The sequence below is a fragment of the Gottfriedia sp. NPDC057948 genome, from assembly GCF_042887255.1.
Lineage (GTDB): Bacteria > Bacillota > Bacilli > Bacillales > Bacillaceae_G > Gottfriedia.
Window position 1 is genome coordinate 57,672 of record NZ_JBHVPN010000011.1, and the last position, 57,671, is coordinate 115,342.

General features: G+C 34.9%; 49 protein-coding genes and 2 pseudogenes (2 of these 51 cut by a window edge). 39 read left to right on the forward strand and 12 right to left on the reverse strand.

Annotation, left to right across the window (positions count from 1 at the left end):
• Nucleotides 1-1,409, forward strand: partial view of a S8 family serine peptidase gene (locus ACFVRR_RS16150; RefSeq protein ID WP_387330510.1) — the end only. 3,406 nt of this gene lie to the left of the window's left edge; the window shows 1,409 of its 4,815 coding nt (coding positions 3,407-4,815); its start codon lies beyond the left edge, outside the window; it ends in the stop codon at nucleotides 1,407-1,409.
• Nucleotides 1,410-1,604: 195 nt separating this feature from the next.
• Here the strand turns inward: ACFVRR_RS16150 and ACFVRR_RS16155 are convergent, their stop codons facing one another.
• Nucleotides 1,605-3,023, reverse strand: a complete 1,419-nt coding sequence (locus tag ACFVRR_RS16155) for an amino acid permease (protein ID WP_387330513.1) — start codon at nucleotides 3,021-3,023, stop codon at nucleotides 1,605-1,607.
• Between the two features lie 672 nt (nucleotides 3,024-3,695).
• On the opposite strand from ACFVRR_RS16155, the gene ACFVRR_RS16160 reads away from it, so the two are divergent.
• Nucleotides 3,696-4,958 carry an efflux RND transporter periplasmic adaptor subunit gene (locus ACFVRR_RS16160; protein ID WP_387330516.1) on the forward strand — a complete coding sequence of 421 codons (1,263 nt, stop codon included), beginning with the start codon at nucleotides 3,696-3,698 and terminating at the stop codon, nucleotides 4,956-4,958.
• 537 nt (nucleotides 4,959-5,495) lie between these two features.
• Here ACFVRR_RS16160 and ACFVRR_RS16165 read toward each other — a convergent pair.
• Complete coding sequence (locus tag ACFVRR_RS16165) at nucleotides 5,496-6,791, reverse strand: MFS transporter (protein ID WP_387330519.1); 1,296 nt, start codon at nucleotides 6,789-6,791, stop codon at nucleotides 5,496-5,498.
• 457 nt (nucleotides 6,792-7,248) lie between these two features.
• Between ACFVRR_RS16165 and ACFVRR_RS16170 the strand changes: the two genes are divergently transcribed.
• The 11 genes from ACFVRR_RS16170 (at nucleotide 7,249) to ACFVRR_RS16220 (ending at nucleotide 18,404) form a co-directional block, all read left to right on the forward strand.
• Complete coding sequence (locus ACFVRR_RS16170) at nucleotides 7,249-8,055, forward strand: alpha/beta fold hydrolase (protein WP_387330522.1); 807 nt, start codon at nucleotides 7,249-7,251, stop codon at nucleotides 8,053-8,055.
• A gap of 34 nt (nucleotides 8,056-8,089) precedes the next feature.
• Nucleotides 8,090-8,893 carry an IclR family transcriptional regulator gene (locus ACFVRR_RS16175; RefSeq protein ID WP_097974016.1) on the forward strand — a complete coding sequence of 268 codons (804 nt, stop codon included), beginning with the start codon at nucleotides 8,090-8,092 and terminating at the stop codon, nucleotides 8,891-8,893.
• 456 nt (nucleotides 8,894-9,349) lie between these two features.
• Nucleotides 9,350-9,883 (forward strand): cupin domain-containing protein, encoded by a 534-nt coding sequence (locus ACFVRR_RS16180; RefSeq protein WP_387330526.1) that lies wholly within the window; start codon nucleotides 9,350-9,352, stop codon nucleotides 9,881-9,883.
• Nucleotides 9,884-9,983: 100 nt separating this feature from the next.
• On the forward strand, nucleotides 9,984-10,904 hold the full coding sequence (locus tag ACFVRR_RS16185; protein WP_387330530.1) for a VOC family protein: 921 nt from the start codon (nucleotides 9,984-9,986) through the stop codon (nucleotides 10,902-10,904).
• 63 nt (nucleotides 10,905-10,967) lie between these two features.
• Nucleotides 10,968-11,759, forward strand: coding sequence for an SDR family oxidoreductase (locus ACFVRR_RS16190; protein ID WP_387330534.1), 792 nt, complete (start codon nucleotides 10,968-10,970; stop codon nucleotides 11,757-11,759).
• Between the two features lie 31 nt (nucleotides 11,760-11,790).
• Nucleotides 11,791-13,479 (forward strand): thiamine pyrophosphate-binding protein, encoded by a 1,689-nt coding sequence (locus ACFVRR_RS16195; RefSeq protein ID WP_387330537.1) that lies wholly within the window; start codon nucleotides 11,791-11,793, stop codon nucleotides 13,477-13,479.
• A 12-nt stretch (nucleotides 13,480-13,491) separates the two neighbouring features.
• Nucleotides 13,492-14,937 carry an aldehyde dehydrogenase family protein gene (locus ACFVRR_RS16200; protein WP_387330540.1) on the forward strand — a complete coding sequence of 482 codons (1,446 nt, stop codon included), beginning with the start codon at nucleotides 13,492-13,494 and terminating at the stop codon, nucleotides 14,935-14,937.
• A 15-nt stretch (nucleotides 14,938-14,952) separates the two neighbouring features.
• Nucleotides 14,953-15,735 carry an aspartate dehydrogenase gene (gene nadX / locus ACFVRR_RS16205; RefSeq protein WP_387330544.1) on the forward strand — a complete coding sequence of 261 codons (783 nt, stop codon included), beginning with the start codon at nucleotides 14,953-14,955 and terminating at the stop codon, nucleotides 15,733-15,735.
• A gap of 31 nt (nucleotides 15,736-15,766) precedes the next feature.
• Nucleotides 15,767-17,068, forward strand: coding sequence for an aromatic ring-hydroxylating oxygenase subunit alpha (locus tag ACFVRR_RS16210; RefSeq protein ID WP_387330547.1), 1,302 nt, complete (start codon nucleotides 15,767-15,769; stop codon nucleotides 17,066-17,068).
• A 20-nt stretch (nucleotides 17,069-17,088) separates the two neighbouring features.
• On the forward strand, nucleotides 17,089-17,598 hold the full coding sequence (locus ACFVRR_RS16215) for an aromatic-ring-hydroxylating dioxygenase subunit beta (RefSeq protein WP_387330550.1): 510 nt from the start codon (nucleotides 17,089-17,091) through the stop codon (nucleotides 17,596-17,598).
• 23 nt (nucleotides 17,599-17,621) lie between these two features.
• Nucleotides 17,622-18,404: an SDR family NAD(P)-dependent oxidoreductase gene (locus tag ACFVRR_RS16220; protein ID WP_387330553.1), complete on the forward strand. Its 783-nt coding sequence runs from the start codon at nucleotides 17,622-17,624 to the stop codon at nucleotides 18,402-18,404.
• Between the two features lie 520 nt (nucleotides 18,405-18,924).
• Here the strand turns inward: ACFVRR_RS16220 and ACFVRR_RS16225 are convergent.
• The 5 genes from ACFVRR_RS16225 to ACFVRR_RS16245 all read right to left on the reverse strand — a co-directional run bounded on the left by ACFVRR_RS16225 (nucleotide 18,925) and on the right by ACFVRR_RS16245 (nucleotide 23,283).
• On the reverse strand, nucleotides 18,925-19,698 hold the full coding sequence (locus tag ACFVRR_RS16225; RefSeq protein ID WP_387330557.1) for an SDR family NAD(P)-dependent oxidoreductase: 774 nt from the start codon (nucleotides 19,696-19,698) through the stop codon (nucleotides 18,925-18,927).
• A 358-nt stretch (nucleotides 19,699-20,056) separates the two neighbouring features.
• Nucleotides 20,057-20,317: a hypothetical protein gene (locus ACFVRR_RS16230; protein ID WP_387330559.1), complete on the reverse strand. Its 261-nt coding sequence runs from the start codon at nucleotides 20,315-20,317 to the stop codon at nucleotides 20,057-20,059.
• Between the two features lie 135 nt (nucleotides 20,318-20,452).
• Nucleotides 20,453-20,824: a DUF3888 domain-containing protein gene (locus ACFVRR_RS16235; protein WP_387330560.1), complete on the reverse strand. Its 372-nt coding sequence runs from the start codon at nucleotides 20,822-20,824 to the stop codon at nucleotides 20,453-20,455.
• A gap of 213 nt (nucleotides 20,825-21,037) precedes the next feature.
• A complete protein-coding gene (locus ACFVRR_RS16240; protein ID WP_387330563.1) occupies nucleotides 21,038-21,337 on the reverse strand; it encodes a hypothetical protein in 300 nt (99 codons plus the stop codon).
• Between the two features lie 113 nt (nucleotides 21,338-21,450).
• On the reverse strand, nucleotides 21,451-23,283 hold the full coding sequence (locus ACFVRR_RS16245; RefSeq protein ID WP_387330565.1) for a terpene cyclase/mutase family protein: 1,833 nt from the start codon (nucleotides 23,281-23,283) through the stop codon (nucleotides 21,451-21,453).
• A 397-nt stretch (nucleotides 23,284-23,680) separates the two neighbouring features.
• Here ACFVRR_RS16245 and ACFVRR_RS16250 point away from each other — a divergent pair, with 397 nt between their 5' ends.
• The 10 genes and pseudogenes from ACFVRR_RS16250 to ACFVRR_RS16295 all read left to right on the forward strand — a co-directional run.
• On the forward strand, nucleotides 23,681-25,015 hold the full coding sequence (locus ACFVRR_RS16250; protein WP_387330567.1) for an aspartate aminotransferase family protein: 1,335 nt from the start codon (nucleotides 23,681-23,683) through the stop codon (nucleotides 25,013-25,015).
• Nucleotides 25,012-25,710, forward strand: a complete 699-nt coding sequence (locus tag ACFVRR_RS16255; RefSeq protein ID WP_387330570.1) for a CoA transferase subunit A — start codon at nucleotides 25,012-25,014, stop codon at nucleotides 25,708-25,710. The genes ACFVRR_RS16250 and ACFVRR_RS16255 overlap by 4 nt, the downstream gene beginning before the upstream one ends.
• Nucleotides 25,695-26,357 (forward strand): 3-oxoacid CoA-transferase subunit B, encoded by a 663-nt coding sequence (locus ACFVRR_RS16260; protein ID WP_387330572.1) that lies wholly within the window; start codon nucleotides 25,695-25,697, stop codon nucleotides 26,355-26,357. Before ACFVRR_RS16255 ends, ACFVRR_RS16260 begins: the two co-directional genes overlap by 16 nt.
• A 15-nt stretch (nucleotides 26,358-26,372) precedes the next feature.
• Nucleotides 26,373-27,686: a peptidase gene (locus ACFVRR_RS16265; protein ID WP_387330575.1), complete on the forward strand. Its 1,314-nt coding sequence runs from the start codon at nucleotides 26,373-26,375 to the stop codon at nucleotides 27,684-27,686.
• On the forward strand, nucleotides 27,664-28,527 hold the full coding sequence (gene ablB / locus ACFVRR_RS16270) for a putative beta-lysine N-acetyltransferase (protein ID WP_098566122.1): 864 nt from the start codon (nucleotides 27,664-27,666) through the stop codon (nucleotides 28,525-28,527). The genes ACFVRR_RS16265 and ablB overlap by 23 nt, the downstream gene beginning before the upstream one ends.
• A gap of 65 nt (nucleotides 28,528-28,592) precedes the next feature.
• Entirely contained in the window at nucleotides 28,593-29,981 is a 1,389-nt protein-coding gene (locus ACFVRR_RS16275) for a sigma-54 interaction domain-containing protein (protein ID WP_387330577.1), read from the forward strand.
• 254 nt (nucleotides 29,982-30,235) lie between these two features.
• A complete protein-coding gene (gene kamA / locus ACFVRR_RS16280; RefSeq protein WP_387330580.1) occupies nucleotides 30,236-31,666 on the forward strand; it encodes a lysine 2,3-aminomutase in 1,431 nt (476 codons plus the stop codon).
• Nucleotides 31,666-31,944: a YokU family protein gene (locus tag ACFVRR_RS16285; protein WP_387330705.1), complete on the forward strand. Its 279-nt coding sequence runs from the start codon at nucleotides 31,666-31,668 to the stop codon at nucleotides 31,942-31,944. Before kamA ends, ACFVRR_RS16285 begins: the two co-directional genes overlap by 1 nt.
• Nucleotides 31,945-32,073: 129 nt before the next feature.
• A complete protein-coding gene (locus ACFVRR_RS16290) occupies nucleotides 32,074-33,552 on the forward strand; it encodes an amino acid permease (RefSeq protein WP_387330583.1) in 1,479 nt (492 codons plus the stop codon).
• 181 nt (nucleotides 33,553-33,733) lie between these two features.
• Nucleotides 33,734-34,398: pseudogene (locus ACFVRR_RS16295) on the forward strand (family 1 glycosylhydrolase); the annotation flags it as partial.
• Between the two features lie 144 nt (nucleotides 34,399-34,542).
• Here ACFVRR_RS16295 and ACFVRR_RS16300 read toward each other — a convergent pair.
• A complete protein-coding gene (locus tag ACFVRR_RS16300; protein ID WP_387330586.1) occupies nucleotides 34,543-35,976 on the reverse strand; it encodes an APC family permease in 1,434 nt (477 codons plus the stop codon).
• 508 nt (nucleotides 35,977-36,484) lie between these two features.
• Between ACFVRR_RS16300 and ACFVRR_RS16305 the strand changes: the two genes are divergently transcribed.
• From ACFVRR_RS16305 to ACFVRR_RS16320, 4 genes are all read left to right on the forward strand, one after another.
• Entirely contained in the window at nucleotides 36,485-37,585 is a 1,101-nt protein-coding gene (locus tag ACFVRR_RS16305) for an ABC transporter substrate-binding protein (RefSeq protein ID WP_387330589.1), read from the forward strand.
• A 62-nt stretch (nucleotides 37,586-37,647) separates the two neighbouring features.
• Entirely contained in the window at nucleotides 37,648-38,574 is a 927-nt protein-coding gene (locus ACFVRR_RS16310; RefSeq protein WP_387330592.1) for an ABC transporter permease, read from the forward strand.
• A 4-nt stretch (nucleotides 38,575-38,578) separates the two neighbouring features.
• Nucleotides 38,579-39,373 (forward strand): ABC transporter permease, encoded by a 795-nt coding sequence (locus ACFVRR_RS16315; protein WP_387330595.1) that lies wholly within the window; start codon nucleotides 38,579-38,581, stop codon nucleotides 39,371-39,373.
• The gene (locus tag ACFVRR_RS16320) at nucleotides 39,373-40,416 is read left to right on the forward strand and encodes an ABC transporter ATP-binding protein (RefSeq protein ID WP_387330598.1); all 1,044 of its coding nucleotides are present in this window, start codon (nucleotides 39,373-39,375) and stop codon (nucleotides 40,414-40,416) included. Before ACFVRR_RS16315 ends, ACFVRR_RS16320 begins: the two co-directional genes overlap by 1 nt.
• A 193-nt stretch (nucleotides 40,417-40,609) precedes the next feature.
• Here ACFVRR_RS16320 and ACFVRR_RS16325 read toward each other — a convergent pair.
• Nucleotides 40,610-40,723, reverse strand: a pseudogene (locus tag ACFVRR_RS16325) (agmatinase); the annotation flags it as partial.
• A gap of 397 nt (nucleotides 40,724-41,120) precedes the next feature.
• Between ACFVRR_RS16325 and ACFVRR_RS16330 the strand changes: the two are divergent.
• From ACFVRR_RS16330 to ACFVRR_RS16350, 5 genes are all read left to right on the forward strand, one after another.
• Nucleotides 41,121-42,458: an APC family permease gene (locus ACFVRR_RS16330; protein WP_387330601.1), complete on the forward strand. Its 1,338-nt coding sequence runs from the start codon at nucleotides 41,121-41,123 to the stop codon at nucleotides 42,456-42,458.
• Between the two features lie 363 nt (nucleotides 42,459-42,821).
• Nucleotides 42,822-44,120: a Glu/Leu/Phe/Val family dehydrogenase gene (locus ACFVRR_RS16335; protein WP_387330604.1), complete on the forward strand. Its 1,299-nt coding sequence runs from the start codon at nucleotides 42,822-42,824 to the stop codon at nucleotides 44,118-44,120.
• 20 nt (nucleotides 44,121-44,140) lie between these two features.
• Complete coding sequence (locus tag ACFVRR_RS16340; RefSeq protein WP_097973124.1) at nucleotides 44,141-44,425, forward strand: SAV0927 family protein; 285 nt, start codon at nucleotides 44,141-44,143, stop codon at nucleotides 44,423-44,425.
• 117 nt (nucleotides 44,426-44,542) lie between these two features.
• Nucleotides 44,543-44,791, forward strand: a complete 249-nt coding sequence (locus ACFVRR_RS16345; protein ID WP_387330608.1) for a biotin/lipoyl attachment domain-containing protein — start codon at nucleotides 44,543-44,545, stop codon at nucleotides 44,789-44,791.
• Between the two features lie 232 nt (nucleotides 44,792-45,023).
• Nucleotides 45,024-47,156, forward strand: a complete 2,133-nt coding sequence (locus tag ACFVRR_RS16350; RefSeq protein WP_387330611.1) for a sigma 54-interacting transcriptional regulator — start codon at nucleotides 45,024-45,026, stop codon at nucleotides 47,154-47,156.
• Between the two features lie 24 nt (nucleotides 47,157-47,180).
• Here the strand turns inward: ACFVRR_RS16350 and ACFVRR_RS16355 are convergent, their stop codons facing one another.
• On the reverse strand, nucleotides 47,181-47,315 hold the full coding sequence (locus ACFVRR_RS16355) for a hypothetical protein (RefSeq protein ID WP_387330614.1): 135 nt from the start codon (nucleotides 47,313-47,315) through the stop codon (nucleotides 47,181-47,183).
• 263 nt (nucleotides 47,316-47,578) lie between these two features.
• Here ACFVRR_RS16355 and ACFVRR_RS16360 point away from each other — a divergent pair, with 263 nt between their 5' ends.
• From ACFVRR_RS16360 to ACFVRR_RS16385, 6 genes are all read left to right on the forward strand, one after another.
• Entirely contained in the window at nucleotides 47,579-49,072 is a 1,494-nt protein-coding gene (locus tag ACFVRR_RS16360) for an aldehyde dehydrogenase family protein (protein ID WP_387330617.1), read from the forward strand.
• 71 nt (nucleotides 49,073-49,143) lie between these two features.
• The gene (locus ACFVRR_RS16365; RefSeq protein WP_387330620.1) at nucleotides 49,144-50,514 is read left to right on the forward strand and encodes a putrescine aminotransferase; all 1,371 of its coding nucleotides are present in this window, start codon (nucleotides 49,144-49,146) and stop codon (nucleotides 50,512-50,514) included.
• Between the two features lie 82 nt (nucleotides 50,515-50,596).
• A complete protein-coding gene (gene gabT / locus ACFVRR_RS16370; protein WP_098231257.1) occupies nucleotides 50,597-51,967 on the forward strand; it encodes a 4-aminobutyrate--2-oxoglutarate transaminase in 1,371 nt (456 codons plus the stop codon).
• Between the two features lie 32 nt (nucleotides 51,968-51,999).
• A complete protein-coding gene (locus ACFVRR_RS16375; protein ID WP_387330709.1) occupies nucleotides 52,000-53,421 on the forward strand; it encodes an NAD-dependent succinate-semialdehyde dehydrogenase in 1,422 nt (473 codons plus the stop codon).
• Between the two features lie 111 nt (nucleotides 53,422-53,532).
• Nucleotides 53,533-54,717, forward strand: coding sequence for a CaiB/BaiF CoA transferase family protein (locus tag ACFVRR_RS16380; RefSeq protein ID WP_387330623.1), 1,185 nt, complete (start codon nucleotides 53,533-53,535; stop codon nucleotides 54,715-54,717).
• A gap of 13 nt (nucleotides 54,718-54,730) precedes the next feature.
• Nucleotides 54,731-55,948, forward strand: coding sequence for an acyl-CoA dehydrogenase family protein (locus ACFVRR_RS16385; RefSeq protein ID WP_387330626.1), 1,218 nt, complete (start codon nucleotides 54,731-54,733; stop codon nucleotides 55,946-55,948).
• 61 nt (nucleotides 55,949-56,009) lie between these two features.
• Here the strand turns inward: ACFVRR_RS16385 and ACFVRR_RS16390 are convergent, their stop codons facing one another.
• A complete protein-coding gene (locus tag ACFVRR_RS16390; RefSeq protein WP_387330628.1) occupies nucleotides 56,010-56,360 on the reverse strand; it encodes a PH domain-containing protein in 351 nt (116 codons plus the stop codon).
• A 306-nt stretch (nucleotides 56,361-56,666) separates the two neighbouring features.
• On the opposite strand from ACFVRR_RS16390, the gene ACFVRR_RS16395 reads away from it, so the two are divergent.
• Entirely contained in the window at nucleotides 56,667-57,212 is a 546-nt protein-coding gene (locus tag ACFVRR_RS16395) for a hypothetical protein (RefSeq protein WP_387330631.1), read from the forward strand.
• Nucleotides 57,213-57,352: 140 nt separating this feature from the next.
• On the opposite strand, the gene ACFVRR_RS16400 is transcribed toward ACFVRR_RS16395, so the two are convergent.
• Nucleotides 57,353-57,671, reverse strand: the 3' portion of a protein-coding gene (locus ACFVRR_RS16400) for an NAD(P)/FAD-dependent oxidoreductase (protein ID WP_387330634.1). 731 nt of this gene lie beyond the right edge of the window; only the last 319 of its 1,050 coding nucleotides appear in the window; its start codon lies beyond the right edge, outside the window; it ends in the stop codon at nucleotides 57,353-57,355.

Sequence of the window (57,671 nt, forward strand, 5' to 3'; positions counted from 1 at the left end):
CTGTAACATTTGACCAAGATGGTCCTTACACTGTTCAAGTTGAAGCTACAGACTTTGCTAATAAGAGCTTCTCGGTTGCTCGACATGTCTATGTAGATACGCACGCAGCAGAAATTAATGTAGATGCTCCTGAGCGAGTGGACAAAAATGTAGATCAAGTTACATTTAATGTAAACTTAAAAGATAACTATAGCTACTTAAACTTCTACGTTGGTGAAAACCACGAATTTGAAGTTCCATTAATTAGCCCAGTTGATGTCGTAAAACCACTAAACAAAGATTATAAAGTAACGGTTCCTTTAAAAGAGGGAGAAAATAAAATTACATTAAGAGCGACTGACCTTGCTGGTAACGAAACAGTGAAGGAAGTAGTAATTAATCGTGCAGATGCTCCATTAACAACAGGTTGGGTAGTAAAAGATGATAATAAAATTTACTACTACGATGAAGATGGTAAAATGCACAAAGGCTTCTTAGAACTTAAACAAACGGAAGAAGATTACACTTGGACATCAACATTCTATTTTGACCCAGCAACTGGTGAAATGCATAGAGGTTGGTTAGATTTAAGTGGAAAACGTTACTACTTCGATCAAGAGGGCGGAGTAATGGCAACAGACATCACGTTTGTTCCTGAAAACAACACGTACTTCTACTTTGATTCAAAAGGTGTAGCACAATCTGGTATCTTTAATTTATTCGGTGACAAAGCGTACTTTGATGCTAAATCTGGTTTATTACGCAGCGCTTGGAAACAAGTTGGCACTAAAATGGTTTATGCAGACAAAGATGGTACTTTACACATTGGCTGGTTAAATAATAGTGGCAAGTGGTACTTCTTTAATAAAGATGGCTTCATGCAAACTGGTTGGTTAAACGATGGTAAAGACACTTACTATTTAAATAGTAAAGGTGAAAAAGTATATGGCTGGAATGTAATCGGAGGGAAAACCTACTACTTTAATTCAACTGGTGTGAAAGCAAAAGCTGGTTGGTTAACAGTAAGTGGCAAAAAGTATTACTTAAACAGCGACGGATTAAGATTTAGCAATGGTTGGAAATCAATTAGTGGAAAATACTATAACTTCGACAAATATGGGGTAATGAAAACTGGTTGGTTAACAGTAAGTGGTAAAAAGTATTACTTAAACAGCGATGGCTCAAGATTTAGCAATGGCTGGAAATCAATCAGTGGTAAATTCTACTACTTCGATAAAAACGGCGTAGTAAAAACTGGTTGGTTAACAGTAAGTGGTAAGAAGTATTACTTAAATAGCGATGGCTCAAGATTTAATAATGGCTGGAAAAAAATCAGTGGTAAATACTATTACTTCAACAAATCTGGTGTAATGGCTGTTAATACTAAAGTAGGTAAATATAAAGTAGGTAAAGACGGAGCAAGAAAGTAAGCTTTTGATTTAATAGCTTAATAGAATCCGGGATATTTGGGCATGTATTCGATTTAAAATCGGATACATGCTTTTTGTTTTGAATAGGATTAATTGGAAAATAGGAAAGAAATGGATCCTCGAATTAACGAAAAAAACCACAAGGAAAATTAAGTCCTTGTGGCTTTTTTAATGTATCTAAATTTTTGAGTTACTTTAGCTTATTTTAGTTTTGTTATTGTTATTTGCTGTATTTAGTGCACTTCTTTTCTTACCATATAATCCATAAACAACAAGTCCTATAGCCATCCATACAATAAAACGAATAAATGTAATACCTGGAAGACTAGCAATTAAATAAGCAGAAAATCCAATCCCGATTAATGGGATAATTGGAACTAATGGTGTTTTAAATCCTCTTTTTAAATCAGGACGTTTTACACGTAATACAATGATAGAAGAACAAATTAAGATAAATGCTGTTAACGTTCCAATATTAACTAATTCTGCAACTTCGTTAATTGGTGTAACACCTGCTACAAATGCCGTAATTAAACCAATTAATAAAGTAGGACGATAAGGTGTTTTATATTTAGGATGTAATTTTGTAAACCAGTTTGGTAATAGACCATCTCTACTCATTGAGAACCAAATACGTGATCCAGCAAGCATAAATGAGAACAATACTGATAGAATTCCTGCAATGGCAGCCGCAGAAATGATTATCGTAATCCATTTCATACCAATATTACTAAAAGCTTTTGCTACAGGTGCTGCGTTATTAAGTGTTTCATATGGTGCCATACCTGTAATAATAAGTGACATTGCAACATACAAACATAAAGCGACAGCTAATGATATGATAACTGCAAGTGGTAAATCACGTTGCGGTCTTTTTGCTTCTTCAGCTGCTGTAGTTAATGTGTCATATCCAAATACAGCAAAGAATACTAGAGCTGCTCCACTCATTACGCCATGAAAACCAAAAGGCATGAATGGGTGCCAGTTAGCTGTATTAATATGAAAACTTCCAACGCCAATAACTAAAAGAATAATACCTAATTTGATGATAACCATTAATGAATTAAATTTAGAACCCATTTCAGTTCCTAATGTAAGTAAGCCCGCAATTCCAAGACTAACTAAAACGGCAATTAAGTCAACTTTGTGACCTGCTCCAGTACCAGGAGCTCCTTGTGCCCATACAGGAATATGAACTCCCATTTGTAATAAAAACTCTTGCATGTAGCCAGACCATCCAATAGCTACTACTGCAACAACTAAGGCATACTCGAGTAACAAATCCCACCCGATTAACCAAGCTGTACCTTCTCCTAAAACAGCATAACTGTAAGTATAAGCACTTCCAGCTACCGGTATTAATCCAGCAAATTCTGCATAACACAATGCTGCAGCTGCACTAGCTAAACCAGCAATAATAAACGATAAGAGAACTGCCGGACCAGCGTGTTCAGCCGCTGCTACACCGGTTAATACGAAAATACCTACACCTATGATCCCGCCTAAACCAATGGCAGTCAGTTGCCATAAACCTAAAACGCGGTTAAGTCCGGTATTTTTAGCCCCATCTTGTTGAAGCTGCTCAATCGACTTTTTCCTGAAAAAAGCATTCATCCAAAGACTCCCCCTTTTGTGAATAATCTGTATTTTTAGTAAATAAATACACACCGTTTAAAAGAGTGTGTAGTAACTAATCTGTTTGAAATGGGAGAGTTGTAATAATTCCCCAAATTGATAAAGGAAAGAATGTTAATTCCTCGAAATGTTCGTAAGCGTTTTCTATTGCGTATACGAAATACATTTTTATAGACTTATGGAATGGAAAAAAATCCTTTCCTACAAAGATATTTTTTGTATTGTAACATAGTTCAATAATACTACGCAATAATAGTATGAATGTTTTAAATATTAGATTTTAAACTTATAGAGTCTAAATTTTAATTAAATTAATGAAAGTATGTGCGAAAATACATAGATTTATCAAGGGGTTCTGTGACTTTTTTAGTAGACCATATTTATTCGATATTTTTGGTAAAATTTTATTCAATAAACGATAAAATTATTTTTTTTAAATTAAAATTTGAATATTCTGAAATAACAAAAATCAGCCCAAATCAACCTATTAATCCCCTCAAAAGTACAAATAAATGGATTATTAAAAAAAACATATTAAATATTTATGATTTTCTAAAAAATCTCCTTGAAACGCTTTTTAAAACAATAGACAATAGATATAGGAGATGTCGTATTAAGTTTTTGGCAAGATAAGGAAGGGGCAAGCGTTTTATGGAAACGGCGAAAAGAATTGACGAAGAAAAAGAACAAGTAAAAGTAATTACGCCACGTCAGAAGAAATTTATTTTAATGGGGATCATTGTTCTTTTAATCGTTTCTGTGGTTCTTAGCGTAGCGGTGGTAGAAATTAAAAGAAGTAAATCTAAAACATTACAGTTTATCAGTCCAACGGTAAAAAGCTTTACGAAAACTGAAACTGTGTCTGGTCGTGTCGTACAAAGTCATACTGAAACAATTTACGTTAATCCAACTAAAGGTTCTATAAATGAAATTTTTGTTAAAGAAGGAGATACTGTCACTAAAGGACAAAAACTTTTTTCTTATGAAGATACAACTATAGCAGCGGAAATTGGACAAGCAGAAGTAAATAAGAAGCTAGCAGAAACAACTGTTACGCAGAAAAACGACCAAATTGCATCATTAGAGAAAGACATTCAAAATGCTATTTCAGCGTTAACATCAACAACTAATACAACTGATGCAAATAATACAGATAAAAATGCAACAAATACAACAAATACACCAGAGATTCAATCACTGCAAGCTCAACTTAATACTGCAAAGGAAGAGCTTAATGCTGCACAGCTAAAAGTAGAACAATATACACTTGAAGCTGAAAAACTGAAAGCACAAAAAGAATCATTAACTGTTAACAGTAATAATGATGGAGTAGTACTTAACTTGAACAAAAGTATCGGTCAAGGCTATAAAGTAACAGATAAACAACAAATCTCAATTATGCAAATCGCTTCAAACGAACCATTTCAAATTGAAGGGAAGCTAACAGAAGAAGAGAAAGCAAAAGTTGAGCCAGGCCAAGCAATTAAAGTCACTTCAAAGGTTGTTGCCGATAAGAACTGGAATGGAAGCATTTCAGAGGTAAGTAACTATCCTATGAATGATCAATTCACAAATCAAGATAAGAATTCCAAAAAAGAAGCTATACCATATTACTCTTTTAGAGCAACGCTAGATTCACAAGAGAATCTATATCCTGGCTATGAAACAAATCTTGAAGTAGTAGTACAATCAAAGGATTTGCTAGCAATACCTGAGACGAGCGTCAAAGGATCAGGAAAATCAAAATATGTGTATGTACTTAAAAAAGGAACTATCTATAAACAAAATGTAAAAACTGGCCAAAAACAAGGGAAATATATTGCTATTCTTAAAGGAGTAAAAGAAGGTGATAAGGTAGGAAAAAATCCTTCTTGGACTGTCCGCCCTGGAACTAAAATTGATTTAGATAAGTAATAGTAGAGGTGATCACTGTAGAATTTTCGATAGTGACCATCTATTTATAAAAGAAGGCGTCTCAAAAGTCAGATTAACTGACATGAGACGCCTTTTTTTATATAAAAATTAAAGTGGTAGGGGTATCTCAACAGATCTATTCATTTTAGTTGAGAAAATGGCTGTTTTTAAAAGATATTAGTAGAGTTTTATTTGATTTAGTAAGAGTTACAATATATTTGCTAGTTATCCAATTCAAGTCATCTACTATTGTACAATTTTCATGTCATATTACCCCAACTGGTATAGGTAATTATTAACATTAATTGCTATTTTCATAGATTTAATTGCAGTTTTGGCAATTTTAATTGCTGTTCTCTAAATTTAATTGCGATTTTCAGATTTTAATTGCAGTTCATTGTTCTTTGCAACTCTTCAGTGTTTATTTGGATAATTAGACTTCTTATTTGATATTTGCAGTTATAAGAAAGGAGCTACCCATTGAAAGTTATACTTTTGGGATGCTCCTCATTCATTTAAGCGTTTTCAAAGCATTGATTAAGCATTAATTTGTTGTGGAGGTAGTGGAACAGCACGTAGCTCGGTTGCTTCTTCTTTAATAGAAAATAGATAAGCGATCAATCCTAAGAGAGCCGTAATGATTAACATAATAATTGAGGTAGTGAAATTTCCTCCTGATGAATCACGTAACCAGCCCATTATATAGCTAGAAAACCCACCCATTAAGTTTGTAAATCCGATTAAGCCTGCTGCACGGCCTGCCGTCTCTTGTGTTGAATATTTTACTAAGAACATATTGCTAAGATGGAAGACTCCACCTTGACATCCCATAGCAAGTCCCATGCAAATCCCTGCTAATACTGGATTTGGAACAAATACTGCTATTGTTAAAAATAGAGCTGTCAGTGAAAATAAGATTGATGCCATTAAGCTTGGGCGTCTTGTTTTATCGGCAAGAAAGCCACATGCGAGTACAAATCCAAGGGCAAATAACCACGATAAAGAAGTAATACCTGTCATACCTTCACGCTCAAAACCTTTTGCCTCGATCAAATATGTTGGCAGCCATATGCTTATGCCAAAGAAAAGGAAAGAACAAACTAACATACCAAACCATACAATCCAAAAACGATAATCTTGAATAAAATTTTTATTCTCATTGGAACTACTTACTTGATGTTCTAATGGTTCTATTGGACGGTGAATGAGATCCAACTCTTCTTTACTAACCCACGGGTGTTCACCAGGTGTATTTCTTGTAAGAAATATAAACATTGGAATATTAATTAAAAAGTTAAATCCAGCGAGTATAAAGAAAGCTGATTGCCAATGAAGTGAAGAAATAACAAGTACTAATATAACCGCTCCAATTGCTGGTCCTAAATAGTTACCTGTAAGCCAAGAAGCTTGAGCGCGCCCTAGCTCTCGTTTGTTGAACCAAGCAGAAATAAATTTCCCAGAAACAGGAATCATCATCCCTTCTCCAAATCCTAGAATAATTCGACTTATAATAAATGCTTCATATGTAGTGGAGAGACCGGATGAAAACATAGTAAGAGACCAAACAAATAATCCAGCTATAGCCGTTTTTCTCGCACCAAATTTATCAATGATGAATCCCCAAAATAGATTCGAAATTCCATATGCAATCGTAAAAACAAATGAAAGAAGACCAATTTTTGCATTTTTGTCAACACCAGTCATTCCGAGTGCCTTCAAAAACTCTGGATCTGTTTGTATAACAGAAATGCCAACTTTATCAATTTGTCCAAAGAACCAAAAGAAAAAGATTGGTAAAGCAATTAAAATCCATCTTTTTTGTCTATGTAGCATTAAAATTCTCTCTCCTTTTAAAATCAAGTAATTACGTTTAAAAATTTGGAAGGAAAAAGCAGAAACTAAGTTTACCTACTAGATATTGAAGTTCAAATAATTTGTTTTGATACTTCAAGTATTAATTTTGGCTCAAACTTGAGCGATCCACTCCTTTCGATGTGTTAATGTTTTGAATATAAAACACTGTTTCATATTTTAAAGATGAAACTCTTTTAAAGATAAAATAATTAGAAAAGTTTGTCAATTATGATTTTACTGAAAAATTTTCCAGTTTTTATGTTTTGATGCATAATCAATTATTTACCTATCCAATGAAAAATTGAGTTATTGACATTAAATTCTGACAAATCTATAATTCAAGTTAAAAAAACATGTTTTTTATATGAAACATTATGTTTTTTGATATTTAGCTTAGTAGAATTTGAGTATAGAAAATAGAGTGGAGGTAATGCGAATGCCGATTAGTCATTTAAAAGAGTTATCGATTCATTATCAAGAATCAGGAGAAGGACAACCTCTTGTAATTTTACATGGTTTGGGTAATAATTCACAGTCATGGAAGCATCAATTAAGTGAATTGAAGGAACAGTATAGAGTTATTGTTTGGGATGCACCAGGTTATGGTGGGAGTTCCGATCTACAAAAGGAGTTCCATGAATTTTCCGAGTTCGCTAATGTTCTTAAAGAGTTTTTGGATAGTCTAGGGTTTGATTCTATCTATTTACTAGGTCATTCAATGGGATCGGCAATTGCAATTGATTTTACGAATCGTTTTCCACATATAGTCGATGCGTTAATTATTTCAGATGCAACACGTGGAGCAGCTGGGTTAAGTAGAGAAGAAAACGAGAACAAACTTCAAAATAGATTAAACTCAATTGAAAATCTACATCCAACAGAACTAGCCAGAAAAAGAGTAAAAGCATTACTTGCGCCAAATGCATCACCTGAGGTTATAAAAGAGGCAGAACGTATAATGTCACAAGTTCGTCTATCTGGTTACCGTTCTGTTTCCTACTCATTATCGAACTTAAACCAAATGGAGATTCTGTCTTCAATATCTGTTCCAACACTTGTTATGTGTGGGGAGTTAGACCAAGTAACTCCAGTAAGTGAATCACAAATTTTTCACGAGTTGATTCCAAATTCAGAATTTGTTATCGTTCCAAATACAGGGCATTTATGCTATCAAGAAGACCCTAAAATATTTAATCAATCCGTGTTAAACTTTTTAAAGAAACAACCGATAAGTCAAAAGTAGAAATGAATTTATTGTATTAGGAGAGGTATGCTCGATGGATAATGTAGAAAAAGAAAAATATAGCGCTAATTCTTTAGTTAGAGGATTAGAAATTATTAAGCTTTTTAATGAGGAACATCCTAGTTTGTCACTTTCAGAGATTGCAAAAAAGTTAGGGGTAAGCAGAACAGTACCTTATCGATTACTTTATACATTGCAGTCAATTGGATACTTAACACAGGATGAAAATACGAAACAATATTCGTTAACTCCTAAAGTTCTTGAATTAGGTTTTAGTTATATAAATAGCTTGAAAATACCTGAAATTGCACAACCTTATATGGAATCATTACGTGATGAAATCGGTGCTTCTTGTCATTTGTCAATTTTAGATGGACATGAAGTAGTTTATGTTGGGAGTGCACCAGTTAGAGGGGTATCGGCAGTCAATGTCAATATTGGTCTAAGACTACCAGCTCATGCAACTGCAAATGGAAAGCTACTTCTTGCATACGAGCCAAAGGAAAGTCTTATGCAACTATTCCAAGTTACAAATTTAACACCTTATACAGATAAAACGTTAACGACGCCTGGAGAGTTTATGGATCAATTAGATAAAATACGCCAAAATGGCTATTCAATGACTAGTGGAGAATTTCACCAAGGTATTCATTCAATCGCTGCACCTATTTACGGTAGAACAGGAAAAGTATTGGCAGCACTGAATATCGTAGCGACTGAATTATCTTATCAAGAAGATTTCATGAATAAAGTAGCATTGCCTAAACTTCTAGATGTCTCTGTTTTACTATCAAACTATATGGGTTACAATGGCAGAGTTTCAAATCAGGTAAAATAGTTAAATTTAAAAATATGGGTTCCCAAACTAAGGGAACCCATCAGACTGCCCGCCAAACGCTCGCTTTCTTCGTTGCTTCGCCTGTCTGCGGTGCTCATTACCGTCTAAGGTAACTCCGCTCCTCACCAGACTTCGCGCCTCGAAAGACAAGCGCTTGCAATCAGTCTGAAACCCAAGTTTTTTGTAATTTGTACACACACTGATGGGTTCCCAAACTAAGGGAACCCATATTTTTTTTGCAAAAAAAAACAAGTTATAAACCTTGGAAATACAGTGTTTTTTTATATTTAACTTTTATGACATATCAAAATTTTCTAAAAACTATGTTGACACAAAGAATAATCCATCCTAGAATTATTTTATAGATAAAACACTGTTTTGTATATAAAACACAAAAAGTGTTCGATACAAAACATTTTGTTTAAAAAGAACAACAATACAGGGAGGATTTTAAAAATGACAAATGAAACTTTTTCAGTTAAAGAATTTGAAAAAAAATACGTGGCTCGCTTAGAAGACCGTACGCTAGATTGGAATGTTTTAAAGTTTCAAGAGGAAATTGATCCGAAATATAAGCGTGCTCAAATGCGTTATATTGGACGTGGTGCGACAGCGAATAATGATTCAAATGTAATTACAGCAGAACATTTTACATTAAGTACAATGGTTCTACCTCCTGGCTGTATCGGACCTTTACATCTACACGATGATGTAGAAGAAGTATTTTTTATTCTTGAGGGAGAAGTTACTGCTTTAATTCAAGAAGTTGGTAAAGATGAAGTACATGAAATTAATTTAAAAGCTAGAGATTGTATCAGTTCTCCTCCTGGTGTTCATCGAGGCATTAGAAATGATGGAGATACTGAAGCACGTATGTTAGTTATGCTTGGCGCAGTGAAACCAAACCTTCCAACCTATCCAGAAGGTAGCGCACTTGAAGAACTTCGTAAACAACGTGCTAAAGAAAGAGAAGCAATCATCAAAGGTTAATTAAAAAGGGTCAGCTGCATTTTGAATAAATTGCAGCTGCCTTTTTCAATAGAGTTAATAAAAGAAAGCGCTTTATATAAATAAATGGGAGGGATTGTTGGTGCTAGGAATTACTCATTTAAGACATATAAGTTTGATCACACCAAACTTTGAGGAACAAGTGAACTTTTACGAAAAAGTTTGGGGTTTAGATCGTGTAAATGCTTCGGATGACAATATTGCTTATTTTCGAGGGGCAGGACCTGAGCATCATATACTAAGTCTTCGAAAGGGTGAGAAATGCGGTTTGCATCACATCGCATTTGGAATGGTCGATAAAAATGCAGTTGATCGCGCAGCGGAAATCTTACATTCAAAAGGTGTACATATTGTTGAAGAGCCAGGTTATTTGGATGAAGCTGGTGGAGGATATGGTCTTCGATTTGTTGATCCAGAAAACCGTGTAATTGAACTTTCTGCTTGGGTAGAGGTTCAAACATCAATTTGGACTAATAAAAACGTTGATCCTGTGAAATTAAACCATGTAGTTATGAACACAAAAGATTTAGATATGATCGTGGGGTTTTATACTGATGTGCTTGGATTCAAAGTCACGGATTGGAGTGAGCACCAAATGTCCTTCTTAAGGTGTAATCGAAAACATCATTCGATTGCATTTAACCAAGATGCACACGCTTCAGTTAATCATATTGCTTACGAAGTTGATTCGGTGGATGAACTGATGCGAGGTATTAGTAATGTTAGGAAAGTCGGATTAAGTGAGTTATGGGGTCCAGGTCGACATGGTCCTGGTAATAATATCTTTTGTTATTTTCAAGATCTTGGTGGATTTGTCATGGAATATACATGTTATCTTGAAACAATTGAAGATGAGGCTGAGTGGAGAGCGCGAGTTTGGAAACGCGTGCCACATCTAATGGATCAATGGGGAATTGCTGGTCCACCAAAACCAGAAGCTCGTAAAGCGATGGGCGGAGAGCCAGATCGTGGCTGGGTAGATACCACAGTTAAAGTGCGATAAAAAGTTTAAATAAAAATGCTTTAAGGAATAAGAACCATGAAAGCTTTAATAAGGGGTGACGGGATGGATCTTGGGTTAAAGGGAAAAGTTGCAGTAATTATGGGTGGCACCTCTGGTGTTGGACTGAAGACAGCTGAATTATTTTTAGGTGAAGGTGCTAAAGTAGCAATTTGCGGAAGAAGCAAAGAGCGCGCAGATAAAGCATTAGAGCATTTACTCACATATGGCAAACGCGAAGATCTATTTGCTGCGACGTGTGATGTTACATCAAAAGAGGAAGTTAATTCGTTTATTCAACAAACAGCAGAAAAGTTTGGTGGAATTGATACGTTAGTGAATGCAGCTGGTCAAAGTGTTATGGGGCATTTTTTCGATATTACTGATGAACAGTGGCAGGAACAAATCCAATTAAAGTATTTCGCAATTATTTATGCAGTTCGTGCAACTCATCCTTATTTAGTGAAAAGAGGAGGGGGCCGAATTATTAATATAAATGCAACTCTAGCAAAAGAGCCTGAGCGTCACATGGTAGCAACAGCAGCAACCCGTGCAGGACTTTTAAATTTAAGTAAAACGTTGTCTCAAGAATTAGCATCTGACAATATTTTAGTCAATTCAGTTAGTCTTGGATTAATTCGGACAGATCAATGGGAACGTAGAAGGCTGAAGAATGCTCCTGATATGGATCCCGAAGAATATTATAAAGATCTTGCGATAAAAAGAAATATTCCACTAGGTCGTGTAGGTGAAGCGGAAGAAGTTGCTAGTGTAATTGTTTTTCTTGCTTCAGACAAAGCGAGTTATGTAGCTGGTTCTACAATTGAAACTGCAGGTGCAATCGGTAAAGCACTTTAAATAAATTATAAGACAAAGGTAGGATACTAAGATGAAAAATCAAGAAGAGATCGTATTTACTACTGCGGATGCCGTCGTAAAAGAGTTAGTTCAAGCAGGTGTAGAAGTCGCTTTTGGAATCGTAAGTATTCACAATATGCCCATCTATGACGCGATTCTAAGGGATGGAAGTATCAAGCTGATCTGTTCACGAGGAGAAAGTGGAGCAGTAAATATGGCAGATGGCTATGCACGTTCGACAGGAAAATTAGGTGTAGTTATTACTAGTACAGGAACAGGAGCTGGAAACGCTGCTGGTTCATTAGTAGAAGCATGGGCAGCTGGAGTTCCACTACTTCATCTGACTGGAGAAGTAGCATCACCTTATCTTGGTACGGGTAAAGGGTACATACATGAATGCAAAGACCAGCTTTCAATGATGAGCGGTGCTTGTAAAAATGCTGTAAGGCTTAGAAGACCAGAACAAACAGCTGGTGTAGTAAGAAAAGCAATTGAAGAAGCATTAACTGCTCCAACAGGACCAGTTAGCTTAGAAATTCCAATCGACTTTCAATCAGCAATTATTGAGGACGTTTCAATCGATAAAGTACAGGTAGATGTTTTTAAACCGCAATTGACTACCGTAATACCAGATATCGCAATTTCAAAAATTTCAGAAGCACGTCGTCCAGTTATTTGGGCTGGTGGTGGTGTTATTTCTGCCAATGCCTCAAAGGAGTTAACAAATTTAGCTGAAATTCTTGGAGCTGCTGTCATTACAAGTCAATCTGGAAAAGGTTCGATACCAGAGGATCATGAGCAATGTATAGGTCATTTTGCAGCCAATGAGTCGACAAAAGAGTTTTTGAGAAATGCAGATTTATTGATTAGCGTAGGTGTACGTTTCAGAGGAAATGAAACTTCTAACTGGAAAGTCACTGTCCCAGAAGAACATATTTCAATTGATGCAGATTTTAATGCAATTAATCGTAATTATAAAGCAACAGTTGGGTTAGTCGGCGATGCAAAAGATATTTTATCAGCTTTAATAAATAAAATTGATGAAAAGTCTATTTCGGTTTTACCTTCTTACATAGAAGAAGTACGTTCACTAAGAAATGAAGTGCGAGGACAACTTCGTAAAACACTTGGTCCGTTTGAACAGTTTGTAGATGGTATGAGAGAGATTTTACCGAGAGATACGATTTTGGTTCGAGATGTGACAGTACAAGCAAATGTATGGGGTAGTAGAATATTCGATATTTATGAACCGAGAACATCTATTCACGCATCAGGTGGCGGGATCGGTCAAGGTCTTCCTACAGCTATAGGAGCTCAATTGGGTTGCCCTCATCAAACAGTCGTATTAATGGCTGGAGATGGTGGGTTTATGGTTAATGTAGGTGAAATGGTGACTGCAGCTGAAGAAAATCTTCCTATTATTGTTGTGTTATTTGATGATTCTGGCTATGGGGTTCTTCGTAATATTCAAGAAGCGGCATACGGTCGCCAAGTAGCAGTGAATTTATTAAGTCCTGATTTTGTAAAACTAGCTGAGTCAATGCATTTTGAAGCAGCACGTATTGGATCAGCAGACGAATTTGTTAATGAATTAAAGAAAGCAACTGAAAGAAGAAAGCCAACAATGATCGTTGTAGATATGGAAGCAGTTGGACCTATGGCAAAACCTTTTGGTGGACCTCCAGGAGCAGCTGAAAGCTTTAAGCCAAAAAAATTATAAAGGAGATTAAATATGATTTCGACATATCCAGTTGTATCAGGGAGATATCTCATAAATGGTGAATGGAAAGAAAGTAAGGAAACAGCAAATATTATTAATCCTGCAAATAAGTCGGAAGTAATCGGTAAAGTTGCATTATGTACTGAGGAAATCGTAAACGAAGCAATTAATGCAGCATCGAATGCATTTGAACTTTGGTCAAAGAGTGAGATTCAGGATCGTGTAGAAAGAATGAAAGCAGCAGCACAGGAACTTTCTAAAATCATTGAAGAACATGTTTCGTTATTTGTTCGTGAAAATGGAAAAACACTAGTAGAAGCTAAAAAAGACTTATTGCGCTGCGTTGAAGTAATGAAGGGTGGAGCGGATGAGCTACTTAAATGGTGGAGTCCAGAAATACTTTCAGGAAATCAAAAAGTTCAAGTAAGAAGAAGAGCTAGAGGGGTTACTGCAGTAATTACTCCTTGGAACTCTCCTATGATTTTAACATTTAAACGAGTGATTCCTGCTGTTTTAGCAGGTAATACAGTTGTCGTGAAACCTGCGACAAATTGTCCACTTACCATTATGGCTTGTTTAAAAGTGGTGGCTAAACATTTTCCGCCTGGTGTAATCAATATTGTAACAGGATCAGGAAAAATGATTGGTGACAAGCTTTGTTCCGATTCACGAGTTCGTACGATTGCTTTTGTCGGAAGTACACAAACAGGTAAAGATATTATGAAAAAGTCCTCTGGAAATCTTCAAAAAGTATATATGGAGCTTGGTGGGAATGACCCAGCAATCATTTTAGAAGATGCAAACTTAGATGAAGAAGCTATTAGACGATTAAGAATGAGTATTTTAAAAGCGGCTGGCCAAGTATGTTCGGCAATTAAGCGTGTATATGTACAAGAATCTAGATATGTTGAATTAGTAAAAAAACTGAAAAAAGAATTTGAGCGTATTGTTGTAGGTGATGGTATTCAACCTGATGTAACGATGGGCCCATTAAATAATAAAGCTCAGTATGACTATGTTAATGGATTGATCGAGCGTACTGAAAAAGCAGGTGCAAATATAATAACAGCTGGAATTCAACTGAATCCTGATATGTGGGATCAAGGATACTACATCTTACCAACAATCGTGACAGGTATTGATCAGCAAAGTGAGATCGTTCGTGCAGAACAATTTGGACCAGTAATTCCTATTCTACCTTTTTCAACTATTGACGAAGTTATCAAACTAGCAAATGATAGTGAATTTGGTTTAAGAGCTTCTGTTTGGACGGAAAATGAAGAATTGGCTATTGAAATGGCAGATCGATTAGAAGCAGGCGCAGTTTTTCATAATAATCACACCATCTTTAATGATTTAGCATTGGATTTCCCAGGATTAAAAGAGAGTGGTGTTTCAAGGGAAACAAGACACTGTGGATTGGAATTCTTTGCAGATTCATACGGATTTGCAAACTAAGGGTGGTGAATGGGCATGAAACTAGGTCTAATCGGGTGTGGGAATATTGGCCAATTTCTTCTTCAAGCTATAAATAAAGATGGAATGTTACCAGGTGGAAAGATTGTTTCAATTTATACGCGTTGCGAAGAATCAGGCGTCCAGCTTGCTCAAGAATTTGAAACAGAAGCTTATCAAAGTGTAGATGCGCTACTTCTTTCAGATGTAGATTTGGTCATTGAAGCTGCAACAGTTGAAGCTGCAAAGGAGTACGCTATAAAAGTTCTTGAAGGCGGAAAAGAATTATTGTTAAGTAGCATTGGAGTCCTGGCTGATTTTGCTTTTGAAGAAAGAGTTAGAGAGGTTTGTTCAAGATATGGTGTAAACGTTTTTTTACCTTCAGGGGCTATTGGTGGATTGGATATTTTAAAGTCAGCAAAAGCTGTGGGTGGTCTAGAGGCTGTTTCAATTACAACTAGAAAACCACCGGGAGCCTTATCAAAAGAAGTGTTAGATAAAGAAACGATATTGTTTGAAGGCTCTGCGGCTGAAGCAATTAAGCTATACCCAAGAAATATTAATGTGGCAATTGTATTATCCTTAGCTGGACTTGGTGCTAACAATACAAAAGTGAAAATTATTGCTGATCCAATTGCAATAAAAAATAGTCATTTAATTGAAGCATCTGGTGCGTTCGGCAAACTTAAACTTGAAATCGAAAATGATCCAATGCCAAATAATCCTAAAACAAGTTATTTAGCAGCGTTAAGCGTTTTGGCAACGTTACAAAACAAGGATAAATATGTACAAGTTGGGTAGATAGTCAAAATATGAAGGGAGAGTGCTGTGCATGATTAAAACAGAAAAAACTTTAGATGAATTATCAAAAGAACAACTAGTAAATTACTTAAACGAAACTGTCAAACCAGATGAAGGAGTCATTCCTGCATATCTTCTTGGTGATAAAGCCGTTTACGAATTAGAGCATGAAAAAGTATTTTTAAAAACATGGGTTTTTCTTGGACATGAATCCGAAATTCCAAATCCAGGGGACTTTATGACCCGTGAGCTTGCAGGATATTCAATCATTATCTCACGGGAAAGTATGGGAGAAATCAATGCATTTTACAATATGTGTACACATCGTGGCATGAAGCTGTGCCGTGCTGATAAAGGAAACAAGACTTTATTTACATGTCCATATCACGGATTTAACTTTAAAAATACAGGTGAACTTGTTGGAGTACCACTTCAAAAAGATATTTATGGCGAGAGACTTGACCGATCAAAAATGAGTCTTCACCAAGTGAAGCTAGAATCATATAAAGGACTTTTATTCGGAAATTGGGACGAAAATGCAGAGCCTCTTGAAGAGTTTCTCGGCGATTTTAAGTGGTATTTAGATATCGTAGTAGGACGAGCTGAGATGGAAGTAATTGGAGCTCCTCAACGTTTTATCGTTAAATCAAACTGGAAGGTCGGTTCTGATAACTTTGTAGGTGATTCATACCATACGATGGTAACTCACGGTTCAATTGCAAAATTAGGCATGGTACCAAATGCGACATATTCGAAGCGCGGTTTTCAAATTCATACTGAAAACGGACATGGATTAAACCTTGGAACACCAAACCCAGACTTTGCTTTTCCTGAAGAATTGAAGGACGAGTATAAAAGTAACTTGTCAGAAGAACAATATGAAGTTCTATCAAACTTAAAAAATATGATTGGCAATGCTTTTCCGAATATGTCATTTTTAATATCTCACACAAAAGTTAAAGGCGAATTAATTTCGAATACTTCAATTAGAATGTGGAGACCAATTAGTCACAATAAAATGGAAGTAATTGCATGGATGCTAGTAGAAAAAAATGCTTCTCAGGAATGGAAAAATCGATCAAGAGATTCCTTTATCTTAACGTTTAGTCCATCTGGTATTTTTGAACAGGATGATACTGAAGTATTCACAGACATAACGGAAGCAGCTCAAGGCCCAATGCCATTTCAAAAGAATTTAACTTATAACTATACAATGGGACTACATCGTGAACCTGTCAATTTTATCGGACCTGGGGTAGCCTATGATGATAAATTTACAGAAGCAAGTCAACGCAATTTTTATCAGTATTGGCTTGAATTAATGACAAAGTAATAAAGGGGGGAGGAAGAAAAATGAATGTTGAAAAATTAATAGCGAAATTACAATTTGAACAGTGGTTAATTGACGAAGCAAAATTACTTGATGATATTGAATTTGATGATTGGTTTAGTTTAATGCATTCGAATTTAATCTATCAAATGCCTGTACGCGTAAATAAAGAAGGAACTGTGCGCCCAGACTATTCTACTGAGATGTTTACTTTTAATGATGATATTGAATTATTAAAGCTTCGAGTAGATCGATTGAAAACTGACTATGCATGGGCTGAAATTCCTCCTTCAAGAACCCGCCGTTTTGTAAGTAATGTTAGCGTAAAAGAGCTAGTTAAAGAAGAGAAAGCGGTAGTTAATAGTTACTTACTGATTTACCGTAGCCGCAGCACAGATATTCACCATGATTTAATTTCTGGAGAACGTCATGACGAGTTTACATATGAAGATGGGAAGTGGAAGCTTTCAAAGAGGGTATTTATTGTAGATCAAACAACAATTAATACTAGAAATCTTGCAATCTTTGTTTAATAGAAGAAAAAGGAGGCCAAGTGATGTTATTAAAAGATAAAGTAGTGTTAATTACAGGAGGCGCTTCTGGTATAGGAGCGGCCGTTACAAGACGATTCATTCAAGAAGGAGCAAAGGTAAGTATTATTGGTCGCTCACTTGAAACACTAGAGCAAATGAAAGAAGAATTTAATGACAATCTCCTTATCATTCAAGGTGACGTAAGCAAATATGAAGATAATGAGCGAGCTGTAAAAGCGACAGTTAAACAGTTTGGTAAACTAGATGTATTTATTGCAAATGCAGGCGTTTTCGATGGATTTGCAAAATTCGCTGATGTAACACCAGAGGCCCTATCAGATGCATATGATTACCTATTAAATATAAACGTAAAAGGATCATTTTTTGGTGCAAAAGCAGCTTTAGAGGAATTACAAAAAACAAATGGTAATATTATTTTTACAGTATCTGGTGCAAGCTTCTATCCAGACGGTGGTGGAGTATGGTACACGGCTAGTAAGCATGCTCAAATCGGATTAATGCGTCAACTTGCCTTTGAACTAGCACCAAATATACGAGTAAATGCAGTAGCGCCAGGAGGGACTTTAACAGCACTAACGGTCATCCCACCTTTACGTACTTTTACTAAATCCGTAGATAATGATACGAAAGCAAGCAATATAAAAAGAAGAAATCCACTTCAACTTGCACAAATGCCTGAAGATCATGTTGCAGCATATGTACTTTTAGCATCTGACCAGTCACGTGCAATCACTGGTGAAGTCATTTCTAGTGATGGTGGATTATCGGTTCGAGGACTTGGTTAAGAAACTTTTGATAAAGCATAGGGTGTCTTAAAAGGGGTTACTTTTTAGGGACACTCTTTTTTTTAGTGGTAATGGTAGTAGTTCAAAAGGTATATATGATGATTTGTTTAGAGACCAGTTATACGATAAATCGTATGTTAGAGCTGCTTCAGATTTTTTTATATAAAAAAATCTAAGTTATTGATCCTTTTTTTGCTGCTTAACTAACTAAAGCATGCTTTAGTTACATAAGTATATTAAATTTTTGTTGTGGTAAAAACCCTTGTTGTAGTAGTAAATGTGGTCATATGTTGTACAAAAAGGATAGATAAACGGGTATACTCCCCTGTTTATCTATCCTATTATTTTTACCTTATAAAATGTGTGACATTATATTTAATCACATAAATATAGGAGTTCATTACTATTTCATTGACTTTTAATAAAAAATTTAATGAGGATCGTTTAATTTAGAGTTTTTATTTTTCATACACTATTAATTTGTATTCCATGAAACAGTAAAAAGTTTCAAGCAAGTATTTTAGAAATAAACGGTATTTCCAATGCCACCAGTTACCGGAATAACATCTCCAGTAATCGATGCTGATAAAGGAGAAGCTAGAAAGGTAACGACATATGCAATTTCCTCTGGTGTAATCAAGCGACCGAGGGAATTCAGAGATTCTGCCTGGTGTATAGCTTCCTTACTATTGACCCGTTCTCTAAACGATTCCGTTTCAACAATCCCTGGATAAATAGCATTGACGTTAATTCCGTGCTTTCCTAATTCCAAAGATGCAGATTTTGTTAAATGGACAACAGATGCATTACGTGGCCCGGAACTAAAATAATTGCCGCCAATCCTAGCAGCCAGACCACTTATATTTATAATACGTCCCCATTTATTTTCAATCATATAAGGAGCGACAGCTCGGATACAACGAAAATAGCCCATATACTTTTCTTCAAAATCTTTCAAAATAAGTTCTTCTTTAATACTATAAAAATCCTCTGGCTCATGTCCGCCAACACGGGCTCCGCTGTTGATTAATATATCTATGCTTCCCATTACTGCTGCTGATTTTTCAACTAGATTTAAGATAGAGTTTGGATCGGTAATATCAGCCACAATCGGATAGATGTTTCGCTTCGTTTCTTGTGCCAAATCCTCTGCAGCAATCTTTAGTGTGGATTCATTTCTTGAACAAATCGTACAATCTACACCTTCTAAAGCCAGCTGACGAGCAATAGCTTTACCAATACCTCGGCTTCCTCCAACAATAAGTGCCTTTTTTCCAGATAACTTTAAGTCCATAGTTCAACCTCCTGTTTTGATTCAATAGTAATACAAAAATAGTAGAAAATGAATTTTTTTAATTGATGGGAGCCTTGGGGCTAAGTAAATTTCATCCAAATAACTTTTGTAGAAATTATGTAGATTGAGGAAGACGTCGATTATTGGGCTTTTTCTGAAAGAGTTTATATATTAACTAATGCAGATAATTCTTCAGTTGAAGAATGGGTTAAAGAATTGGAACCATCGGAAGTTTAAGAAGGATATTCTTTTGGTGTAAAATTATTTGAAGGTTACAAATTTTATTCAGTTTGGTGGGATTAAATATATTTCTTATTGAACTAACGCACGCGTTAGTTGAATAAGGTTTTTCACTTTATTATCCAAGATACCTAATCTTATTTTGATCTTTTTTCGCTCTAATAACTATTTTTGCTGTTAAATGCTCTGGGTTGTCATACGTTAACTGAACTTCTTCAAAAAGTTCATTAATCATCCCTTCAAGATTTCCCAATGTAACTGATTTTGTAAGAGTTTTTGTCCTTCCTATTTCATAGTTTTTATATGCATCATCATAACCATCTACTGTAACTTCACCAACAGCACTTATTTGAATTTCTACTTTAATTTGATCTTCCATTTTCAATTCCTCCTGATATAGATTTGAACTAATATACCTTACTACGCTACCAAATAGTAAAACAGGTCCGATGATCGTAACCCAAAGTCTTATGTAACTATCGCATCAGTTAGTTGAATAAAATGATTTTTAAAATCATCCTTCAACTTTTGTTACAGTAACTCTATCTATTTTTACATCAAAAGTTATAGTAACTGGACCTTCTGGTGGATTATGTGGACCTGTATATGTATCATATTTAACCTTTATCGTAAAATCATATTGTGAATATCCTCCAGTTTTTCGATTCACATCTAATATTTCTGCATTCCATAACCCATAACTACGAGATGGGTACTTATTGTTTATCGCTTTCCTCGCATATGGGTCTAATAAAACTAAAAAAGCATCATAAAAATCAGTATGTTTTTCCTCGCTTGTAATATTAGTTTCTGCTACCACTCGGTAAGGCAAAGAGAAATTCCAGAATAACAAACATATAACAAGTGAAATTAGAATCCGTTTCATATAAATCACTTCTGTACTAATCTGCCTGAATGATAATTTCCTTATTCCACTAAACTGCCAATTAGTTGTATAAGGAATCTATCGTCTTCTCTTAATTTTTATATAAAATCACCATACAAAGAGGCCTATAAAATCCCTCTTAGAAATAGTTCAAAAGAGAAAGCTTATAGGCCTTTTATTTAAAAAAATATAAAAATTACTGTCTGCAATTAATTAAAACCAAGAACGTCTTCTACTGCTTTTTATCATATTCCACATTTCTCTTTGGTGATCAGGATCTTGTGGGTTTACGTCACAATTCATTAGCCATTGAGCTGCGTTTTCGCGTTGTTCCGCAGTTATTGATACACTGCAGCAATCCGATAGTCTGTCAATCATATGACATGCACCTTCTCGGCTTTTTAAATCATTTTTTCGATATGATCGAAGAATACTATAAATGCGTGGAAACTTGCGAGGATCACAAATTTTACCACAAAATTCTCTCATTAAGCTTGGGTCAAGATTTCCCATAAAGCCACTCCTTTATTGTTTAAACCATAAACTAAAATGACATATACACAAATACAATGTAGTATATGCCGTCAAAGAAAATAAGGACAAGGCGTTTAACTAGAAATCGCAAATTAGTCACTTGTCTCATATTTTTTTAGATAATGACTTAAAGTCAATAAAGGCCAAATATAACGATAGCTATGGTAATTTATATAAAAATGACCTGGTAATCCACCACCTGTTGGATAGGTCATTCGCTTATCATGGACCTTTAACCAGTTTAAAATGTTTACTATTCCATCATCAATTTCACTAGTAGGATAATCGTTGATGGAAATGAGCGTATCCACAACCCACGATGTATGAACAATTGTCGAATAAGAAAGAGGGATATACTTTCTTTCTATGTCGCTTCTACAAGACTCACCCCAGCCACCATCTTCGTTTTTTATATTGAGTAGCCAGTTATTAGCCTTTTGAATGCTAGTGTGACTTGAAGGGATTCCGACCGATTTCATACCAGTAATAGCGGCCCATGTTCCATAAATATATGAAATTCCCCAACGACCATACCAGGAACCATCTTCGTGTTGATGATGGATTAACCAATTAACCCCATCTTCAATTCTTGGATGAACCATAGTTAACTTTAATTTGGATCCTAGAAATTCGATTGTTCGACCGGTCAAATCTGCTGTAGATGGATCAATTGCAGTATCAACAAAGTTTTGGATAGGGAAAATGAGTTTTAAGTATTTGCTACTGTTTTTTTCAAATGAGGCCCATCCGCCGTCCTTATTTTGCATATCAAATAACCATTTCACTCCAGCGTTCCAAGATTTTCGATAATCGTCATCTATTAAAGAGAAATCAGTTGTTGCTCTTAAGACTGCTTGGGTATCATCTACATCCGGATTTTGAGTATTGCTGTCCGAAAATCCCCATCCACCTAAACAAATCTGATGGTCTTTCCCGACTAGTGTATGTTGGAGAGAGACTAAGTAGTTAGAAGCAGACTCGATCGCTTTATCATTTATTGGCACACCTGCTTCCTGTAATGCGTAACTAGTAAGTGCTGTATCCCATATTGTCGAAGGGGAATTTTGGATATGAAGGGAATCTTCCAATTCAAATAGGAAAGACTTTATACCTAAAACAGCATTTTGAATTACGGGAGAAGTAACCTGATAGCCTAATGAAAGAAGTGCATAAACTCCAATAAAAGTAGCGCTGGCATAACTAGATAATGTTCCATCCCTTTCAATATTTTGAAGAATATATTTCTCTGCCTTCTTAATAGCCATTTTGGATAAAGATTTTGTGAAAGGTATTTTAAAATTTGGGAATTTCCGCTTTTTGCTAAATTTATTGTTTGTAAACAAATGTTGTATTGTAGGCGTCCATTTATTTTTAATCGTAAATTTTTTATGTCCTAATATTAAAAGTGGGGCAAAGTGGAATCGAACATAAGAACTAAATTTAAAGAAGGAAAAAGGAAAAAACTTTGGTAAATTCATTAAAAGGAGAGGGACTGGAAAAACCCTGGGCCATGGGTACAATTCATGTAAAGCAAGCATAAATTTTGTGGAGACGTGTACACTTTCTAATCCCCCATTTTGACGAATGAACGCTTCTGCTTTCTTCATTATATCATCAGTAATTTCTATATAACCAGAGAACAGCAATGCAGTGTAAGCTTCTACAGTTACCGATAAATTTCCTGAATCGTCATCAAAAAGCTTCCAGGCCCCACTGGCGTCTTGCTTTATTAATAAACGATTTACCAGCTTCTTAATTAGTTCCTCATCATGACATTCAATCGTTCTTAAAATAATAATCATATAGGCATCTGTCATAGGACCGCTTTCGAAACAATATCTCCATGATCCATCATCACTCTGATCTAATTTTATTTTATCTATTAGACTATCTATCTCAGCTCTAACTATCTCCGATAAATCCATTTTTAATCTTCACCGCCAACTGATTGTGATCCCTATTTTTTTCACGTTAAAAATTATAAATTGGCTGCAAGGAATCTAACTCGACGTGGTTGCCAATTTTAAGGGTTAAGTATAAGTACAACTACGCCTCTGACTTCATCTAAAAGGTTCTTCAGTCGACGAGTTTTCTTTATATAGATATGTATATGGCTATCAATTGGGGCGGGCAACTATCTGTACAAATCTTTTGTTAAGAAGTAAAAACAGTTAATTAATTTTTGATTACAGAGATTAAGTGTAAAAAATAAAAAGGAAGTATCTCAGAAAGCAAGAATACTAAAAATACCCTCTATTTAAATTTCCAATATTTAGTAGTGTGGCTTTTTTCGTTTTATATAAGGAAGGGTGGGGATGAAAAATGGAAAGAGATTATTTAATTAAACCATTACTTGGCCAGCATTACCCTATGATTTCTCATGGAAAGGGTGTGTACCTATTTGATAAAGATGGTAAAAGGTACATTGATGGTTCATCTGGTGCAATTACTGTAGGAATTGGTCATGGTGTTGAGGAAATCATTGATGTTATGACTGAACAAGCAAAACAAGTATCTTTTGTTTACCGTTCACAGTTTACTAGTGAACCTGCTGAAAAGCTAGCAAAGAAGCTGAGTGATATCACTCAAGGTGATTTAAATTGGACGTTCTTTGTTAATAGTGGTACTGAAGCAACAGAAACTGCTATGAAACTGGCGATACAGCATTACCAAGAAAAGGGAATGAAGGGGAAAAATAAAATTCTCTCACGCTGGATGAGCTACCATGGCATAACAATTGGAGCACTTTCTATGTCAGGTCACCCTTTAAGACGTCAACGTTTTGTACCAATCTTGGAGGATTACCCTTCAGTTTCACCACCTTATTGTTATCGTTGTCCTTTCAACTTAGAACATCCATCTTGTGATTTGGCGTGTGCATCTGAATTAGAAACAGCCATTGATCGAATTGGCCCTGAACATATTGCAGCATTTATTGCTGAACCAATTATCGGTGCTGCAGGTGGTGCGATTGTACCATCTAAAGGTTATTACCAAAGAATTAAAGCTATTTGTGATAAGTACGATATTTTACTGATTGCAGACGAGGTTATGACTGGCCTTGGGCGTACTGGAAAAATGTTTGCAATGGAGCATTGGGGTGTTCAGCCTGATATCGTTACGCTTGGAAAAGGATTAACATCTGGCTATACACCAATGGCTGCAACAATTGCTAGCGATCGAGTTATTGAACCGATTATGCAAGGTTCAAGGCTTGTAATGAGTGGACATACTTTTAGTGCCAACCCACTATCAGCTGCTGTTTCATTGGCCGTTATTGAATATGTTGAGAAGCATAATTTAGTACAAGCCGCAGAAGAAAAAGGTAATTATCTATTGAATAGGCTCCAAGGATTAAAGGAGAAATTTCCATTCATAGGAGATGTTAGAGGAAAAGGTTTGTTAATCGGCATTGAATTTATTCATGATATAAAATCAAGTTCCTTTATTCAAAGAGTAATGAGTAAGGGTTTACTGTTATACCCTTCAGTTGCTGGAAAAAACGGAAAAGAAGATTCAGCTTTCATGATTGCACCACCTTTAACGATTACTTATGGAGAGCTGGATGAATTGCTTCAAATTCTTACAGATGGTTTAAAAGAATTAGAAATGGAACAATCCCATTTAACTTATTCAGCTACGGAGGAAATCGTATGAATTTAGTTGAAAATACTTATAAAAAAATAGCAACAATGGAACAAATTCTTCAATTTTTTCATGACGACATGACACTAATGGTTGGAGGATTTGGAGGAGTCGGTTCACCGCCAACTTTACTTCAAGCATTATTTGATAGTGGGGTTAAGGATCTTCATTTTATTTGTAATGATACTGGATTTCCGGACATTGGTATCGGAAGGATGGTAAGGAATGAAAGGGTTAAGTCAATTGTGACATCCCATATAGGATCAAATCCGTTTGCAGGAAAATTAATGACGGAAGGTAAGCTCAAAGTAGAATTTTCTCCGCAAGGTACGTTAGCAGAGCGTATACGAGCTGGAGGAATGGGGCTTGGAGGAGTTTTAGTAGATGTAGGTCTTGATAGTATGGCAGAAAACGGTAAAGAGAAAGTATCTGTTAAAGGTAAACAATTTCTAGTTGAAGAAGCTCTTAAAGCAGAAGTCAGTATTATTTTTGCAAAGAAAGCTGATCCATTTGGAAATTTGATTTTTGACAAGAGTGCAAGGAATATGAATCCTCATATGGCTATGGCAGGAGATATTACGATTGTAGAAGCGGAAGAAATTGTTCCACTTGGCTCGTTGAATCCTGAGGAAATCGTAACTCCAGGTGTGTTTGTTGATTACATAATTTCATCAGAAGGAGTGAACTGGAAATGGGCATGGGAATAGACTTTCGTCAAAAAATTGCAATGCGAGCTGCTAAGGAAATAAAAAACGGAATGATCGTAAATTTAGGGATTGGAATTCCATCCATTGTTCCTGATTACTTACCGGAAGATGTACATGTTATGTTCCATGCGGAAAATGGCGTTATGGGAATTGGACCGAGTCCCGAAAAAGGGAAAGAAGATGAAAATTTATGTAATGCAGGTGGTTTCCCAATCACTGTTTTAAAAGGTGCTAGCTATTTTGATAGTGCTACTGCTTTTGGCATTATACGAAGAGGTTTACTAGATTTAACAGTACTAGGGGCATTGCAAGTTAGTGAAAAAGGAGATTTAGCAAACTGGATTGTACCTGGAAAGCGTGTACCAGGAATAGGTGGGGCGATGGATTTAGCTCAAAAAGCTAAAAGAGTAATAGTCGTTATGAATCATACCGATAAAGCTGGGAATCCAAAAATTGTGAAAGAATGTAGTTTACCATTAACTTCTAAATCCTGTGTTGATTTAATCATAACGGAAATGGCTGTCATTGAAGTAGTCGATGATACTTTAGTGCTTAAAGAACTAATGAGTCCATATACTGTAGAGGATGTAATCGAAAAGACTGGTGCGAAACTAGAAATTAGTACGGATTTAAAAATGTTTATATAGAAAAGGGTGAAGAGGATGAGTCATTACAAAAAAGTTATTCAAGATTATATAAGCGAACATAAAGATAAAACAATTGAACTCCTTAAACAGCTAGTAATGGAAAATAGTGTGTCAGGTAATGAGAGTAAAGCACAAGCAATTGTCCTTGAAAAACTGAGAGAGCTTGAATTGGATTTAGACGTATGGGATCCAGATCTAAAAGAAATGAAAGAGCATCCTTATTTTATTTCAACAAGAGACAGTTTTACTGGTAGTCCTAATATTGTCGCTACGCTTAAGGGAACGAGTGGAGGAAAGTCCATGATCTTAAATGGACATATAGACGTTGTTCCAGAAGGAAATATTCAACAATGGACTTACCCTCCATACGGTGCAAACGTTGTAGATAACAAGCTTTATGGGCGTGGGGCAACTGACATGAAGGGCGGAAATGTTGCGTTAATTTTAGCAATCGAAGCAATAAAAGGAAGTGGAATTACGCTAAAAGGTAATGTTTATTTTCAAAGTGTAATCGAAGAAGAGAGTGGTGGTGCTGGTACACTTGCTACAATTTTGCGAGGATATACAGCTGATGGTGTTATTATCCCTGAACCAACAAATATGAAGTTTTTCATTAAGCAACAAGGATCAATGTGGTTCCGTCTTAAGGTAAAAGGTAAGGTCGCACATGGAGGTACTCGTTACGAAGGTGTAAGCGCTATCGAAAAAAGCGTACTCATCATTCAACAAATCCAAAAACTTGAGCAATTACGAAATGAACGAATAGCTGATCCGTTATATGATGGAGTACCGATTCCGATTCCAATTAATATTGGAACAATTCATGGTGGGACATGGCCATCTTCTGTATCTGATCTAGTGACTTTAGAAGGAAGATTCGGAGTAGCGCCAAATGAAAGATTAGAAGATGCGAAAATAGAATTTGAGAATTGGATCGATAATATTAAAAATCTTGATGATTGGTTCGTAGAAAATCCTGTAGAAGTAGAGTGGTTTGGAGCAAGATGGGTTCCTGGTACCGTTGAAGCTGACAGTGAATTAGTGCAAACTTTGCAACGAAACTATCTTGAAACAATGAAACAAAACCCAGTAGTTGAAGCTGCACCATGGGGAACTGATGGAGGATTATTTACACAAATTTTAAACATTCCAATGATTGTTTTTGGTCCAGGGGAGACAAAAGTAGCTCACTATCCAGATGAATTTATTGATTTAGATCAAATGTTTTTAGCTGCAGAAATTATTGCCTGTACATTAATTGACTGGTGTGGAGTTGAGGGCCAACAACATGAAGGTGAGGGAGCATATGAAAACGAAAAAGTATTATGAAACAATTAAAGTTCAACAGGAAAACTATTATTTTGAAGGTGCTTTAGATTATTTTAATGAGCGAATTCGAGTTGATTTTTACTTAGGGAATGTATCACTACTAATTGAGAGAATAGAAAAACTAGCAAAAGAATACAAATTTACTAAGTTTATTATTAAAGCAAGAAGTGAACATTTATATTCCTTCCTACAATCAGGATATATGATTGAATCTGCACTGAAAGGCTATTTTCAAGGTAGTGATGGCTTTTTTGTCACGAAATATGCTAGCCAGGATAGAAGAAATAGTCTTTATTGGGCCGCTGGAGATGACATTTTAGATGCTGTTTTAAAGAGTGACAGGTCAAAAGAAAAAGTAATTCCTGACGATTATGTTTTACGAAGAGCAGAAAAAAATGACTCAACTAAACTTGCTAAATTATATGGTCAAGTTTTTAAGGTATATCCTACACCTTTAAATGAATCGGCTTATGTTGAAAAGACGATGGATGAAGGGACGATTTATTGGATTTATGAGAAAGATGGAAATATTGTAAGTGCAGCATCTGCTGAAGTGGACTTCAGTCAAAGAAATGCCGAGCTAACAAATTGTGCAACACTTGAAGAGCATCGTAAGCATGGATTGATGAAGGAGCTAATGAAGAAGTTGGAACAGGATTTAGTAAGCCAATCAGTTTATTGCTCTTATACGATCGCGCGATCATTATCATATGGAATGAATGCAGCCTTTCATCAATTAGGGTATCAGTATACTGGAAGAATGACAAACAACTGCTATATCTTTGATAAATTAGAAGATATGAATGTATGGGTGAAGGATCTTTCAAAAGTAGTCTTTTAATGTCAAACTGCCGAAAAATGAGCGTCGAATTGCCAAGTTTTCGGCAGTGAAAGGATGGTTATGAAATGAACGCAACAATTCCAACTAATGAAATGATTAGTGCCATATTAAATAGTATCGATGAATCAATACACGCAGTCGACAAAAATGGAATGACTATATTTTATAATCAAGTTGCGGCTGACCATGACGGTGTTTCAGTTGAAGAGGTTCTGGGAAAGCATGTACTAGAAGCTTTCCCTTCTTTAACGAAAGAAACAAGTACCTTATTGAAAGTACTAGAAACAAAGCAAGCGATTATTCAACAGCCTCAACGCTATGAAAATATTAAAGGCCATTTTATTGATACAGTTAACACGACAATTCCAATTATTTTGGATGATCAATTGATCGGTGCGGTTGAAATTGCAAAGGATTATTCTACAATTAAAACGCTTGGTGAGAAGGTTTTAGACTTACAAGCGAGAATTAAACCGCAAGTGAAAAAAGGAAAAGCTAAACAAATTCACTCATATACGATCTCAGATATATTAACGGATGACCCTGCATTAATAGCCGTTAAAAATCAAGTAGAAAAGGTCGCAAATGCAGACTCTGCAGTACTGGTAGTTGGTGAAACTGGAACTGGAAAAGAACTTTTCGTACAGTCAATTCACCATTGTTCAAATAGAAGTGAAGGCCCTTTTATTGCACAAAACTGTGCTGCTTTACCAGAATCATTATTGGAAAGTATACTGTTTGGTACGACAAAGGGTAGTTATACGGGAGCGATAGATCGAGCAGGGTTATTTGAACTTGCAGATGGTGGAAGCTTGTTTTTAGATGAACTAAACTCAATGCCATTAGAGCTTCAAGCCAAGCTATTAAGAGTACTAGAGGATGGAGTTGTTCGCCGGATAGGTGATTCAAAGACTCGTAAAGTTAATGTAAGGGTAATCGCTGCCATTAATGAATCACCTTTAGATTGCGTTCAGAACGGTATCATGCGACCGGATTTATATTATCGTTTAAATGTGTTTTCTTTGTTCATACCACCGTTAAGAGAGAGGAATTATGATATCGAGCTACTCACGTCTCATTTTGTTGAGCAATTTAATGAACGTTTCTCAAAGAATATTCGAAATGTAGAACATACTGTATTTGAGTTATTCCACCAATATAATTGGCCTGGTAATGTCCGAGAACTAAAGCATACGATTGAGCATGCTATGATTATGGTAGAAGGGCATACTCTTACGGTTAAACATCTACCGATTCAACTACAACATATTAAGAAAAGTACTGAAACAAAAGGAGTTCAGCCTTTACGTACCGCGATGCAGGAAATGGAAATTTCACTTATTAAACAAGCATTGCTACAAACGAATTCTAATATTCAACAAGCTGCAGCGCTGCTTGAAATACCTAGGCAAACTCTTCAATATAAGATTCAAAAGTTAAATATTGTAGTATAAACTACTTTTTAATCTTTAAAAAAATCTAGTTTTAGCACTTCATTCAATAGCCAAGCCGCCTAATTTTAGGCGGTTTTATTATTTTTGATTCATCTTGGGAAGATCCCAACTTAAGATTTTAACTTTAAAAAATAAAAAAACAGGCTGAATAGTTTGAATTTTCTATATTTGTGGCGTATTTATTAAATAATTGTAAATTTTTGGCACGGCTCTTGCTATATATTAAAACAAACAGTTTGAAAGGGGATGTAAGTATGGTAAATGCAGTCTATGCTCCAAAAAGACATTGGAAAGAAGTTGAATTATGGAAAGATGTAACAGAGGAACAATGGAATGATTGGGTTTGGCAACTTACAAATACCATCAAATCATTGGATGAGTTAAAGCAAATAATTAACCTCACGCCTGACGAAGAAGATGGGGTACGAATTGCGACAAAAACAATTCCACTAAACATTACCCCATATTATGCATCGTTAATGAATCCGGATGACCCACGTTGTCCAGTTCGTATGCAATCAGTTCCGATCTCTGCGGAGATTCATAAAACTAAGTATGATTTAGAGGACCCTCTTCATGAGGATGAAGATTCTCCTGTTCCAGGTTTAACACATCGTTATCCAGATCGTGTCCTATTTTTAGTAACAAATCAATGCTCAATGTACTGTCGTTACTGTACTAGACGTCGCTTCTCAGGACAAATTGGAATGGGAGTGCCAAAGAAACAGCTTGATGCTGCTATTAATTACATTAGCAAAAATCCTCAAGTGCGTGATGTACTTATTTCAGGTGGAGACGGTCTTTTAATTAACGATAATATTTTAGAGTATATTTTAAAAAATTTACGTGAAATTCCACATGTGGAAATTATCCGTATTGGTACAAGGGCACCTGTAGTATTCCCACAACGTATTACTGAAAATCTTTGTAATATCTTAAAAAAATATCATCCAGTTTGGTTAAATACTCACTTTAATACTTCAATTGAAATTACAGAGGAGTCGAAACGAGCTTGCGAAATGCTTGCAAATGCTGGTGTACCGTTAGGAAACCAAGCTGTAATCTTGGCTGGAATTAACGACAGTGTACCAATTATGAAAAAGCTAATGCATGATTTAGTTAAAATTCGTGTTCGCCCGTATTATATTTACCAATGTGATTTATCAGAAGGTATTGGACACTTCCGTGCACCTGTTTCAAAAGGTTTAGAAATTATGGAAGGATTGCGCGGCCATACTTCTGGATATGCAGTACCAACATTTGTAGTAGACGCACCGGGTGGCGGAGGAAAAATTTCTCTTCAACCAAATTACTTAATTTCTCAAAGTGCTGATAAAGTTGTTCTTCGTAATTTTGAAGGTGTAATTACTACTTATCCGGAACCACAAAATTACGTACCAGGTAGAGCAGAAGCATACTTTAAAGAAATTTATCCTAATATGGATGAAAAACGTTCCAATGCAGGAATCGCGGGATTAATGAATGAAACAAAATTCAATCTCGTACCAGAAGGTTTACAACGTATGGAAGTTCGTAAAACATATGCAACAAACCCAGAGCATGCTTCTTTGAAAGATAAGCGTGATAAACGCGACGAATTAAAAGAAAAGAAATTCCAAGCACAGCTTACAAAAATCCAAGTTAGTGAAAAGCTAGTAGGAAGTGCGCAAGGAGACACTGAATGATGAAATGTCAGTGGTGTGAATCAGCTAATATAGTTGAATCAACAAATACGGTCTACTGGGAACTTCCTGATGGTACGAAGGCAATTGAGATTAAAGAAACACCATGTATCATTTGCTTAGATTGTAAAATAACATATCAAACAGATGATACTGTTGGTGCAATTGAGGAGCAATTATACTTAATTAACACAAAGCAGCTTGGTAAAACAACTTCATATAATGAGTTGATCGAGCAACAAAGATTATTAAAAAGGAATTATTTTGACTTTTCCAAATAAGAAATGAGAAGCGACTATTCGCTTCTCATTTTCTCTAATGTTCAAACTTCCCTTCCTAAACATCCAATGGACATTTGAAAAAAGCAGAAAATTATCGAATCCAAAAAACGACTGAAAAGGAGTATTTTAATGAAAAATACGGTAAACACAATTACAGTCATTGATTCTGAGAATCATATTCCTTCTATACCTCATGAGTTAAAGCGTGGATTAAAACCCCGTCATATTACAATGATTTCACTAGGAGGAACAATTGGAACAGGTCTATTTTTGGCAAGTGGAGGTGCAATCCATAATGCTGGACCAGGTGGTGTTCTTTCGGCATATATCGCGATTGGAATAATGGTGTACTTTTTAATGACAAGCCTTGCTGAGATGGCTACATATATGCCAGTTGCCGGATCTTTTAGTACATACGCAACAAAATTCGTTGATCCTGCACTTGGTTTTGCACTTGGTTGGAATTACTGGTATAACTGGGCAATTACGATAGCAGCTGAATTAGCTGCAGTTACAATGGTTATGAAATTCTGGTTACCACATACTTCCTCACTCTTATGGAGTTCATTATTTTTAGTTATTATCTTTCTGTTAAACTATCTGTCTGTTAAAGGGTTTGGGGAATCTGAATACTGGTTTTCTATTATAAAAGTTGTTACTGTAATTATTTTTTTAATTTCGGGATTTTTAATGATTTTTGGCATTATTGGTGGAGAAGCAGTAGGATTTAAAAACTTTACAGTTGGTGATGCTCCTTTTCATGGAGGATTCATGGCGACACTTGGAATCTTTATGGCAGCTGGATTTTCTTTCCAAGGGACCGAGTTATTAGGGGTAGCAGCTGGGGAGAGCGAGGAGCCAGAGCGAAATATTCCTCGTGCGGCTCGCCAAATATTTTGGCGTATTTTATTATTTTACGTATTATCTGTATTTGTAATAGGTCTACTAATACCCTATACAAATCATAATCTAGCAAGTGGAGATGTAGCTGTTAGTCCATTTACGCTAGTTTTTGATAAGGCTGGCATTGCATTTGCAGCGTCTGTAATGAATGCAGTAATCTTAACGGCGGTTTTATCAGCTGGAAACTCAGGAATGTATGCCTCAGCTCGAATGCTGTGGGATATGGCTCGTCAAGGGAAAGCTCCAAAAGCATTAGGTAGATTAAATAAAAGGGGTGTACCTGTTAATGCATTAATCCTTACAGCGGCAGTCGGTACATTAGCATTTTTAGCTTCACTATTCGGTGATGGAGTTGTTTATGTTTGGTTACTGAATGCTTCAGGTATGTCTGGTTTTATTGCTTGGCTTGGTATAGCAATTTGTCATTATCGATTCCGTAAAGCCTACGTAGCACAAGGGAAGGATTTAAATGACCTACCGTATAAAGCAAAATGGTTCCCATTCGGACCAATATTTGCTTTCGTACTATGTGGGGTCGTTATTCTTGGACAAAACTATTCAGCATTTATGGGCAAAGCAATTGACTGGAACGGTGTACTTGTTTCATATATAGGTTTGCCATTATTCCTTGTTTTATGGATTGGATATAAACTAATAAAAAGAACGAAAATTGTTCAGCTCAATGAGTGTGATTTGGAGAAGTGAGCGAGAAAGACATATTTTTAATTGATAAAAAGAGATCGTTTTTAATTGAATAGTAATTGTTTAGGGATGTAATTCTTATTAGAATTAGCATCTCTATTTTTTTCTGAAAATTCGGTACCCTTTATATTTTAAATCTGATATAGATCGAAGAAGTTCTAAGTTAAAAGCTACTGTTTAAAAACTACAAGAATCTCGCCTTTGGAATAACTACTGTGGTGATGTTCAAGTTAGGGGAGCATATCCAGCATTTGCAAAACGCTTCTGGAAAGAAAATGATATCAATTTAGATATTCAAGATGGTGATTTAGAAATCATTAAGGAAGGTAAAGTTGATTTCATTTCGCTAAGCTACTACATGTCACGCACTGAGAAAAACATAAAACGAACGAAGAAAATAGCCAAGGTAATTTAGTAGGTGGCGTTAAAAATCCATTTTTAAAAGAAAGTGACTGGGGATGGGAAATCGATCCAACTGGTCTTCGCATTGGATTAAATCAATTATATGACCACTACCAAAAACCACTATTCATCGTAGAAAATGGTCTTGGAGCATACGATCAAATCGAAGAAGATGGTTCGATTAACGATGATTACCGTATTGATTACCTACTTAGTCATATTGAGGCAATCGGTGAAGCAATCGAGGATGGTGTCGAACTGATTGGTTACACTCCATGGGAATGCATTGACTTAGTAAGTGCGTCTACAGGTGAAATGTCTAAACGATACGGCTTTATTTATGTAGACAAACAAGATGATGGAAGCGGAATTTTAGAGCGCAAAAAGAAAAAATCATTTTACTGGTACCAAAATGTTATTCAATCTAATGGGGAACAACTTGATTAATTAAAGATATAAGAAATAACGTACATATTTGTAAATGAATATGTACGTTATTTTTATAACATTAAAGCTAGATTACTAATCTAATATTGTTAAGTAATAAAAAGCCGATCTCCCATATAAGGAGCATCGGCTTTATTTTTTCTTTTACGCATCTAAATCCTTCTCTAAATTAATACCAATTTTACCTTCTTGTATTCTAGATCTGAATACAGCCCAATAAATAACAATTCCAGCAAGAAATAAATAAAGTATAACCTTAGTAGTTGGTAAGAAATCTTTTGGAAGTGTTAAAATGCCAACTTCAAATACTAACCAAATAATTGCAAGAATCGTAACAGGTAGTCGCCATTTTCCTAACTTAAAACCATCTGTATCTGGTAAGGTCTTAATTTTAGTAGCGTATGCGATTACAGTAATTAAGTAAATTATGGCTGGAAGTGCCGCAGAAGTACCTATTAATAAAGATAGTTTCCCAAAATAAAATACAGCAATTATACCTAATGCGGAAACTAAAATAATCGCATTGTACGGTACATTATGTTTTTTATCTACCTTTTTAAACACATTTGAAGCGAAAAACACATTGTCTCTTGAAAGAGCATAAATAAGTCGAGAAGCAGAAGCCATAATGATTAATCCGCAAGCAAAAATTGACACAATAACTAATGCAAGGAAGAAATCAGCAACTGCAGTGCCCAAACGTGATTGTAAAATATCAGAAATAGGGGAAGCAGATGTCATGATACTATTAATATCTTTTATTCCCGAAGTAACAATGATTAAGAAAACAAATCCAATTACACCTGCAAGTAACATTGAGTAAACGATGGCCTTAGGTACGGTTTTATTAGCATCCACTGTTTCTTCTGCTAAATTTGCCGCAGCTTCAAAGCCTACTAATGTATAAGAGCCCATTACGACTGATAGTACAAATGCTGTTAAATAGCTTCCATTTGAGCCAACCTTGTGAGCAGTGTAAGTTAATAATGAAAAATCTGCTCCTTTGAAAAATAAGACAAAACTTAAAATAATAATAATGCCTATAAATCCGATTACTTCTGTATAAACAGCTGAATTATTAATGATTGTAGCAATCCTTACTCCGTAAATATTTAATAATGCTTGTATAACGATTGTAATGATCACGACGGTTGTAAGAACTGTAGTAGTACTCTTAATACCAATTAAATCAAGAAAAATTGGTGCTACACCATAATCAACAGTAGGTACAACAATAATTAAGTAACATAAAGCTGCCCAACCTGTAAACCAACCAAATCCCCGATTCGTTAAACGGCTAACCCATTGGTATACATAGCCACTTAAAGGAATTTTGCTCGATAAGTCTGCAAATATTAATGCTACAAGTAAATGTCCCACCATGACAAATGGCCATGTCCAAATTCCAGCGGGTCCGGCTGCTCCTAAAGCAAGACTATAAGAGCTAAAAATACCAGTTGTAATTGAGATAAACGAGAACGCAACTGCAAATGAACTGAAAAATTTTAATGATCGCTGTAATTCCTGTTTGTAGTTAAAAGATTGTAAAGCATCTGAATCAGTACCTTGTTTACTCATAAATCATCTCCTCCGAATCAAAAGTTTAATTAACAGAATATTCTTATAATAAAACTTGTAGTTAGTCCAAAAGGTTTAACTACAAGTTTTATTATAGATAAAGTCAGTAATCCACCAATTCTAGAAAATAGTGAATTAATTAATGCAACGTGCTATAAAAAATATTTCATAAATTCAACAATGCAAATTCCATGCCAGTACAAAAATGTGGCAAATAGATGGGATTAAGTAGTATAGAGGATTTAAGTTTATGAAGATTTGAATAACATATGCAAAATTGAATAATTAATCATCTGAAAAGTAAGCAGCGATAGAGTTAAAAATAGTCTTTTTATCAGTGATATCCGAAGAATATGGAGTAAGAGCGGCTCAGTGCTTCATTTTAATCAATTTATAATAATTGGCATAAAACTTGCAATTTTAATTTATTGAATATTCAAAAATTATGGCGTAATAGTCTTAATTCTAACGCGCCTAATTTTATAAACAAATATTAGGGAGGCACTGTATGTTTAAAAGACGTAAGCTTGCTACTTTATTAATGGGAGTTGTTGCATCATCATTGATGATCACAGCATGTGGAAAGGATAGCCAAACAACAGGTAGTAATGAAAAAGGTGCAAAAACACTAAATTTATTAACTTGGGAAGGCTATGCAGATCCAGAATTTACAAAAGGATTTGAAGAAAAATATGATGTGAAAATTAATGCTACATACTTTGGCTCTAGTGACGAATTATTAGCAAAATTAAAGTCAGGTGGTGGTGATACATACGATATTATTTCTCCTTCATCTGATGTAGCATCTATTTTAGTAGATTCAGGTCTAGTCGAAGATATAGATACAAGTAAAATTGAAAATTACAGTAATTTAAATGAGCGTTTACGTTCACTAAAGGATGTATTGAAAGATGGAAAAACATATGGAGTGCCTTTTACTTGGGGACCTGATTATTTAATTTATGATGCTGACGTGGTTAAAGAAGAACCAAAATCATGGAGTACATTCTGGGATCCTCAATATAAAGGGAAAGTATCCGTTTGGGACGATATTTCAAATATTTATTTAACTGGACAAATTATGGGTCTAGATAAAAGTGATGAAAGTACTATTTACAATATGTCAGAAAAGCAGCTTCAAGATGCAAAGAAAAAATTATTAGAACTGAAACCAAACATCCGAAAGTATTGGGCGACAGCAGGTGAATTAAACGATTTATTTGCCAATAAAGAAGTTGTTATGGCAGTTGGATGGCCTCTGACAATTGCCGAAGTGAATGCAAAAGGTCGAAATCTAAAATGGACAATTCCGAGTGAAGGAGCAACTGGGTGGATTGACCGGCTTATGGTTGTAAAAGGATCAAAACATAAAGAGTTAGCCGAAAAATATTTAAACTATATCACTACGCCTGAAGCCCAAGCAAAAGTTGCTAAAGTGACAACTTATGGAATTGCAAATCCAAAGGCAGCACAATTTATGGACAAAGCATTAATAGAACAAACTTACGTTAACAACATGGATGATATGTTCTCGAAACTAAACTTCTGGCAACCTGTAAAGGAACGTAATCGTTATAACGAGATTTGGACAGAAGTTAAAACTCAGTAATGTAAGAAGAGGGTTACTACAAAGTAACCCTTTTTTGAAATACGCAAATCGGGAGGCAGAAGATGGAAGTAGTTCAAGAAAAAGTAGCGGTTGTACTTAAAAAGAAAAAGAAACGATTAAGATTACTAGTTTTAATTGCATTTATTCCAACAATTATTTGGTTATTTTTATTTCTTATCTTACCTTACATCAATTTGTTTATTTATAGTTTTTGGCAGGCAGGACCTATCAATATTATTAAAGAATTTTCGACTGCAAATTATACTAAATTTTTTACTGCAACTACAGGCGCACGCGCGCCTTTTTCAATACTTTTAGATACTCTTTATTTAGCAGGAACAGTAACATTTTTTACAATTCTATTAAGCTATCCTTTAGCTTACTATATTAACTTTCGAGTGACGAAATATAAGCGTTTTATTTATATGCTGGTTATTATTCCACTTTGGATTAGTTATATTGTTAGAGCGTATTCATGGAAAATTATTTTGGGTACAAATGGAATCCTAAATTCTTTATTAATGTACTTACATATTATTGATAAGCCACTGGAATTTTTCTTATACAGTAAGATATCGGTAATTATAGGAATGGTACATATTTATACACCTTTTGTGTTGATGCCGATCTATACCATTCTTGAACAAATACCTAGAAACTTAATTGAAGCTTCAAAGGATTTAGGTGGAAATCGATTCCAATCATTTTTTAAAATTATTTTTCCTCTATCACTACCTGGTGTAATTGCAGGAGGTACATTTGCATTTGTTTTATCGATGGGGGATTTTTTAGCACCCTCATTATTGGGTGGCCCTGATAGTAATACAATGATTGCAAATTTAGTGCAGTTGCAATTTGGTACATCAAATAACTGGCCTTATGGCTCAGCTATTGGTGTAATCATATTTATTCTTGTATTAATCGTACTAGATTTAACTGGACGAGCTGAAAAAAAATATTCTGCAATGGATTCAAAGGAAGTGAGGTAACTAAATGACAAAGAGATTTTCATTTTTAAACAGTGCAATTTTTATAATGGCAATGCTTGTTCTACTTTTTCTTTATTTACCTCTAATTGTTGTGACAATTTACTCATTCAACCCTGATAGTGTTAATAGTTTTCCTATGAGTGGCTTTTCACTAAAATGGTATCAAGTTATGGCTAATAATGAAGCTCTTATTGAGTCGCTAAAGAATTCAATAACCGTTGCCTTAGTTAGTACATTTTTGGCAATTTGTTTAGGATTACCTGGAGCATTTTTAGTAGATCGTTTTAATTTTCCAGGTAAAAAATTATTCGAAAGAGTTGTATTATTACCGTTAATGCTACCAGGTATTTTAACTGGAGTAGCGTTATTAAACTTTTTCCAAGAGATTGGTATTCGTCCATCTATGTTTGCTGTTATTATCGGTCATACAACATTTTTGATAGCTGTAATAATGACTCAAGTTTATTCAAGATTAAAACGGTTGGACAAAAATCTAGAACAAGCTTCATATGATCTTGGAGCCACTAAAGTCCAAACATTCTTTTATATTATTTTACCATCAATTTCTACTTCTCTTATTGGAGCTGCCATGCTCGCATTCACTTTATCACTAGATGAAATACCTGTTACATTCTTTCTAAATGGAGTCTTTTCTACTTTACCTTTACAAATTTGGGGGATGACTAGGAACGGAATTACACCAGAAGTAAATGCTATTTCAACAGTGGTCTTTTTTGCATCGCTTGTATTTATTATTATTTCAACTACATTAACTAAAGAGGAAGGAAGACGAGTTTAATGGAAAAAATCATTCGTTTAAAAAATATTAATAAATCATATGGTACGAATCATATAGTAAAAGATTTGTCATTAGATGTTTATAAAGGTGAGTTTTTAACATTATTAGGTCCAAGCGGATGTGGAAAAACGACTACGTTAAGAATGATTGGAGGATTCGAAGCTCCAAATTTTGGCCAGGTTTTCATAAATGAAAAAGATGTAACGAGCATTCCTCCAAATAAGCGCGATGTTAATACTGTCTTTCAAAATTATGCATTATTTCCACATATGACTGTTAATGAAAATATTGAATATGGAATGAGAATGAAAAAAATTAAAAAAAATGAGCGTTTAGAAAGAGTTAATAAAATATTAAAAATGGTACAAATGGAAAGCTTTGCAAATAGGAAGCCAAAGGAAATGTCGGGTGGACAACAACAACGTATTGCTGTTGCGAGGGCAATTGTGAATAATCCCTCAGTCCTCTTGTTGGATGAACCATTAGGTGCATTGGACTTAAAATTGCGTAAAGAAATGCAACTAGAATTAAAGCATTTGCAAAAATCATTAGGTATGACGTTTATATATGTTACACATGATCAAGAGGAAGCTTTAACGATGAGTGATCGAATTGCCGTTATGAAAGACGGCCAAATCGATCAACTAGATACACCCGAAACTATATATAATAATCCTAAAACAGTATTTATAGCTGATTTCATTGGGGAAACTAATTTACTAAAAGGTAAAGTTTCCAGTATTCAAGGCAGTGATGCCATTATAGAATTATTTGGACACAAATTTAGGGCTAATAAAAATGATAATTTTAAACTTGAAGAGCATGTAAATATTTCGATTCGACCTGAAAATTTAACTTTATCCATGGAGGATTCATACTTTAAAGGAACTGTAAAAGAAGTCTTATTTGCAGGCTCAGTTCGAAAGCTTGTGGTAGATATTCATAAAGGAGAAGAAATTGTATTACTTATTAATGATAGTAAATATTCTCCAGGAGAAGAAGTAGGAATTACTTGGAAGCAAACCCCTGTTGTAATTGGCTGAAAAGAATTTCCACAACAAGATATTTTACTTGAGATTGAAAGGATAGACATTTAATTCTATCCTTTTTTGTTTTTGTAGAAATAATTAAGTAGTTGATTGTTTCAATGCTACTAATTTTGCAAAAGCATGAATAATTGTTGCAGCTAATAGCGATGTAATTTGAGTAGGATCATATGGAGTTTAAAGGTTAAAGATATGGCATCCAAATGATTGCTAGCTTAATATTTTCACGAGATGAAGGCAAACGCATAAATGTACCTGATGTACAAAATTCTGGTTTAATTTCAGGGGATAAATGATATTGCATTCTAAATACCTCCATACTTTTATTTAATTTAGACATAACTAAATTCATGCCAGTTTTTTAAGTGAGGTAATCATGAATTTGCATTGAATATAGGCATTCATAAATATGAGGGTTTGAATAATGTATGCAAGATTGAATAATACATAAATGAGTATTTAACTCTGTTTCTGTGGAATAGAGTCTCTTTTTATAATTGATGATAATAATTTCAAAGCAATAGTAGCTGTTCTTTATAACGTTTACAAAAAATTAATATTTTGGCATAAAACTTGCAGTTCTAAAAAAGACTTATTTAAATATTCAAAAAAAGGAGGTTTCTGTCGGAAAAGTAAGAATTATAAGGAAGTAGTAATTTTGGTGTAAGCGCTTAATCTAAAAAACGAAGGGGATATGATAGGTGGAAAATAAAACACAGTTAAAAAGATCCTTAAAGTTATGGCAAGTAGTTATGATGGGGTTAGCCTATATGACCCCTATGGTTGTTTTCGACACATTTGGAATTGTATCTGATGTAACTAATGGTCACGTACCAACTGCATATATAGTAGCTCTAATAGGAATGTTATTTACAGCTGTTAGCTACGGCAAGTTAGTAAGAGTATTTCCTGAAGCTGGGTCTGCATACACATACACCCAAAAAGCGATTAGTGGTCACTTAGGTTTTCTAGTTGGCTGGTCATCATTACTAGATTACTTGTTCCTACCTATGGTAAATGCTTTATTAACGAAAATTTACTTAAATGCACTTTTTCCAAATGTTCCAACCTGGATATGGGTAGTTGGGTTTGTAGGACTAGTTACTTTCTTAAACTTAAGAAGTATAAATATGCTGGCGAACTTCAATACCTTCTTTGTATTAGTCCAACTTGTGATTATGGTTGTCTTTATCATTCTAGTTGTTCAAGGATTACATCACGGAGAAGGATACGGCGGATTCAGTATTAAACCACTTTTTAATGCCGGAATGCATTTTGGTACATTAGTAACCGGTGCAACAATCCTTTGCTTCTCATTTTTAGGATTTGATGCTGTTTCTACTTTATCAGAAGAAGCAATAAACCCTGCAAAAACAATTCCTAAAGCAATCCTTTACACAGCTCTTTGGGGAGGCGTAATCTTCACGGTTACATCATTTTTCATTCAATTATACTATCCAGATATATCTAGATTTAAGCATCCTGATGCTGCGTCACCAGAGATCGCACTTTATGTAGGCGGTAAATTATTTCAATCAATTTTCTTATGCATTACTTTTATTAATACACTTGCTTCTGCATTGGCGTCACATGCGAGTGTCTCACGTTTGTTATTTGTAATGGGGCGTGACAAAGTTTTCCCAGATAAATGGTTCGGATTTGTTCACCCAAAATGGAAAACACCAGCATTTAACGTAATTTTTGTTGGGGTGATTTCGTTATCAGCAATCTTTTTCAACCTGGTAACAGCCACTTCATTAATTAACTTCGGAGCATTAATGGCATTTACTTTTGTTAATTTATCAGTCATTAACCATTTTTTCATTAGAGGAAAGCAAAGATCATTCAAAGGCTTCTTTTCTTACTTGCTTTTGCCTTTAATTGGAGCTGCATCTGTAGCAATCCTATGGTTTAACATTGAAAAAAGCTCACTAATAATGGGAACAGTTTGGTTCGTCGTTGGATTACTATATCTAATTTATCTAACTAAAGCATTCCAAATCGCACCTCCTAAATATGAAGAAGAAGCTGCTGTGTAGTAAACCACAATGAAGAAAGGTCACAAGGAAATTTACCCCTTGTGGCCTCTTTATGTTTGAATCTACTTTGGAATTTTTGTCCACATTTCCCTTTTCCATGATAGTGAGTAATTCAATTTTGAATAATGATTAATGCAAAATTGAATAATTCATGCATTCAATCATATTTTCACTAAAGGACCATTTAGGCTAATGAAGGACAAAAACACTAAAAAGGATCTTTCAAAAAAATAGATGAAAGTCTTGTAATTGCCTTTCTAATAAGCCTTTGTCTATTTTATCACTTCACAAAATAATGATATGAATTCAAGTTGGCACAGGAATTGCTATTAAATTTTTAAAATAACTAATGAGGTGTAGAAAATGAGTTCAAATTTAACCGGAGTAGAACAAAATGAAACGAGTAGTGAACAGGTAGAAATAGATGATTCCCTCCAGGAGTTTAGAGAAACGTTAAATGAAGCAATCGGAATAATGAACTACCCGAGTCAAGTATTTGATTTCCTTAAAACACCAATGCGATTTTTAGAATTTAGTATTCCCGTTCAAATGGATAATGGTGAGACAAAAGTATTTCAAGGATATCGAGCTCAACATAACGATGCACTAGGACCTACAAAAGGTGGAATCAGATTTCATCCTGATGTAACACCAGAGGAAGTAAAAGCATTAGCTGGATGGATGAGTTTAAAGTGTAGTATTACTGATTTACCTTATGGGGGAGCAAAAGGTGGGGTTGTTTGTGACCCAAGACTATTAAGTATGAATGAGCTAGAAAAATTAAGTAGAGGTTATGTAAGAGCTGTTAGCCAAATTGTAGGACCTACTAAAGATATTCCAGCGCCTGATATGTATACAAACGCACAAGTAATGGCTTGGATGCTAGATGAATATGACCATATTAGAGAGTTTGATTCACCAAGCTTTATTACTGGTAAACCTATAACTTTAGGGGGGTCAGTAGGTCGTGAGACGGCAACTTCAAAAGGAGTATTTTATGCTCTTGAGTTAATTAGTGAAATACAGAAAATCGAGATTAAAAATATGAAGGTTATTATTCAAGGATTTGGAAATGTTGGTAGTTACTTAGCACAATACTTACATGAAGCTGGAGCTAAGGTTGTTGGAGTTTCAGATGTACTCGGAGCAATTTATGATCCAAAAGGTTTAGACATTCCATATCTATTAGACAATCGCGATTCATTTGGAGTTGTGTCTAACCTATTTAAACATGCGATTTCAAATCAAGAGTTATTAGAAAAAGAATGTGATGTCTTAATTCCAGCAGCAATAAGTGGGGTTATTAACAACCGTAATGCGGATAAATTGAAATGCAAGATTGTTGTTGAAGCAGCAAATGGACCGACTACTAAAGAAGCCCTAGAAATTCTTGATCAAAAAGAAATTTTAGTCGTTCCTGATATTTTAGCTAACTCAGGTGGAGTTGTTGTTTCATATTTTGAATGGTGTCAAAATATGCAAGGTTATTATTGGACTGAGAGTATTGTAGATGAGAGATTAAAAGAAAAAATGACAGATAGCTTTTTAAAGGTTTATAAAACATCACAAAAATATAATGTAAACATGAAAATAGCAGCTTATATCGAAGGAATTCGTAAAATCGCTGAAGCTTGTCGCTTGAGAGGTTGGGTAAAATACTAAAACAAAAGGAGAGATCTAGAATGATTGATATTATTTCTGAATCAACGGAAAGACAGCTTGTACACCATTATTGTTTATTAACGCAGAACAATCGTTATGATTTATCAATTGCCTTTTCAAGCCACTTTTATGGAAAATCAATGGTTACATCCATTCAATCTAGTAAAATGGCATTATTATGTTTAGAAGATCTTTATTCTGAACATTATTGGGCTCCTAAATTAGGTATTGCTGAAGAGGATATTTTAGAAATCCAAAATTTCTTTAGCATGGTTTTACCATCAAAACACATTTGCGAGTTATAATACCAGGAATTATTTTTAAAGAAGGATTGATGATTGGCGAGCTTAAAGACAAATGCGAATCACTATCTTCGTTGCAAATCTAAACATTCTTAATGTGCAAAAAAAGGAGTGAGTTTTATGTATTATGGAGTCATTGTCAGTGACTACCATGGAACAGTAGAAGGGACTGCTATTCAGAAAGACTCGAGAATTTATGAATGGGAGCCTTTATTCTTTATTAAAACTACAGATGGATTTACAAAAGTTATTCATCAAGGAATTAGTGGTGAAATTGTTTCATTGGAGGTCTCAATTGGAGACAAGATAGTTCCTGGAATGGTTCTTGCGTATGTTAAAGAGGATTTGTTTGTGACCGCTAGCGATTGAGTAAAGTGTGATTAAGATTTCTAAGATTACAAATAACAACCTTGATTCAATTAACGCGTTCTCTTTTCTAACAAATAAAGGGTGTCTCTGGTCAAATAGACTTAAGAGACTGCCCTTTCTTTTTGTTTGTGTTAAATAGATTAGTAAATTATAATTTTAGATTTTTATGATAAATTAAAAAATTCTGCTAAAATAGGAATGTAGTATGGTTTAGACATAAGGGGGGAAAGAAATGTTATCAATAAATGAGAAGCAAATTAGACCAGTCATCACAATAGATGTCGATCAATTTAAAGAAAATGATGAAATTGATTTATCCAATATAAATGAACCCTTTTTATTCTTACGTAAGCAAAATCAGATTTTTGGTTATGTTCAATTAAATAATATTATTCAAAGTAATAATAAAAAGAAAAATATAGAAATTTCAAAGATTACTAGTTCTTCTCAATCAATAAATAGTGTTAGTCGCTTAAGTGAGCAAATTTCAATAACTACTCTTTTTCAAATTATTGGAGAACCGATCTCGATTGTAAAAGAAGAGGAAGATATGCCAATTGGTTACATACTTCGTGAAGATATATTAGCGGAGCTTTTCAAACAAGAAAATAAAAGTGTGGATTTATTAAAGAGCATTTTAACGTCGATACCGATGGGAACATTTGTAGTAGATAAAAATAAAGTTATTGTGAATTGCAATGATGCTGGGTTGAAAATGATTAAATCAACATTAGAAAAAGTAATTAATACAAAAGCAGAAACTATATTCAGCGGCGAACAAGTCGATAATGTATTTGCTACAGGTAAAACAATTCTTAATCAGATTCAAATAAGTGACGATATGGGTGTTCTTGTTGATTATAGCCCGATTTTCGTTGATAACGAGGTTGAAGGAGTTGTCATTGTTGTACAAGATCTCCCAATGGTTGAAGAAATGGCTTCCGAAATTGAATATGTAAAAGATTTAAATAAAGATCTAAATGCCATTTTATCGAGTATTTATGATGAAATACTTGTAGTAAATCGCAAGGGTGAGCTAATCCGTTACAGTGAAAATATAATTCCAGGATTTTGGAATGTAGATTTAAAGGAACTACTTGGAAAGAGTATTTTAGAATTCGGAAACCAAGGACTTTTTACGCCTTCTGTTACAAAACTAGTTTTAGAAAAAAAGAAGAAAGTCTCAATTGTTCAAGAAACAATTAATGGACGTAAAGTACTTGCGGTAGGAAATCCAGTTTTTGATGAGAATATGGAAATTGAACGTATTATTATTGCTTCTAGAGATATTACAGAAACTTCACGCCTAAAGACGGAACTAAAAGAAATGAAGAAGATTTCTGAGCAATATAAAAAGGAGCTTGAAGATATAAAGAGCAAGGATCGTTTTGTCAAAAAGCTGATTTACTGTAGTCCAAAAATGGAGCAAATCATTAATCAAGCGAAAAAAATTGCTGATTTTTCTTCCACTGTGTTACTGCATGGAGAGTCTGGTGTAGGGAAGGAAGTAATTGCACAGGCTATCCATCAATTAGGAAACCGCTCTGCAAAACCGTTTTTAAAATTAAATTGCGGTGCAATACCTGAAAATCTTCTGGAAAGTGAGCTTTTTGGCTATATTAAAGGGGCGTTTACAGGAGCAGATCAAAATAAGGACGGCTATTTTAAGCAAGCAGATGAAGGCGTTTTATTTTTAGATGAGATAGGTGAAATGCCATTGCATTTACAAGTAAAACTGCTTAGGGTCCTTCAAGAACAAGAAGTAATTCCAGTTGGAAGTACAAAGCCAATTAAAGTAAATGTACAAATTATTGCAGCTACAAATAAAAGATTAGAAAAAATGGTTGAAGAACGTACATTTAGGGAGGATTTGTATTATCGCTTAAATGTTATACCTTTAAATATTCCACCATTAAGAGAAAGAATTGAAGATATCTCATTATTAGCTTTCCATTTTTTACAGCAATTAAATGAAAAATATAATAAGAGTTTTCATCTTACACCAGATGCAATTAACGTATTAGAATTTTATTCTTGGCCAGGTAATGTCAGAGAACTTCAAAACATCATAGAAAGATTAGTCGTCTCTGCTGAAGATCAAATTATTAATGCAGAGGATGTTAATCAATTCTTACCAAATAGCTATGATTTTAATAAATCTAAACCAGTCATTAATAAAGTAATTCCTCTCCAAGAAGCGATTGATTATGTTGAAGAGCAACTTATTGTGCTTGCGATGAAGCAATATAAAACAACAACGAAGGCTGCTCAAGTGTTAGGCATTAGTCAGTCCTCGGTTAGTCGCAAGTATCAAAAAATAATGAATGAAAAGAATATGAATAGTGACTTTATGTCATTTAATTAGAAAAAACGCACAGGGTGCGTTTTTTTATTTCTCTAAATCCCCTATATTTTCAACTTTACTATTAATTACTTCAGTCATACTAACTTGATCCCTCGAGAGACTAAATGCCATGAATATGATGATGAGACCAACCGCAATGCATGTTCCTGCAAGCAACATAATAATTCCTCCTTTCATGGTGTTCTAGCCTATGCAATGAATTTTCTTAATATGTCGTTTTACAGAAATAGTTTTAAAAACGTTTAATGATCGTAGATTTTTTACGATTTTCAAAGATTATGCAAAGTGTAATAGTGTTATGCAAAAATGAATAATAATGTACAGGTTATTGAAGTAAAACCCTTATAAATTAGGTGTATTAAAGTTGGCACAGTTCTTGCAAATTATTAAATTGTTAAGAATTTAAGGAGGGTTTATATACAATGGTCGATGTTCAATTTAAAACAATTGATTTAAAGATGTTTATTAATGGCGAATGGAAAGATTCTAGCAATCATGAGAAACGCCCTGTTATTAACCCAGCAAATGGAGAAGTCATTGCATATGCTCCTGAAGGAACGGTTGAAGATGCGAAAGAAGCAATTGATGTTGCTCGTAAAGCATTCAATGATGGAAGATGGTCTGATTTATCTGCTCAAGAAAGAGCAACTTACTTATTTAAAATTGCAGACAAAATAGAAGAATACCAAGAAGAACTAACTAAACTTGAAACATTAGATAATGGAAAAACAAATCGTGAGGCTGGTTTTGATGTAGCCGATGCAGCAGCTTGTTTCCGTTATTATGCAGGATTAATTACAAAGCCAGATGGTTTTACTTACCATGTAGCAGATCCTATGCAGGCTATGGTTGTTCGCGAACCAATTGGAGTATGTGGATTAATTGTTCCTTGGAACTATCCATTATTAATGAGTGTATGGAAAATTGCTCCAGCACTAGCGGCAGGTAATACAATCGTTTTCAAACCATCTGAGGTAACACCAGTGACTCCAAAGAAATTATTTGAAATTTTTGAAGAGGTTGGTCTCCCACAAGGTGTAGCAAACATGGTTATGGGTGCTGGTCCAGTAGTTGGAAATGAAATCGCTGCCAACCCTGATGTTGATATGGTTTCATTCACAGGTGGAACAAAAACGGGCAAACATATCATGAAAACAGCGGCAGATACGATGAAAAAAGTATCACTGGAGCTTGGTGGAAAATCTCCGAATATCATTTTTGCAGATGCAGATTTTGAAACGGCTGTCGATTATGCTCTATTTGGGATTTATGCAGGTTCAGGTCAAGTTTGTTCGGCTGGATCAAGAATTTTAGTCGAAGAATCAATTTATGATCGCTTTGTAGAGCGATTTGTAGAACGTGCCGAGAAAATAAAAGTAGGTCCTGGGGATGTAGCTGAAACAGAAATGGGGCCTCTAGTTAGTAAAGAGCATTTAGAAAAAGTTTTAAGCTATATACAAATAGGTAAAGAAGAAGGCGCGAGACTTGCTTGTGGTGGAAATCGAATCGAAAAAAATGGTTTGGAGAAAGGTTATTTTGTTGAACCAACTGTTTTTGCAGATGTTGAACAAAATATGCGCATTGTCCAAGAAGAAATTTTTGGTCCAGTCGTATGTATTCAAAAGTTTAAATCTGAAGAAGAAGCGTTAAAACTTGCAAATGGCACTGTATACGGTTTAGCGGGTGCTGTCTTTAGTAAAGATGGAGCGAAAGCTTTAAGGGTAATTAAAAAGTTACGTTCGGGCATTACTTGGATTAACTCATACCACCCAACATACAATGAAGCTCCTTGGGGCGGCTACAAACAAAGCGGTGTAGGGCGTAGCCTAGGTACATTTGGACTAGAAGAATTCCAAGAAGTTAAACAAATTAATATTAACTTACAAGTTGAACCAATTGGATGGTTTGCAGAATAATTTTAGGCAGTTTTAAGAAGAGACAGATAGGAAAGATAAAAATAGATAAAATGACTATAGGAGTGAACAAAATGAGTATCAACTTAAAAAACGAATTAAAAAGTGAAGAAAAAAATGTAACCGAGTACATTAATAAGGTTTTAAGTTTAATAGAAAAAGAGACTGTTACAGAAGAAGACGCTGCATGGATCACAAAGGAAACAGTTGATGGTTTTAGAGAGCATGTAAACCCAGGTTTCCTTGCTTACCGCAAAACGGTTACAGAAGGCGGTCAATTTGCATCTGTTGAATGGTCTGATAGCGGATCATGCTTTAAAGACGTAAATGGTAAAGAGTATATCGATTGTTTAGGCGGATTTGGAATTTATAATGTTGGTCACCGTCATCCAAAAGTTATCAAAGCAGTTACAGATCAGTTAAAAAGACAGGCACTTCATAGCCAAGATTTATTAGATCCATTACGTGCAATGCTTGCTAAAATTTTAGCAGATATTACACCTGGTGATTTAAAATACTCATTCTTTACAAATAGTGGTACTGAAAGCGTAGAAGCAGCATTAAAGCTTGCAAAAATGTATAGTGAGCGCAGTACATTTATTTCAACTACACGTGCATTCCACGGAAAAAGCTTAGGTTCTTTATCTGGTACTGCAAAAGGCATGTTCCGTAAACCGTTTTTACCGTTAATTCCTGGATTCCGCCATGTTCCATTTGGTGACATTGATATGATGAGAAAAACATTTGAAACTTGCTCTTTAGTAGGCGAAGATGTTGCAGCAGTTATACTTGAGCCAATTCAAGGTGAAGGTGGAATTATTCTTCCTCCTCCAAACTACTTAAAAGAAGTTCGTGAACTATGTGATGAGTACGGAGCTCTATTAATTTTTGACGAAGTTCAAACAGGTATGGGACGTACTGGTAAAATGTTTGCTGCTGATTTATATGAAGTAGTTCCAGACATTATTTGTCTTGCGAAAGCATTCGGTGGCGGAGTTATGCCAGCTGGAGCAGTAGTTGCAAAAGAAGAAGTTTTCAAAAGCTGGTTCCCAAATCCATTTATGCATACAACAACATTTGGTGGAAATCCATTAGCATGTGCAGCTGCTATTGCTACAATCAGTGTGCTTCTTGAAGAAAAATTACCTGAAAGAGCAGAAGTAGTTGGAGCTTACTTCTTAGATCAATTAAAAGAAGCAGCAAAAGGACATGAAGACAAAGTTTTAGAAATTCGTGGTCAAGGTTTAATGATTGGAATCGAGTTCCATCAAGATGAAATTGGCTATGAAGTTTCTAAAGGAATGTTTGATAAAGGGATACTAGTTGCTGGTACATTAATTAACTCAAAAACAATTCGTATCGAGCCTTCTTTAAAAATTAGCTATGAAGAAGTTGATACTGTAGTAAGTGCATTTAAAGAAATTTTATCTACTATTGAAGTTTAATACTTTTAGCATGTCATGACTTTAAAATTCATGACATGCTTTAATTACAGACAAAAATCGTTATAGATAGGATGGTGCAATTATGGCAGATCGAAAATTCGTTAAAATCCAAACTTCAATTCCAGGACCAAAATCACAAGAGTTAGTTGCTAGAAGAAATAAAGTGGTTCCAAAAGGAATTAGTAATAATAGTACAGCATTTGTAAAAAAAGCAAAGGGTGCACTAGTTGAGGATATTGATGGTAATACGTTTATTGACTTTGCAGGTGCAATTGGAACAATAAATGTGGGTCATTCCCATCCTAGAGTAGTAAGGGCGCTTCAAGCTCAGGCCGGAGATTATATTCACACAGGTTTTAATGTCATGATGTATGAATCTTATATTCAGCTTGCAGAAAGATTAGCAGATCTTTCTCCTGGAAGTTTTGAAAAACAAGTAGCATTTTTTAATAGTGGCGCAGAAGCTGTTGAAAATGCAGTGAAAATTGCAAGAAAGTATACAAAGCGTCAAGGAATCATTTCTTTTACTAGAGGGTTCCATGGTCGAACATTAATGACAATGACGATGACAAGTAAAGTTAAGCCATACAAATATGGATTTGGACCATTTGCTCCTGAAGTCTATAAAGCACCATATCCATATGTTTACCGTCGTCCAGATCAAATGGATGAAAAAGAATATAGTAAATTTATCATTGAACAATTTGAACAGTTTTTGATTGCAGAGGTTGCACCAGAAACAATTGCTGCAGTCGTAATGGAACCAATCCAAGGTGAAGGTGGCTTTATTGTTCCTGATCTTGATTTTGTCAAAAGGGTTAGAGAAATCTGTACGCAATATGGAATATTATTTGTAGCAGATGAGATTCAAACTGGTTTTGCTAGAACAGGTAAATATTTTGCAATTGAGCACTTTGGAGTTGAGCCTGATTTAATTACAATTTCAAAATCAATGGGTGCAGGAGTACCTATTAGTGGCGTTATCGGTAGAAAAGAAATTATGGAAGCTTCTGATGCTGGAGAAATAGGTGGAACATACTCTGGTAGTCCACTTGGATGCCGTGCAGCATTAGCAGTACTCGATATCATTGAGGAAGAAGGATTAAATGAGCGAGCTGTTGTAATCGGCGAAAAAGTTAACGAGGAAATGCACAAGTGGGCTAAGCAATTTGAACAAATAGGTGATATTCGCGGAATTGGCGCAATGTGTGCAATGGAGATTGTAACAAATAAGAAAGATAAAACACCAGACAAAGTGACAGTTGGAAAGATTGTAAAAGAAGCTAACAATAGAGGGTTAATGTTGTTAAGCGCAGGTATCTTTGGCAATGTTATTCGTTTGTTAATGCCACTAACGATTACAGATGAACAGCTTGAAGAAGGACTAGATATTTTAAGGGAGTCAATTGAAGCTGTATTACTACCAGAATTACAATTGGAGGTAAACTCATGAGCCAAATTAAAGAGAAATATGAAGTCTACCCAATGTATATAGATGGTACATGGGTTGGGAACGATCATGAATATTATACGAAGGTTACAAATCCTGCAACTGGTGCAGTTGTAGGTGCAATTCCAACGGGTGGTACATATGAAGCAAAATTAGCTGTTGATGCTGCTCATACAGCATTTAAAACTTGGTCAAAAAAGACAGCAGAAGAAAGATACCATTTATTAATGAATTGGTATCGTCTGATTGACGAAAAGAAAGAAGAAATTGCTAAATTAATGACCATTGAGCAAGGTAAACCATTAAAAGAAGCATTAGGTGAAACTGTTTATGCAAATGGTTTTATTTCTTGGTATGCAGAAGAAGGTAAACGTGTATATGGAGAAACAATTCCTGCATCACAACCTAATAAACGAATTCTTATTAGGAAAGAACCTGTAGGAGTTGTTGCAGCAATTACACCTTGGAATTTCCCGGCAGCTATGATTACAAGAAAAGTTGCTCCTGCACTTGCCGCTGGTTGTACAACGGTTATTAAGCCGGCTACTCAAACACCTTTAACAGCATTAAAACTTGCGGAGCTTGCTCATGAAGCGGGGATTCCAAAAGGTGTAATTAATGTCGTTACTGGTAAGTCTTCTGAAATTGGCGATGTATGGTTAAAAGATCCAAGAGTAACAAAGATTACATTTACTGGCTCTACTGAAGTTGGCAAAAAGCTAATGGTAGGAGCAGCAGAGAATGTCAAAAAGGTTTCACTGGAGCTTGGTGGAAATGCACCATTTATTGTCATGGATGATGCTAATTTATCAAAAGCAGCGGTTGGCTTAGTTCAGTCAAAATTCCGCAATGCGGGTCAAACTTGTATTTGTACAAATCGTATTTATGTACAGGAAAGTGTAGCAGAAGAATTTACAGCGTTATTTACAAAAGAGCTAGAAAAATTAAAAGTGGGTAACGGTTTAGAAGAAGGAATTGATGTTGGTCCACTAATTGATGATGCAGCTTTAGAAAAGGTAAAAACGCTAGTTGAAGATGCTACTAATAATGGTGGAAAAATCGTATATAGTGGGAATAAACCTTCAGAGGAAAATGGATATTATTATGCACCAACTATTTTAACGGGTATTACGGATGAAATGGCATGTATGAAGGAAGAAATATTTGGTCCACTTGCACCAATTACTACGTTTAAAACCGAACAAGAAGTAATTGAGAGAGCAAATAATTCAAATTACGGTCTTGCTGCATATGTTTATACGGAAAACTTAAGTCGTTCGTTCCGCGTTACAGAAGCACTTGAGTACGGAATTATTGGACTAAACGATGGTACACCTTCTGCTGTACAAGTTCCATTTGGCGGTTATAAAGAGAGCGGTCTTGGAAGAGAAGGCGGTCATTTTGGAATTGAAGAATTTTTAGAAGTTAAATATATTTCAATTGGGTTAGACATTTAATAAATCTACTGTTAATACAAAGCGCAGTTATAAGCCAGTTAAACATTCAATTCAACTATTGTGATTGATCGTTTTACTGGCTTATTAACTAGATTAATAGAGGTGGAAAAATTGCCAGGTGCATTACATGGAATAAAAATCATTGATTTAACAAGAGTACTAGCCGGACCCTTTTGTACGATGATCCTCGGGGATTTAGGAGCAGAGATTATAAAAGTAGAAAGTATAAATAATGGCGATGAAACTAGGGGATGGGGGCCACCTTTCGTTGAAGGTGAAAGCGCTTATTATTTATGTACGAACCGCAATAAAAAAGGCATAACACTAAACTTAAAAAGTGAGCAAGGTAAAGAAATTTTAAAAAAGCTAGTTTCAGAGGCTGATGTAGTTGTTCAAAATTTCAAACCTGGAACCATGACAAAACTAGGTTTTGGGTATGAGGAATTGAAAAAAATAAAGGAAGACATAATACTAGCGTCCATTAGTGGGTTTGGTAGTGAAGGACCGAATTCAAGTTTACCAGGATATGATTATATCATCCAAGCGATGTCTGGATTAATGAGCATTACTGGTGAGAAAGAGGCAGAGCCAACAAAAGTAGGTGTAGCCATTTCGGATGTTTTAACTGGTCTATTTACATGTATTGGGATTCTTGCTTCACTTCAGAATCGAGATCGTACAGGAGAAGGTCAGGAAATCGATATTTCATTGTTTGACTCTCAGCTAGCTGCTTTAGTAAATGTAGCTAGTAATTATTTATGTAGTGGAATTGTACCTGAACGAATGGGAAATCAACACCCAAATATCGTTCCATATCAAGTCTTTACTGCAAGTGACGGTGAATTAGTAGTTGCGGTAGGTAATGATGAACAATTTAAAAGGTTTACATTACTAATTGATGAACCAGACTTAATGGATGAAAAATTTGAGACAAATACGGGCCGTTTACAGAATAGAAAACAAATAGAGCAATTAATTCAAAATAAGTTGAAGTTGAAAAGTAAAAATGAGTGGAAACAATTATTAGATCAAATAGGGATTCCAAATGGCCCAATAAATAATGTGAGTGAAGCCCTACAGTCTGAACAAGCTAAATCGAGAGAAATGGTGTTGGAAGTAAACCATCCTTTTATAAAGGATCTAAAATTAGTCGGATCACCGTTAAAATTATCAAAAACACCAATTGAAGTATTAAGACACCCGCCTTTACATGGTGAGCATACAGAAGAAATAGTAAGTAAACTAGGGTATTCTCGAATTGAAATAGAAGAGATGAAACGAAATAAAACAATTTGAGGAGGAAATAAAAATGGATTTTTCATTATCTGAGGAACAAATTAGTGTAAGGAAAGTAGTCAGGTCATTTGTAGACAGAGAAATTATCCCATTTATAAAAGAATGGGATGAAAAAGGACATTTCGAAGCGAATATTCTAAAACGAATTGCAGATTTACAACTAATGGGTGTATGTATTCCCGAACAATACGGTGGAGTAGGAATGGATTATAACACATTAGCGATTGTATGTGAGGAATTAGAGCGAGGAGACACTGCTTTCCGTACTGCTGTTTCAGTACATACTGGTTTAAATAGTATGACATTACTACAATGGGGAACTGAAGAACAAAAGAAAAAGTATCTTGTTCCTCAAGCGCAAGGTAAGAAAATTGGTGCGTTTGGATTAACAGAGCCAAATGCAGGATCAGATGTAGTAGCAATGGCAACAACAGCTGTAAAAGATGGAGATAGTTACATCATAAACGGATCAAAAACATGGATTTCTTTATGTGATGTAGCGGACCATTTCTTAATTTTTGCGAAAACAAATCATGACTTAAAGCACCATGGAATTTCTTGCTTTATCGTAGAACGGACTTTTGAAGGCGTTTCCACAAAAGCGATCAAAGGAAAAATGGGTATTAGAGCAGGGAATACTGGTGAAGTATTTTTAGATGATGTAAGAGTCCCGGCTGAAAACTTACTAGGTTTCGAAGGTGAAGGGTTTAAAATTGCAATGTCTGCGCTTGATAACGGACGATTCACAGTTGCAGCTGGTGCTTGTGGATTAATTCAGGCATCACTTGAAGCAAGCGTAAAATACTGTAATGAGCGAAAAACATTTGGAAAAGAAATTGGAAAACATCAATTAGTACAACAAATGATCGCGAAAATGTCATCAAACCTTGAAATCTCACGTCTATTAGTTTATAAGGCTGGTTGGTTAAAAAATAATGGAAAACGTAACACTAGAGAAACGTCTCTAGCAAAATGGATCTCTTGTAATGCCGCAAATGAAGCAGCAAATGATGCAGTTCAAATTCACGGTGCATATGGATTCTCAAACGAATTCCCAGTAGAACGCTATTTAAGAAACTCAAAAGCACCTGTTATTTACGAAGGAACAAGAGAAATACACACAATTATGCAAGCTGAATATGACCTTGGTTATAGAGAAGATAAAGTGTTAAGAAAAATGCTTCCAGCTTGGCCATTTGAAGAAGTTACGGTTGAAGCGGTGAAGTCTTAAAATTGAATTATTGATTAAATACTAGTAATAAGACTGTCCGTTAAAGACAGTCTTATTTCAGTTATTTAATATCAGTACGTAACGTATTTTGTATCTGCTGTAAAACATCATCAACGTGATCTAATTCTAAAATGATTTTATCGTATTTGTGGTTATTTAACGTTAAAACTAAATTTCCCTTATTAGTGCTTGAAGCTACAAAATAGTTCACTCCATCTTTTTTGAAATAGCCATATTTACTTGGGCCTAAATGTGTACCATACATTTTCCATAAAAATTGATGGGTATCCTCTTTAGAAACATCCTTTATATTACTGTATGGAACCTCGATTGTATGTTTTAATCCTAATATTGTTTCAAGACTAGAAAGTGAAATGATTAATTTATCTTCCTCAAATAAAATTGTTTTCATAAAATATCCCTCCTTACTTCTTATACGACCAGGGACTGCATATCGTTCATTTATATTTTAATTTCATTATTAATACATAGGTGTACTTTTTACCGAAACCATTTATTTTAAAACTAAACAAACGTTTAATTAAATAGATAATCAACGATTTTATCGTATATTGACTGGAATAAGTAGGCTTAGTATTAGTGAAAATCGAAAAAAAATTGAACGATAAGATAATTTTTTTCATAGCAAGTGAATGCTAGGGAATGATATCATCTAGATAAAAGAATTTATTTACTATTCTCAGGAGAGGTACTTAAAATGGATCAACAAGTACAAACTTATTTTGAAAACCTTGAATCAAATGACAAGAATTTGCAATACGAAGCCTTTGACTATATTATTTCCGTTACAAAAGAAAAAGTAGATTGGTCGTATGAAGTATGGGATCGATTAAAATCAGAGCTTACGCATAAAGGAAATCACAAAAGGTCAAGAGCTGCACAGTTTCTCTCAAATTTAGCGATTAGTGATCCAGAGAAGAGGATGCTAAACGATTTTCCTGCAATTTGGCAAATTACATATGATCCAAAATTTGTTACGGCAAGACATACTTTACAATCAATATGGAGAGTAGGCTTAGCTAGTCCTGAACAAAGAGCAATCGTGCTTAATCATCTAGAAAATCGTTATTTAAATTGCAAAAAAGAAAAGAACCATACATTGATTCGTTACGATATCATTCAATGTATGAGAAACCTTTATGACGCGGTTAAGAATGAAGAGATTAAACAAAAGGCTTTCGAATTGATTGATACAGAAGAAGATCCAAAATATCGAAAAAAATATATGACGGTGTGGAAATGAGAAAGAAAAAATAGAAGCCCATTGGGAGTTTCTATTTTTTTATACTAAAAGAAGTAATTAAATTCTAACGCATAAGAAAGAAAAAACGAATTCACATGGAATTCGTTTTTTGTTATTAGCCAAGTGAAAATTTACTAAAATTAGTTCATCATCTGTTTAATTAAATCACGATTTCTTTGTTTAAATACCTCATTATGAGATGAAACCATTGCTGATCCACTAGCATCTGGTTGAATATATTGCTTCGCTTTATTAACGGCATTAGCGGCATCCTGAAATGCGCCAGCAATTAGTTGTAACTTTCCTTCATGCATTAAAATATCTCCAGCTGCATAAATCCCTTCAATCGAAGTTTCACTCGTTGTATTCCCTTTAATATAGAAATCTTGAATCATTTCTACTTTTATTTCACTGTTATTTAATAAAGAAGTATCTTGTTCATAACCGTGGTTTATGATT

What these genes read in the sequence shown, in the direction of transcription:
- gabT (WP_098231257.1), top strand. Translation starts at nt 50,597, where the DNA reads ATGGCAGATCGAAAATTCGTTAAAATCCAAACTTCAATTCCAGGACCA.
- ACFVRR_RS16190 (WP_387330534.1), top strand. Translation starts at nt 10,968, where the DNA reads ATGGATCTTGGGTTAAAGGGAAAAGTTGCAGTAATTATGGGTGGCACC.
- ACFVRR_RS16290 (WP_387330583.1), top strand. Translation starts at nt 32,074, where the DNA reads ATGAAAAATACGGTAAACACAATTACAGTCATTGATTCTGAGAATCAT.
- ACFVRR_RS16195 (WP_387330537.1), top strand. Translation starts at nt 11,791, where the DNA reads ATGAAAAATCAAGAAGAGATCGTATTTACTACTGCGGATGCCGTCGTA.
- ACFVRR_RS16170 (WP_387330522.1), top strand. Translation starts at nt 7,249, where the DNA reads ATGCCGATTAGTCATTTAAAAGAGTTATCGATTCATTATCAAGAATCA.
- ACFVRR_RS16265 (WP_387330575.1), top strand. Translation starts at nt 26,373, where the DNA reads ATGAGTCATTACAAAAAAGTTATTCAAGATTATATAAGCGAACATAAA.
- ACFVRR_RS16220 (WP_387330553.1), top strand. Translation starts at nt 17,622, where the DNA reads ATGTTATTAAAAGATAAAGTAGTGTTAATTACAGGAGGCGCTTCTGGT.
- ACFVRR_RS16345 (WP_387330608.1), top strand. Translation starts at nt 44,543, where the DNA reads ATGTATTATGGAGTCATTGTCAGTGACTACCATGGAACAGTAGAAGGG.
- ACFVRR_RS16320 (WP_387330598.1), top strand. Translation starts at nt 39,373, where the DNA reads ATGGAAAAAATCATTCGTTTAAAAAATATTAATAAATCATATGGTACG.
- ACFVRR_RS16200 (WP_387330540.1), top strand. Translation starts at nt 13,492, where the DNA reads ATGATTTCGACATATCCAGTTGTATCAGGGAGATATCTCATAAATGGT.
- ACFVRR_RS16230 (WP_387330559.1), bottom strand. Translation starts at nt 20,317, where the DNA reads ATGGAAGATCAAATTAAAGTAGAAATTCAAATAAGTGCTGTTGGTGAA.
- ACFVRR_RS16245 (WP_387330565.1), bottom strand. Translation starts at nt 23,283, where the DNA reads ATGGATTTATCGGAGATAGTTAGAGCTGAGATAGATAGTCTAATAGAT.
- ACFVRR_RS16335 (WP_387330604.1), top strand. Translation starts at nt 42,822, where the DNA reads ATGAGTTCAAATTTAACCGGAGTAGAACAAAATGAAACGAGTAGTGAA.
- ACFVRR_RS16255 (WP_387330570.1), top strand. Translation starts at nt 25,012, where the DNA reads ATGAATTTAGTTGAAAATACTTATAAAAAAATAGCAACAATGGAACAA.
- ACFVRR_RS16350 (WP_387330611.1), top strand. Translation starts at nt 45,024, where the DNA reads ATGTTATCAATAAATGAGAAGCAAATTAGACCAGTCATCACAATAGAT.
- ACFVRR_RS16310 (WP_387330592.1), top strand. Translation starts at nt 37,648, where the DNA reads ATGGAAGTAGTTCAAGAAAAAGTAGCGGTTGTACTTAAAAAGAAAAAG.
- ACFVRR_RS16240 (WP_387330563.1), bottom strand. Translation starts at nt 21,337, where the DNA reads ATGGGAAATCTTGACCCAAGCTTAATGAGAGAATTTTGTGGTAAAATT.
- ACFVRR_RS16260 (WP_387330572.1), top strand. Translation starts at nt 25,695, where the DNA reads ATGGGCATGGGAATAGACTTTCGTCAAAAAATTGCAATGCGAGCTGCT.
- nadX (WP_387330544.1), top strand. Translation starts at nt 14,953, where the DNA reads ATGAAACTAGGTCTAATCGGGTGTGGGAATATTGGCCAATTTCTTCTT.
- ACFVRR_RS16225 (WP_387330557.1), bottom strand. Translation starts at nt 19,698, where the DNA reads ATGGACTTAAAGTTATCTGGAAAAAAGGCACTTATTGTTGGAGGAAGC.
- ACFVRR_RS16250 (WP_387330567.1), top strand. Translation starts at nt 23,681, where the DNA reads ATGGAAAGAGATTATTTAATTAAACCATTACTTGGCCAGCATTACCCT.
- ACFVRR_RS16180 (WP_387330526.1), top strand. Translation starts at nt 9,350, where the DNA reads ATGACAAATGAAACTTTTTCAGTTAAAGAATTTGAAAAAAAATACGTG.
- ACFVRR_RS16340 (WP_097973124.1), top strand. Translation starts at nt 44,141, where the DNA reads ATGATTGATATTATTTCTGAATCAACGGAAAGACAGCTTGTACACCAT.
- ACFVRR_RS16215 (WP_387330550.1), top strand. Translation starts at nt 17,089, where the DNA reads ATGAATGTTGAAAAATTAATAGCGAAATTACAATTTGAACAGTGGTTA.
- ACFVRR_RS16210 (WP_387330547.1), top strand. Translation starts at nt 15,767, where the DNA reads ATGATTAAAACAGAAAAAACTTTAGATGAATTATCAAAAGAACAACTA.
- ACFVRR_RS16305 (WP_387330589.1), top strand. Translation starts at nt 36,485, where the DNA reads ATGTTTAAAAGACGTAAGCTTGCTACTTTATTAATGGGAGTTGTTGCA.
- kamA (WP_387330580.1), top strand. Translation starts at nt 30,236, where the DNA reads ATGGTAAATGCAGTCTATGCTCCAAAAAGACATTGGAAAGAAGTTGAA.
- ACFVRR_RS16165 (WP_387330519.1), bottom strand. Translation starts at nt 6,791, where the DNA reads ATGCTACATAGACAAAAAAGATGGATTTTAATTGCTTTACCAATCTTT.
- ACFVRR_RS16365 (WP_387330620.1), top strand. Translation starts at nt 49,144, where the DNA reads ATGAGTATCAACTTAAAAAACGAATTAAAAAGTGAAGAAAAAAATGTA.
- ACFVRR_RS16160 (WP_387330516.1), top strand. Translation starts at nt 3,696, where the DNA reads ATGGAAACGGCGAAAAGAATTGACGAAGAAAAAGAACAAGTAAAAGTA.
- ACFVRR_RS16375 (WP_387330709.1), top strand. Translation starts at nt 52,000, where the DNA reads ATGTATATAGATGGTACATGGGTTGGGAACGATCATGAATATTATACG.
- ACFVRR_RS16385 (WP_387330626.1), top strand. Translation starts at nt 54,731, where the DNA reads ATGGATTTTTCATTATCTGAGGAACAAATTAGTGTAAGGAAAGTAGTC.
- ACFVRR_RS16155 (WP_387330513.1), bottom strand. Translation starts at nt 3,023, where the DNA reads ATGAATGCTTTTTTCAGGAAAAAGTCGATTGAGCAGCTTCAACAAGAT.
- ACFVRR_RS16360 (WP_387330617.1), top strand. Translation starts at nt 47,579, where the DNA reads ATGGTCGATGTTCAATTTAAAACAATTGATTTAAAGATGTTTATTAAT.
- ACFVRR_RS16315 (WP_387330595.1), top strand. Translation starts at nt 38,579, where the DNA reads ATGACAAAGAGATTTTCATTTTTAAACAGTGCAATTTTTATAATGGCA.
- ACFVRR_RS16285 (WP_387330705.1), top strand. Translation starts at nt 31,666, where the DNA reads ATGAAATGTCAGTGGTGTGAATCAGCTAATATAGTTGAATCAACAAAT.
- ablB (WP_098566122.1), top strand. Translation starts at nt 27,664, where the DNA reads ATGAAAACGAAAAAGTATTATGAAACAATTAAAGTTCAACAGGAAAAC.
- ACFVRR_RS16275 (WP_387330577.1), top strand. Translation starts at nt 28,593, where the DNA reads ATGAACGCAACAATTCCAACTAATGAAATGATTAGTGCCATATTAAAT.
- ACFVRR_RS16300 (WP_387330586.1), bottom strand. Translation starts at nt 35,976, where the DNA reads ATGAGTAAACAAGGTACTGATTCAGATGCTTTACAATCTTTTAACTAC.
- ACFVRR_RS16175 (WP_097974016.1), top strand. Translation starts at nt 8,090, where the DNA reads ATGGATAATGTAGAAAAAGAAAAATATAGCGCTAATTCTTTAGTTAGA.
- ACFVRR_RS16395 (WP_387330631.1), top strand. Translation starts at nt 56,667, where the DNA reads ATGGATCAACAAGTACAAACTTATTTTGAAAACCTTGAATCAAATGAC.
- ACFVRR_RS16355 (WP_387330614.1), bottom strand. Translation starts at nt 47,315, where the DNA reads ATGTTGCTTGCAGGAACATGCATTGCGGTTGGTCTCATCATCATATTC.
- ACFVRR_RS16390 (WP_387330628.1), bottom strand. Translation starts at nt 56,360, where the DNA reads ATGAAAACAATTTTATTTGAGGAAGATAAATTAATCATTTCACTTTCT.
- ACFVRR_RS16235 (WP_387330560.1), bottom strand. Translation starts at nt 20,824, where the DNA reads ATGAAACGGATTCTAATTTCACTTGTTATATGTTTGTTATTCTGGAAT.